The following is a 51,272-nucleotide window of genomic DNA, read 5'->3' as shown; positions in this document are numbered from 1 at the left end:
AGCTTTTTAGCTAAACGAACAGCAGAAGTGTTAATTAAGATTGGCATTATTGCAACTGTGACCGTTGGCGGCATGAATGCCGTCGTCGACCCCTCAGGGACGCTTGTTGTTAAATGCAAGGGCGGCGAGTCACAGGGGAAACAATGACAATTCATGCTGCAAACTAACTGTCGGTTCTAATTGCATCCTGATGTGAATCTTGACAGGTTCAGTCCAAGTTAATCCACCTTTTGTCATCTGCATGTCATCTAAACTTCATCATTCAGTCAAAGCCCCTCACTAAGCTCATATTCGTTAACAGCCTAATGGGTGAATACGAGATGACAGGATTTAATTTCAAGGAATTTGAAACAACAGCGCAGGGACAGATAAATGACCCCAGCCTTTCACCTCCTATCTTTAACCGCTCGACGCAATCACCTACATCAGTTCTGACATCTGCACCAACACCCTCAAATCGTTTCAATTCAGCATCTTTTACCCCATCCGCATTAACTTCAGACCAGACGGCATCACCCCATACACCAAGCATCACAGTTAACGCCCTTTGGCTATCGGATATCCATTTAGGCTGTAAAGATTGCAAGGCCGACTACCTGCTCAGTTTGCTTGAAACCGCGCGTTGTCAGCACTTGTATCTAGTCGGTGACATAGTCGATTTATGGGCGCTGAAACGTAAGCTGCATTGGCCCGATAGCCACAATAAGGTGCTACAAAAATTCATTGAACTGGCACAAAACGGCACACAAGTGATTTATCTGCCGGGCAACCACGACGAACTGATCAAACCCTATGCCGAGCTAAGCCTGTGGAATATCAAAATAGCCCGCCAACATATTCACCACGGGATTGGCGGCCATAAATTGTTGATGCTCCACGGGGATCAGTTTGATGCCGATGTGTGTGTCGGCCGTTTCTACGCCATATTGGGCAATCATTTATATGACTTATTACTGTTCCTTAATCGCAATCTCCACAGCCTGCGGGAACGCTTAGGTTATCCCTATTGGTCACTGGCAAGTTACATCAAATCCAAAGTGGGTAAGGCTCAAGCCGCTATCGGACATTATCGCCAAGCGGTGCTCAACTATGCCCAGCATTTCGATGTTGACGGCGTGATCTGCGGCCATATCCATCAGCCAGAACTCTCAACTCACCCCAGAGCAGCACAATACTGCACGCCCCAAAGTACACCTGAGCAGCGGAAAATCATCTACGCCAACGACGGTGACTGGGTTGAAAACTGCAGCTTAATCACAGAAACCTTAAGCGGTGAATTACAGCTTTGTCGCTGGAATGAACAGACACTCAATCTCGATATTCTCAGCAGCATAGCGTTAGTGCAACAGCCGCCTGAGACGCACAAAAACCAACAACAAAAAACGGCAGCGCAGCCAATGCCAAACACAAATACCAGCGAAACTCGCCCAAGGGATGTCGCCTAATACTATGAATCAACTAAATAATATGACTCTTCAATCAGATAACACTATGGAACACAATGACCAGACGCTAAACAACAACCTTAACCATAATAACCATGCCGTGCAGCCACCTGCGCTTAAGGCGAAGAGCATGATTTTTACCGTTGATAATATGGTTGAACAAAATCTGCCGTCGATCAATGACAAACCTTGGCTCGCTAAACCCGCCAAGGCCATGCTGCGTTACCTGCTCAATGAAAAACAATGCAATGATATCGCTAATCAATATGCCTATTTACAGGGTGTGGACTTTGTCGAGCAAGTGCTGGCGAGTTTCGACTTTAGCTTTACCGTACCCGCCAACGAGGTAGAAAACATTCCCTGTGAAGGCCGAGTGGTGATCTTCGCCAACCATCCCATAGGTTCGCTCGATGGCTTAGCGCTGATCAAACTGATCAGTGAAATTCGCCCTGATATCAAAGTGGTCGCCAATGAACTCTTGATGGCGCTGGAACCGCTGCACTCAATCTTACTGCCAGTGCGCAATATGACGGGCGGCACACCGAAACAGCATTTAGAAAAAATCCACCAGCACCTGCGTAACGAAGGCGCTGTGCTGATTTTCCCGTCGGGGGAAGTCTCGCGCCTTCGCCCTAACGGCGTGCGAGATACTCAGTGGCACTCTGGCTTTTTAAAAATGGCGATTTCCTGTAATGCGCCCTTACTGCCGATATTTTTAGATGCCAAAAACTCTGCGACCTTCTACGGCGCATCTATGATTTACAAGCCACTCGCCACACTGCTGCTGGTGAAGGAAATGTTCAAACAGGCCAAACGTAATATGCCGATCCGCATTGGCGAGCTTATTCCCAATGAAGCCGTGCGCACGATGGACTTTCCACTCAAGACCAAGATAAAACTGCTTAAAAATCACTTGTATCGTATCGGCAAAGATAAAGATCCGCTGTTTATCACCCAAAGTGCTATCGCCCACCCTGAATCGCGCCGTGAACTGCAAGCGGCGCTACAGCAATGCGAACTGCTAGGGGAAACGCAAGATAACAAGTTGATTTACCTGTACCAGCACCACGACAGCAATCCCATCATGCGGGAAATTGGTCGCCTGAGGGAAATCGCCTTTCGCGCCGTGGGTGAGGGGTCGGGCAAACGCCGCGATATCGACAAGTACGATTCCTACTACCAGCACTTAGTCCTGTGGGATAAGGAGCAGTTTGAAATTGTCGGCGCCTACCGTTTTGCCAGTGGCGACAAAGTCTTAGAAAAATACGGTGATAACGCCCTCTACAGCCAATCGCTGTTTCAATACGCCGACAGCTTTATGCCCTTCGTGAAGCAAGGCTTAGAACTTGGCCGTAGTTTTGTGCAGCCTAAATATTGGGGCAAACGCAGCTTAGATTATCTCTGGTTTGGCATAGGCGCTTATCTCGCCAAACACCCTGAATACCGTTACCTATTTGGCCCAGTGTCTATCAGCAATCAATTGCCCGGCAGCGCCAGAGAAATGCTCGTACACTTTTACTCGCGGGAATTTGCGCCTGCGCAGCAGATGGCGGTTTCCATGTCGCCCTTTGGTTTATCCAAATCCCAAAAAGCCAAGTTAGATGATTTGTATTTCTCCGAGGATTATCAGAGCAACTTCAAGCAACTCAAACAAGTACTCGCGAGTATGGGCGCCGCCGTGCCGACGCTCTACAAGCAATATGGTGAGCTGTGTAAGGCTGATGGGGTTAAGTTTCTCGCCTTTGGTATCGACGCCGACTTTGGCGATTGTATCGATGGCTTAGTGCTGGTGGACACCCACAAACTGAAAGGCAAAAAGTATCAACGCTACATAGGCGCGCACTTGCCCGAATCGGAGCGGATGCCAATCGCAGCGGATGATGAGCCAGAGGTCCAAGATCTTTGAGTTAAAACTTTGTAATGGGTGTTGGCTAAACATGCACCACTCTGTTATAAGTAACTGTAATGCAGCGCATTAACAGAGCGCATCCGAGGATGCGCAAGCTTAACAGGGGATCATCATGCCGATCATTATCGCCGATATTATGAGTACCCGAGTCGTCACGGTTGAAATGGACGACCGATTAACTGTGGCGAAGGAAATCTTCGACCAAGCGAGCTTTCATCACTTGTTGGTCGTCGATGAGTATCAACTTGAAGGCGTGTTATCGGAGCGGGATCTGCTGCGTGCCATTAGCCCTAACTTGGGCAGTAGTGCAGAAACCGCAAGAGATTTAGAAACCCTGCAAAAACGTGTGCATCAAGTGATGACCCGTAATCCGGTTACCGTTGCACCCCACATCAATTTAGACACGGCAACCCGCATCTTGTTAGACAACGACATAGGCTGCTTGCCGGTGTTAGAAGACGGTAAATTGGTTGGAATTGTCACTTGGAAAGACTTACTGCGGGCCTATTGTGAATACCGGGCACAAAATCAAAGCGAGTGCTAATCCTAAGACTGCACTCGCTTCTGTTTACAATGATGCTCGAATGATTGAGCTTAACGAATTCTTAACAAATTAATGTCGCTTAAATCGCCCAACCACCCATATAGAACACCACTAAACCTAAGGTAATGGCGAGCACGCCTACTTTCAGTTTGCGCCATTCACCACTACAGATACGGCCGACAACCAGAGTCACAAAGCCCAGCATAATACCTGTGACGATATTACAACTTAAGATGATAAACACAGCGCAGGTTAAGCCTGCCATGGCATCGACTTTATCGTCAAAATCAAGTTTTGCTACGTTACTCAGCATCAACAAACCCACATACATTAAAGCAGGCGCTGTCGCATAGGCAGGCACTAAGTAGCTTAATGGCGCTAAAAACATCATCAATAAAAACAGTACGCCCACGATAGTCGCAGTTAAACCTGTCTTACCGCCCGCCGCAGTACCCGCCGCCGACTCGATATACACTGCCGCTGGTGCGCCGCCCACTAAACCCGCCACCATACTGCTGACGGAATCTGAGGTTAAGGCTTTGCCGCCGCCGACAATATTGTCGTCTTTATCGAGTAAATTCGCTTGCCCAGCCACAGCACGGATAGTGCCAGTCGCATCGAAAATCGCCGTCATCACTAACGCTAATACGATAGGCAAGACCACAGGATTAAAGGCGCCCATAATATCAAGTTGGCCTATGAGCGAATGCTCAGAGGTGAAATCGGGGAAGGCGAATAAGCCTTGGTATTTCACGCTCGGATCGAATATTAAACCAAATACAGATAACGCGATAATCACCAACAGAATACCGCCAGGTACACCGCGGCGCTCTAAACCGATAGTTGCCGCTAAACCTATAACGGTCGCAATAACAGGCAAGCTGTTAATATCGCCCAACTTCACCGGTAAGCCTGCGCTATTGGCCACAATCAACTGCACACTGTTAGTCGCAATCAAAAGTAAAAACAAGCCGATACCTATGCCTGTACCGTGGGCTATGCCCTTAGGTAAATTAGCCAGTACCCACTGACGAACACCTGTCACGCTCACAAGTGTGAACGTCACGCCCATTAGGAAAATCGCGCCTAAGGTGACCGGAATCGACATGCCCTGACCTAGCACTAAGCTAAAGGCCGTAAAGGCTGTGAGCGAAATCGCGCAGCCAATCGCCATAGGTAAGTTTGCCCATAAACCCATGAGCAAAGAACCAAATGATGCAATTAAACAGGTGGCGATAAACACGGCGCCGGGATCAAATCCCGCTTGGCCTAACATGTTAGGCACCACAATCACTGAGTAGACCATAGCGAGGAAAGTCGTTAATCCCGCAATCACTTCTTGGCGAACTGTGCTGCCACGTTGTTGAATAGAAAAATAACGGTCCAGAAACGAACCAGAGGGTACGGCTGTTGAACTCAATTGCTCAGACATAATGTTGTTATACCTTGTGATCTCTTAAAATGGGGTCGGTACCAATTACCTAAAACGCAATTGGCGACGCTGGCTGCGGCAGATTAGAGCCCCAAATCCATCAGACTTGGGTGAGAGATCCACATCATTTTCCTACTGTGGGAAAAATCCATGATCTGCAAGCAGTGATGCTTCGCGATGATTAACAAGCCATTAATCATGTAGACGCAGCCGTTGTTGGCCGCGGATGATACTGGAATCTCCCAAAGATAGCTAAGACATCCCCTACACTTCGATAAAAAATTAGCGACAAAAGCCGAAATCAGTTGTTCAAAAAACATCCTAAGCGATGACATCACGGCCTATTGAACTCACATTAATCACCGCCGAATTGTGCCAGAGCAGGGCTTAACTTACGCCCACAATAAAGTTTTCATAATCTTTCATATATTGTCAAACCCCATTCATCACAGCGAGCAAGTCCATTCACATCTCCCCTTTATAGTGCTCATATCAAAAATCGCTTTCGTTCGGAGTCGAGCCCAATGACAAAGCCACACCAACAAACACCCACATCGGATAAATCCACGCGCAAAAATGAGTTAAAAGCACTCGGGTTCATCATCTTTTTACTCTTCCCCGCGCTCACTATCGCAGGGATCAGTATTTACGGCTTCATCATTTGGATGATCCAAGCCTTCGGCGGCGTTGTCGGCCACTAATTTATACCTATTTACCATATAGTTACTTTTTGAGGACGCGATTATGAAGTGGTTAACCAACCTCTGGCGCACACTGAACAAACCCACCAAAGCACTGACCTTAGGCGCCGTCAGCATCAGCGCTTTTATCATGGGTATCATCTTCTGGGGCGGATTTAATACTGCACTCGAAGCCACCAATACCGAAGCTTTTTGTATTAGTTGCCACAGTATGGAAAGCAAACCCTACCAAGAGCTGCAGGAAACTGTGCATTGGTCGAATCACTCTGGCGTTCGCGCCACCTGCCCCGATTGCCACGTGCCCCATAACTGGAGCCGTAAAATCGCCCGTAAGATGGAAGCCTCGCACGACGTCTGGGGCTGGTTATTTAACACAGTCAACACCCCTGAAAAATTCGAAGCCAAACGCTTAGAAATGGCGAGCCGTGAATGGAAACGTTTCGACCGCGACAACTCCTTAGCCTGCAAAAACTGCCACAACTACAACTCGATGAAATGGGAAGCCATGTCACCGCTGGCACAAAAACAGATGAAACGCGCCGCAGAAATCGACCAAAGCTGTATCGATTGCCATAAAGGTATTGCCCACCACTTACCGGAAATGGGCACTGCCCGCGCACCAGAACTGATTGCAGAAGTCGGATCGGGTGTTAGCTCAGTTGAAACGAATCAAACTTACTATAGCGCCCTGACTAAACCCTTATTCTTCACTGATAAAGGTGATGTGGAAGCAGGCACGCTCAACGTAGCAACGAAAGTCAAAGTGCTCGAAACCCAAGGCAAACGCATCAAGATCGGCATCGATGGCTGGCGTAAAAAGATTGGTGCTGGCCGCGTGATCTACATGGACTTTGGCGTGAACATTCTGTCGGCACAGTTAACCAAAGACGCAGCCGAAACCGAAGGTGTTATCCAAACCTTTGAAGAGAAAGAAGACCCAATGACTGGCCTTAAATGGCAGCGTATCGAAGCGCAAATCTGGACCGATAAGGATTATCTGCTGACCGAGCTGCAACCACTTTGGGGTTATGCCCGCGATACCTTCCGCTCCAGCTGCAGTGTTTGCCATACCCAACCCGATGAGGCGCACTTTGACGCCAATACTTGGCCGGGAATGTTCCAAGGCATGTTGGCCTTCGTGAATATGGACCAAGACACCCAAGCGCTAGTGCAGAAATATCTGCAGGAACATTCGTCAACTTTTGTGAAAAAAGAGCACTAATTCGGGAGTAATACCATGAACAGAAGAGACTTTTTAAAGGGTATCGCCTCATCCTCTTTCCTTGTCTTAGGTGGCAGCTCAGTGTTAGCGCCCTTAAATGCCTTAGCCAAAGCGGGCATCAATGAAGACGAATGGCTAACCACAGGTTCACACTTCGGCGCCTTTAAAATGAAGCGCAAAAACGGTGTCATTGCCGAAGTGAAACCTTTCGACTTAGATAAGTATCCAACGGATATGATTAACGGCATCCGCGGCATGGTCTACAATCCATCGCGTGTACGTTACCCTATGGTGCGCTTAGATTTTTTACTCAAAGGTCATAAGAGTAATACCCATCAACGGGGTGATTTCCGCTTTGTTCGTGTAACGTGGGACAAGGCATTAACACTGTTTAAGCATTCATTAGATGAAGTCCAAACCCAATACGGTCCATCAGGTCTGCATGCGGGTCAAACCGGTTGGCGCGCCACGGGTCAACTGCATTCCAGCACGAGTCATATGCAACGCGCGGTGGGGATGCACGGCAACTATGTGAAGAAAATCGGCGACTACTCCACAGGTGCAGGCCAAACGATTCTACCCTATGTGTTAGGTTCAACCGAAGTGTATGCCCAAGGCACTTCATGGCCGCTGATCTTAGAACACAGCGACACTATCGTGCTCTGGTCGAACGATCCGTACAAGAACCTGCAAGTGGGTTGGAATGCGGAAACCCATGAATCTTTTGCCTATCTTGCGCAGTTAAAAGAGAAAGTGAAGCAAGGCAAGATCCGCGTTATCAGTATCGACCCTGTGGTGACTAAGACCCAAGCCTATTTGGGCTGTGAGCAACTCTACGTTAACCCACAGACAGATGTGACCTTAATGCTGGCCATCGCCCACGAGATGATTAGCCAAAAACTTTACGACGATAAATTTATCCAAGGCTACAGCCTAGGCTTTGAAGAGTTTGTGCCCTATGTGATGGGCACTAAAGATGGCGTCGCCAAAACCCCAGAGTGGGCCGCGCCTATCTGTGGTGTTGAAGCCCATGTTATCCGCGATTTAGCCAAAACCTTAGTGAAGGGTCGCACTCAGTTCATGATGGGTTGGTGCATCCAGCGCCAGCAACACGGCGAACAACCCTATTGGATGGCGGCGGTACTGGCGACCATGATCGGCCAAATCGGTCTACCCGGTGGTGGCATCAGTTATGGTCACCACTACTCGAGTATCGGCGTGCCTTCATCGGGTGCCGCGGCGCCAGGTGCTTTCCCCCGTAACTTGGACGAAAATCAAAAGCCACTATTTGATAGCTCAGACTTCAAGGGCGCGAGCAGCACAATTCCGGTTGCCCGCTGGATTGATGCGATTCTGGAACCCGGCAAAACCATTGATGCTAACGGCTCGAAAGTGGTTTATCCCGATATCAAGATGATGATTTTCTCGGGTAATAATCCTTGGAACCATCACCAAGACAGAAACCGTATGAAGCAAGCCTTCCATAAGCTTGAGTGTGTGGTCACTGTTGATGTGAACTGGACGGCAACTTGCCGCTTCTCGGATATCGTACTGCCCGCTTGTACTACCTATGAGCGCAACGATATCGACGTTTACGGCGCTTATGCTAACCGCGGTATTTTAGCCATGCAAAAGATGGTTGAGCCACTGTTTGATAGCTTGTCGGATTTTGAAATTTTCACTCGCTTTGCCGCCGTACTCGGCAAAGAGAAAGAATACACCCGTAACATGGGCGAAATGGAGTGGTTAGAAACCCTCTATATCGAATGTAAAGCCGCCAACGCGGGCAAGTTTGAGATGCCTGACTTTGCGACTTTCTGGAAACAAGGTTATGTGCATTTTGGTGACGGTGAAGTCTGGACGCGCCATGCAGACTTTAGAAACGATCCTGAAATCAATCCACTAGGCACGCCTTCAGGTTTAATTGAAATCTTTAGCCGTAAGATTGATCAATTCGGTTACGATGACTGTAAAGGTCACCCTACGTGGATGGAAAAAACCGAGCGTAGTCATGGTGGTCCTGGCTCTGACAAGCATCCGATTTGGTTGCAGTCATGCCATCCAGACAAACGTTTACACTCGCAAATGTGTGAGTCGCGAGAATACCGCGAGACTTACGCAGTCAATGGCCGTGAGCCTGTGTATATCAGCCCTGTCGACGCAAAAGCACGTGGCATCAAAGATGGCGATATAGTGCGAGTCTTTAACGACCGTGGCCAACTGTTGGCAGGTGCTGTGGTATCGGACAACTTCCCTAAAGGGATTGTGCGAATTCACGAAGGCGCGTGGTATGGGCCTGTGGGCAAAGATGGCAGCGTTGAAGGGGGAGCAGAAGTCGGCGCCCTGTGTAGTTATGGCGATCCTAACACCCTCACTTTAGACATAGGCACCTCTAAACTTGCCCAAGCTTGCTCAGCCTATACTTGCTTAGTCGAGTTTGAAAAATACCAAGGCAAAGTACCTAAGGTCAGCTCCTTCGATGGCCCGATCGAAGTCGAAATCTAACCTTAAAACCGAAACGCTGGATGCGCCGAACGCGGCGCGTCTCAGCATCCAATCTTAGCGCCAAAACTAGGGCGTGTTGAGGAATATACTATGAGTCAAGTCGATATCAACCACGCCAGAGCCTTGGTTTATCAGCTGTTATCATCACTTTTTGCCCGCGAAGTTGACGAGCAAAGACTTAAAGAACTCACCAGCGAAGCGGCGCAGCAATTCTGGGAACAGCTTAGCCTAGAGGCTAATTTCACTCAGTCAGTGGATAAAATTCGCAGCACGCTCAATGGGATAAAAGATGATGAGACGTTACTCGAACTCGCGGCGGATTACTGCGGCTTATTTCTCGTTGGCACCAAACACAGCGCTTCACCCTACGCTAGCCTGTATTTAAGTGGTGAAGATGAACCGCTGCTATTTGGTCAGCAACATCAACAGATGAGTGAATTTTTACACCAGAGCAAACTGCAAGTGCAGAGTCATTTCCCTGAGCCCGCCGACCATTTGGCCGTGATGCTCGCCTATATGGCGCACTTATGTTGTCACAGTGAAGACAGTGTCCAATTAAGTTTTTTACAAACCTGCATCGACTCTTGGTTAGCGAAATTTATTGACCAACTCACTCAATGCGACAAAAACGGTTTTTATAGTGCCGTTGCCACACTCACCTTAGCTTGGGTTAAGCAAGATATGGCACAGTTTGAAACCGCTGAGGCGGTCATTAGCTAAACATTTTAGAGCGACTTATCTTTAGGCTAACGCTACCCAATAGGTTGATGAGCAGGTGGGTTGATGAGCGGGCAAGTTCAGTCGTTTTGTGCAGCTAACCATTGGCTCAAGGCGGCAATGGATGCCTGCCGGCAAGACTCAAGGCGTTGAAATTCACTAAGCTCCAACGCGTTATTTGCACTGGCTTTATCTACACTGTCTTTATCTACACTGTCTTTATTTGAACTGGCTTTTAGCGCCAGCTCTAACTCCTTACATAATTTAGCTAACGCTATCAGTCCCATACTGGCACTGCTGCCCTTAAGCCCGTGCAGCAATTTGGCGACCTCTTCCTTGGGATTAGCTAGAGACAGTTTAGCAAGCTGCTCACGACTCGAATCACTAAAAAGGTCAAACATAGACATCATAGCTTCGCTGCCGAGTACATCCTTATCCTGCGCTAACTGCTTGAGGTCTAATAATGGCTCATCATCGACATCCGCGATTGTCGCTCCAATCTTAGCTACCGTTGCGACTTGAAGCGGCGCAGATAACTGGTCATTCACGGTCGATGATGAAATGGATGCAGACAAGGGAGAAACCGCCACACCAAGCCATTCTGTAAGGGTTTGTAGACTCAGAGGCTTAGCCAAAACAGTATCAAATCCCGCCTCGCGGTAATGCTGTAAATCCTCGCTCTGCATTTGGGCGGTAAAGGCGGCAAATTTCACATTAGGATTGGCAATCAACATTTTTAACTGCGGCAATAAATCGATTCCAGTGCCATCACTGAGCTGAATATCCAGCATCACAGCATCGAAAACCACGCCGCTAGACTCAACAAATTCAAGCGCCTGTTGGCAACTGACAGCAAGCACTGATTGATGGCCTAAGTGCGCTAAAAATCCCTGCGCCACCATAGCATTCACTTTATTGTCTTCTACCACCATCACTTGGCGAGCTGGCACTAACACCCTCTCTGTTACCGCTTGGGTATTGGTCATATCGCATTCATTAAAGGCGAGTTCAAAACCAAACTCACTGCCTTTTCCTGGCTGACTTTTAACCCAAATCCCGCGGCCGCTAGCATCCATTAACTCAACCAATTGCTTACAAATGGCGAGCCCTAAACCCGTGCCGCGACTGCGACCTTGATTAGGTAAAGCACTGTAGGGCACAAAAAGTTTATCAAGTGCCGCAGGCACAATACCAACGCCCGTATCCTGCACGACGAAGGACAATTGGGTGCCTTGCAGACTAACAGTTAGCGTCACGCAGCCCTCTTGCGTAAATTTAATGCCATTGCCGATTAGGTTGAACAATACTTGGCGCAACTTTGGCCCATCGATATTGATGCAACTTGGTAGCTTTGGTTTGTTCATTTTGAGGCTGAGGCCAGCTAAATTTGCACCCGCAACCATGATCGCCAGCACTTCATCGAGCAAGCTATTGATATCGGTTGGCCTTGGCTCGTGGCTGAGTTTCCCTTGTTCAAGGCGCGAAAAATCCAAAATATCGTTCAACACAGTTTGTAATAAAGTGCCGCTATATTGCGATAGCGCTAACATTTGCTGCTGCGCTGGCGGTAGTTCACTGTGACCGAGCAAGGTTAATGTACCGAGTAAACCGTTGAGAGGCGTGCGAATTTCGTGGCTCATGGTCGCAAGGAATTGGGATTTTGCCTGACTCGCCTCTTCAGCAATTTGCCTTGCTTTAGCATGGCCCTTGGCTTCGGCATCGAGGCGATTATTGGTATCGGCCAGCTCTTGCGTACGGGCAGCAACCGTTTGCTCCAACGCCTTTTTATGCTCGGTCAACTCATCTGCCACCTGACGTAAATCAGCCTGTAATTTAAGATTATGGGCAGTTTTACGCTTGAAGGCTTCGATAGCATTGGCCATCGCAGTCAGTTCATCATCCCCGTGGGCCTCTAAACTCACGTCCGTGTCACCTAAGCTCAGGCGGGACATGGCCTCGGTCGCCTGATTTAACCTAAGGGCGATACCGCGATAAATCACTCGATAGATCACAAAGCCAATTACCACAAACATCAAGGCACCAGTGCCCCAAAGCCCAAGCCTAGCAAGGGACAATTGGTATAGATAATCACTACGTGCTAATTCAGCTTGTTGTTGCTGTTGATTTAGGGCTCTATCCACCAGCGTATTGAGTCCATAGAGTTTTTCGGCTAACTCTTGCTGCTGACGCTGTTGCTGCTGCAGTGTTTGACTTAATTCCCGCTGCAATTTAATGATTTGCGGTGTGTGCGCCAACACTGCTAATTCGGTTTTTAACGCCTGCAAACGCCCCGGGTCGCGAATTATCTCAGGCACATTATCGAGCGCCATCAAATCGATATTGATGTCACTCGAAGCAGGCGCTGAATCCGTCTTATGGGCAAGCGCCCTCTCCATTGCCGTCGCCATCTCAGGCTCAGGAAGGGTAAAACTCGGGGAAGGATTCGAGTTTGCAAACGTCGCCAGTAACTTCGGCACACTTAATTGCAATTCTGACTGCAATTCGGAGGATTCAAATAGCTGACTTAACAAGGCAATTTGATGAACTAACTTAAGGGCACGATTGAGCTGCTCTTGAATATCAAGTTCGCCCTCAATCACATCGTCGAGTAATCGGCCGCTGCGCTTCGCGCCTGCCATATCAGGATAGGCCTGACTCAACTTCGCCAAGATGGCAGAATTCACGACGGCGAGCTCAGATTGAAGTAATTCGGAGGCATGTCCTGCTGCAATGGACAATTCATGGGCCTTCAGCTGCAGTTCATCGCCCATGGTCAAACGCCGACCCACACTTTTGCCAAGTGAAGTTAATTGGCTGATGATTTGTTCGGCCAGCTGGTTCAGATTTTGGCCTTCGTTAACATCCAATATAGTTAAGGTTTTGATGCCATTAAACATATTGACACTTTCAAGGCTCAGTTTACGACCAATAAACTCCCGTTGTCGTTCATCTTCTACCCGCCCTAACTGCTGCACACCATCGGACAAGGCATTAGAAGCTTGCACTAGCTGCCTTGCCGCTTGGGATGCGGGGAGCGACTCTTCGTACAAGTAACTGTCGGCCTGTTTTAACCAATGCAGACTTAAGCTGCCTAAGCTAACAAGCAGCATCAACAATACGCCTAACACACTGAAGGCGAGCATTAATCGACCGGTTAAACTGGTTCGCGATAAAGATAAAGGAGCCACACATCTTCCTTAAACTGTTACAATGCCACCCAAGATTATGCTTAGCGGATAATACGGGATGATGCGAAAATATTGGCAACGATGGTTCACACTCGCCACATTTGGCCTCGTGTTTTCAGGCTATGCGACAAGTGACCCCCTCACTTGGCCATTAGAGCAGCGCACGCCATTCAATGTCAAAATCCAGCAATCCCAAACATTAAACTACTTACCGCTGACAAAAGCTCAACAGCCTTGGCGGATTTGCGCCCTAGTGCCACACCTCAAAGATGCCTACTGGATTGGCATTGATTATGGACTGATCCAACATGCGAAAACCCTTGGCGTCTCACTCGATCTCTTCGAAGCTGGCAGTTATTACCATATAGATAAGCAACTGGCTCAGCTCCAAAGCTGTATGCAAGGCGACTATGATGCCATCTTACTGGGCTCAGTCAGCCCTGATTTACTTGCCCAATTTACCGCGCCACTGACTAAACCCGTGCTAGCCCTAGTCAATAAACTTAATAGCGACCGAGTCCAAACCCATATTGGCGTCAACTGGTATCAAATGGGACTACTGGCGGGTAACTTCATCAAAGCCGATGCTGCAGCACAACATCCACATCAAACGGCAAATTTGGCACTCTTGGCCGGACCAGAAAACGTAGGTGGCACAGATTTAGTTGAGCAAGGTATACGTCAGGCGCTTGAAGGGAGCCAAGTCAAGATTAGTGCAATTCAGCACGCCGATAATAATCGCAATTTGTATCGTGACCAGTTGCAGATGCTACTTAAAGCTCAGCAGCCAGATTATATTCTCGGCAGCGCAGTGGCGATTGAGGCCGCCATTAGTACTTTGAAACAAAAGGGATTAAGTAACAGAGTCAAGCTGGTAAGCAGTTACTTATCCCCCGCCATTGTGCGTGGGCTCAAACGGGAAAAAGTCATCTACAGTAATGATGATCTAGTCGTATTACAGGGAAAACTCGCCATTGATGTTACAGTGAAACAACTCGAAGGCGCTCAGCCATTTGGCGATATAGGCCCTGCGATCATCAAGCGAACATCATCCTCTAACACTTTGTCCCAATTAGATTTCAGTCTAGCGGAGGCCGACTTTTACCCTCTGTACCAAGTGCGACCTCACTCGCATTAATCATCCACTTTAGCGGCAAATAAATAACCTTCCCCATGAACAGTGACAAACAATTCAGTGTCGAGTTTATTGCGAAGACGGCGAATGATCACATCTATGGTTCTGTCATTGACATCCAGATTACGGTGACTGGTTTGCTGCATTAAACGCTCACGGGATAAGACTTGCTGCGGATGCAGAGCAAATGCGACCAGTAACTCAAATTCCGCTTTGGTGAGTTTGATCAACACATCGCCATGGCGTAATTTGCGGCTGTTGAGTTCGAGTTGATAACCTTCAAAACTTAACACATCGTCCGGTTGAGATAATTCTTCGACGACCGCCAACTCAGCTTGCTTCACAAGGGAAATCCGCCACAGAAGGTTTTTTACCCTCACCAGCAACTCCCTCAACTCGAAAGGTTTAGTCACATAATCATCGGCGCCCATTTCGAGACCAACGATTTTGTCGATAGATTCATCCCGCCCAGAGACCAGAATGATGCCCACATGAGAGCGGCTGCGCAGCTCACGGGTCAGGCTCAAACCATCGACACCGGGCAAATTGATATCTAGCATGATCAAATCGATATGTTGGCGATTAAACTCGTACCACATTTGCTCGCCATCGGCCGCCTCAACGACGCGATAACCTTCCTTTTCAAAATATCCCTTTAATCGCGCACGGATAACCGCTTCATCGTCGACAACCAGCACACTGTAAGCCATTTTCAATTTCTCTTATTTTACTTAAGTGAATTATTCATACTTTTTCATATTTGCATATGAGTGAAAGGTTAAATATGCGATCTCGGTAGCTTTATTGAACAAAAAATTGCTCTGCTTTTACAGTCACATCAATATGACATATGCTTAGGGACACTGATGGGACTACACTTAGCAGACTATGAAAGAAAAAGGATTGGGTATGGACGAAAGGCGCAAGTTTTCGCGGATTCTATTTGCCACGAATGCACATCTACAACAAGGTGTCGCACAGTGGGAGACAACCATTCTCGATTTGAGTCTAAATGGTGCCTTGGTCGAAGAGCCGCAAAATTTTATTCACTCGGGTGATGCTATTACCCTCAGCTTTATCTTGCCCGAATCTGACATCGAGATCCGTATGGAAACTGAGTTGGTCCATCAAAAAAATGCCCAATTAGGCTTGAAGTGTAACTTTATCGACGTCGACAGTATCAGCCACCTAAAACGTATGGTGGAGCTTAACTTAGGCGATGCTTCCTTGCTGAATCGCGAACTTATGTTGTTTATCGAAAAACACAATATCACAGATTAAAACACTCGCTCATAAACACAAACAGCGCCTAATGGCGCTGTTTTGCTTGCTGACATTAATCTCACTCGCGAGCATTTGATGTTAAATCGCTTCTAGCGCTTCGGATAACTTAGACACACCCACGACCTCCATTCCCGCAGGAGGCTTTTTCGGCACATTGGCCTTAGGCACGATGGCGCGCTTAAAACCATGTTTAGCGGCTTCAACTAATCGCTCTTGCCCATTGGGCACAGGACGAATTTCACCGGACAACCCGACCTCACCAAAGGCCACTAAATCGCTAGGCAAAATATCACCGCGAAAACTCGATACCATAGCCAAGAGTAACGTTAAGTCGGCACTGGTTTCTGTCACTTTCACGCCGCCCACCACGTTCACAAACACATCCTGATCCGACATCTGTAAACCGCCGTGGCGGTGCATCACGGCAAGCAGCATAGCTAAACGGTTAGCATCCATACCCACCGCCACGCGCCGCGGGTTAGACATGGCCGAGTTATCCACCAACACTTGCAGTTCCACCAGTAGCGGCCGCGTGCCTTCCCAGACCACCATAACAAGCGAGCCAGAAGATTCTTCTTCACCACGGGAAAGGAAAATTGCCGAAGGATTGGCGACTTCTTTTAAGCCGCGCTCTGTCATGGCAAATACGCCTAACTCGTTGATCGCACCGAAACGGTTTTTGTGGGAACGCAAGGTGCGATAACGACTATCGCTATCGCCTTCGAACATCACTGAACAGTCAATACAATGCTCCAATACCTTAGGCCCTGCCAGACTACCATCTTTAGTCACATGGCCGACCATGATCACGGCAATACCATTTTCCTTCGCAAAACGCGTTAAGTAAGAGGCGGATTCACGTACTTGCGACACACTGCCTGGGCTCGATGCCACATCGCTCATGTGCATCACTTGAATCGAATCAACCACTATGACCTTTGGTAATTCTTTGAGGGCCACTTCGCAAATTTGTTCAACGCTGGTTTCAGACAACATCCGCAGTTTATTGGTTGGTAAACCAAGGCGATGGGCGCGCATGGCCACTTGCTGCAAGGATTCTTCACCTGTGACATAGAGTGCAGGCATTTGCTCGGCCAGATGACACAGGGTTTGCAATAAAAGCGTACTCTTACCCGCGCCTGGATGACCGCCAATCAAAATGGCAGAACCTGGCACGATTCCGCCACCGAGCACTCGGTCTAACTCCCCGAAATGACTCAATATTCGCGGCAGAGCATTAAGATCGATTTGATCTAATGTCTTCACTTCATTGCTGCTCGCACCAGCGTAACCGACAAACTTAGTGCTGCGCCCAGGAGAAGCCGCACCGAGCCTGACCTCAGTAATCGTATTCCATTCCTGACAAGCACTGCATTGCCCTTGCCAACGGGGAAAGTCTTGTCCACACTCATTACATACGTACGCCGTTTTATTCTTTGCCATAACTCATTAAAATCTGTATAAAATCAATTTAAGTAACGATGAATACTGCCGACATAAGACTAACAGTCCAATACAAAATAAGCATTAAAAAGAACCCTACATGAGTTTAGATAACCACAGTGCACTCATCGAACAGCTCAAGCCATTAATCATGGAACCTAACTTCCAAGAGATTTTCCAGCAGCTGACTATAGATGAAACCAATTCGACCCGTTTTCTATTGAAAATGGAATTGAGTCGTTTGGCGTCACCTTGCATGCGGATTATCGATCTCAGGGATAAATCAGAGCTTGCTTGTACTGAAGTCATATTAGGCCAACTGCGACATTTTTTAGATGAACCCGCCAAAAACAGTTTACATGAGGCCATGTCACTGTATCGCAACCAATATACCTTAGGCGTCTATGAACATGTGCTCAAAGCTCATCAATTACGTAAATTAAAGTTACGCCAAGGTACTCTGCAAACAGGCGCTATCGAGCAAGAACCTTTTATGGTGCCAGGCGTGGTATTAGGCAGTTATTTCAACCGTGCAGAAGAGCGGATGAATTACAGTATCCGCATCGCGGCATCGCAAACCGGCCGTGGTGAAGTACAAGGGATAACTGCAGATTTATCCGTAGGTGGTGCCCGTATTCGCCTTGCAGCTAGCCATCCCTTCGATCTCGACCATCCCCTTAAAATAAAATTACTGGAACTCAGTGAAGAGTTTTACTATCCCGATCTCCAGCTCGGCGTGGATTATCAGATTGTCGATAGCCAAACCAATGGCGAATACATTTGGTTAAGACTTAAACGCCTTGGTGGCAGCGAAGCCTTAAGTGAAATGCTTGGCAATTTAATCCGCGGCTACAAATTGCGTTACAAGGTAGATGTGAATGATGTGATAGTAACTGCAACAGGGCTTGGATTTGAACGCCATTATTTACCCCATTTGCCTCACTTACCTTTGTATTTCAATACTCAAACTCAAGGTTTGAGCCACATGCTACTCAGCCGAGACAACCAGCAGATAGTGCATTATTTTCAAGATGAAAATGATGTCAGCCAGCTGCCTGCCATGCTAACGACAAGCCGTTTATCGGCGCTACTTAATCATCCTGAAAATCCCGACCATGGGCTATTTTTTAGTTTTACCTATAACGCCCAAGGCTGCTTATATTTTTACTCTGCCACCTTAGCCGAGCTTAAAGCTAAGGGCATGATGTCTTTATTCTTAGGCTTTGCGTCGACCAAACCCAGCTGGCGAGTTTTTAAAGTCACCCAAGATAAAATCTATCATGATAAGGGCTATCGCCGTGAGACTCTGCCTGGTGATGAGGCTAAGTTCAGCCCACTGGTCGAACAACAATTATCACTATTTAGTCACATACTTCAGCTCATCGATATCAGCAATGAAGATGCTAGAGAAAACTACCAAGCATGGCAGGACGACAGTAATGCCAATGCTCTTAAAACATTTGGTCAACAGCGATTAAGTAATAATCAAATTAAGTTAGTTTCCATGCAGTTTAGCGAGCGACGCCAAGAGGCTCGTTTCGCCTTTAAAACCTTAGTGCACATCACACAGGGAAATATCAAAGCTACAGGTATCTCCTTAGATATTTCTAGCCGCGGCATGCAAGTCACTTTAGATAGCTCTGCAGACTTTTCATCAAATAAACCATTAATGCTTAGTTTTCCTAAACTACAAACCATCGCGGGCAAGACACAGCTAGATAACCTCCCCTATCGCTTAGTAAGAGTCCGTAAGAATGGCGTGACGCTGCATTTAACCGCAGTAATGGGTCATTCTCCCCATGTGGGAGTGGAGTTTTTAAATAAACTCATCGCTCATAATAAGGAAAAGTTAGAACAACTAACCGAAAACAATAGTGAGGCTAATGAACTAGCCGATGGTTTAAAAAATTTATTATTACGTGATTTGCATTCTGTGCCCTATTTTGTTGAAAAAACAACAAAAGCAGCTCAAGTCGCGTGTTTAGGCGTAGGTACGCGGCAAGATGAGGTCAGCGATATTTTTGCTGCGGGAACCTCAGATACCCTGCAATATAACTTAGCACCGCTACTAAAAGACGGATTCTTTAAACGGGATATTCTCGAACCTATCCGTCAGATGAAACCACAGCAAGACATGGATTTCATTGAAGTGTTTGTCCAAGTAACTCGACAATCTCGCGGAAAAATTCATCTGAAGTGTATGCGAACGACAGAAATCGGTAACGCTCAAGCGCAGTTAGCCTTTATCAATCAAAGTAACATTACTGGCCGTTTTATTGCCCTACGCATTTACCGTGGCGCGACAGAGAAGCCAGACATGAGTTATCTGCGCCGCGAGTTGGAATACATTAATATTCATGCAAACCATAAAGCCAAACAGTTAGAAGAACAACTATGGCGAGTGATTGGCGTCGGTGAACTCTTGGATATCACCCAAGAGGTTGAACTAAGATACCCTGCAATCCATAAAAAACAGTCTTAATTGTTTAATACCGCCAGATCAAAACTTAAATACCAATCCCTAATCTTAGGAAAATGATCACTGCTAGCATCTATATGCGTCAGCATATCGGCATGACCATAATCATGTTTAAAACCATTATCTTTAGAAAGAAGCGTTGATTTCACCCGTTTAAAGCCGCACTCTGCGACCATATCAGCCACATCTTCTGGATGCCCAAGCACAGCATCGCTCTGCCCTGAGATAAACCAAGCTGGTGGCCAATTAGCGAATGTTGCCGCTTTCGCATAATCAAATCCATCGTCGTGATCGAGCCAATCTCCTCGCACCCAATCGATACTTTGAACTAATGAGGCGCGGCTTTCATTGTCCATACCGATGCGCAACTTGTCGGCAGCAAGGTAACCTTGGCCCATAGCTAAACCTGGCGCTAAACGATTCCAAAAAACATCAACCATTAACCACTTTTTGAAGGATTTAACCCGAATCGTCCGCTTGCTACCGAAGGTCAGCAATGAACGAACACTTTGTTGTAACTCAGGATAACGGGCCAGACTGCTCGCCATTAACACCCCGCCCCATGAATGGGCGCACCAATGCACCTGCGAAGGCGCCACGATTTTGCAATCAAGCTTAGCCGCCTGTTCTTGACAGGCTTTTTGATGTAACTCGAGAATCGCCTGCTGCACTAAAGGTAATTGCTCGCGGATCACTTCACCTTGCCCTAAGGTAAAATCCCGATCGATTTTCGGCAAACTGAGCCCTCTGCCAGCGGTATCCAACACATACACCACAAATCCCGCCTTAGCCAAAAAACAACCTAGGCCACGGCCACTTTGGCTATAGAACACCCGACCGTTAGACATGGCACCATGGAGCATGAGAATAGGCGTCTTAGAAAAATCAGGCACCGACGGTAATAACTGACGTAGATGCAGTTGGCCATCGCGGTACGGCAGAAAGATTGAAGACTGTGAAATGGGTGATGTTGAGCCTTGAGCGAGCTGAGTCAAAATGAGTCACTGGTAGTTTATCAATCTCCCTAAACTACCAGCTCATCAATAAAAGACAAGAGTCATTACTCTAACTCAGCCCTGACTTAGGCTTTCATCTCGACTCATATTTCAAATAAATGAATAACCTAGATTTGCAACAGATAAGGTAAAACGCGCAGGTCGAGGTGGCGAATATTGGCATCCGCCGCGGCTGCCAGCTTAGGTTTGGCATGGAAAGCAATACCAAAATACGCCGCCATCACCATAGGGATATCATTGGCGCCATCGCCGATAGCGACGCTTTGACCTTTGGGAATGCCCCACTGCTCACTGCAACGCTCAACCACATCCGCCTTAAACTGCGCATCCACGACTTTACCCGTCACTTCACCCGCGAGTTTGTCATCAGTGATGACTAACTCATTAGCAAAGGCCGCATCTAAGCTTAGAAGCTGTTTTAAATGACCCACAAAAGGCGTAAAGCCACCAGATGCCACCACTAAACGCCAGCCATGGGATTTAAGTTCTAACAGCATGGACTCAAGCCCAGGCATTAAAGGTAAGTTGTCGCACAAGGTCGTGATAATACTGGCATCAGCACCCTTAAGCTGTGCCACGCGCTGACGTAGACTCTGTTCAAAATCTAGCTCGCCTTGCATAGCACGTTCAGTAATCGCCGCCACGCGCTCACCAACACCCGCCATGGCCGCTAATTCATCAATACATTCAATCTGAATCGCAGTGGAGTCCATGTCCATCACTAATAAGCCGGGATGGTTCAAACGAGGTAAATCAAAATTGATGACATGCAGTTCAGCCAAAGACTGCGGGAATGCTGCTAACTGCGCCTGAGAAGGTAAATTTACCAGTGCCAACTCGATACAATGTAAGCCGACTTGGCGTTCGATATGTGAAATACCGATAACATCAGACGAAGGCAATGCCGCAATCCAGGCCGATATTGCGCCCTCTACCACGGCATCTTGATAAATAATTCGCACACGTGAGACACCAGCGGGATATGCTGACTCTTGATAACGTTCAAACACTTGCCCTTGGTGTTCAAACCTTGGGGAATGGTCAGAGACTAACCACAAAAAAAGCGCATCTTGGTTCAAGCTTTCCATCGGACTTAAATTCTCCAACTATCGGGCTCACTCAGAATCAATTATGATTAGGCAAGCGCTCTACATTTTAAGGGTCAAAGTGTTATATCTTAAAGGGCTAAAGAAAAGCCATAAAATCAGTAGACTGATCCAAATTGCCGCCGCCTTCGCCTTGATATTAGGCTTAGTGCAATTGTGGCAGACAAGCCTACTACAAGGTCAGCTGCTTCTAAAGTCCCAAACTCAAAAGATGGCCAGATTACTGGTGCAGCAAACCGCTTATGGTGCCGCGCCCGCACTACAACTGCAAAATGATGAGCAGTTGCATTGGCTCGCCAGCGCTTTAGTCGAAGATCCTAAGGTGATGTCTGCGGCTATCTTCAGCGACCAAGGCATGCGGTTATCCTTCGCCCAAAGCATCACTAAGGATGTTGTCGATCCTGACTCGGAAGAAATGAATTTGCTACTAAGCAAATATCCTCCCTATGTAGAGCCCGTGATCCAAGAAGGGAAAAATCTAGGTTATGTCGAAGTCAGGCTCGATACCAAGCTGTTTTTCAACGAAATCAAAGAAGCCCACAACTTAAACATGGAACAACAACAAATCATGCTGCTGGTTGCAGGCTTGATTGGTATGTTGCTTTCGCGCTCTTTGTCTTTCAAACGCGCCGATTTTGACCGCCGCCGCTTTAGGGTTAAGCTGCGTCAAGCGCCGAAAAAACCTAAGAAACGCTCATCAGCAGAAGAGCCATCAGAAAGTGTTAATGATGGTTTGGCGCAAGAACTAACCGAAGATCAAGCTGTGTCGACCACAGATCATCCACAAGAGAAAGCGGCTAAATCCACTAAGGCGCCAAAAGCAGTAACAGAGACCAGTGTCGATAAGCACACTAAGACCAGCGTGCAAACTAAGACCGAAAAAACGTCAGAAAAATCATTGGAGTTACAGGATAATACAGCAGTTAAAAACGCGACAAACGATGCGGAACAAGCGGCACCTGTAAAGGTTAAACCTAAGGTTAAAAGTGTCCGTCAGGTAAAACACGCGACGAAAGCAACAGCCGTGGTAGCCGAACCCTCAACACCAAAAACCCCTAGTGAACCAAGCGACCTCGACACAGATTCCACAGGTTAATCGTAATTTCTATAGAAAAGCCGCTAAAAATTGACATAAAAAAAGGTTCGCATTGCGAACCCTTTTTTCAGTAGCACACTCTTACAGAATAACAGTTACAGTGTAATCGCTGCTTCTAATGTCATGATGATCATGTCATTGAATGTGGTTTGACGTTCTTCTGCAGACGTCTTTTCACCGGTGCGGATGTGGTCAGATACAGTCACAACGCACAGGGCACGTGCACCAAACTCATGGGCAACGCCGTACAAACCAGCCGCTTCCATTTCTACGCCTAATACGCCCATCTTCTCCATCACGTCAAACATTTGTGGATCAGGAGTGTAGAACAGGTCCGCAGAGAAAATGTTACCTACGCGAATTTTAGTACCACGAACTTTCGCAGACTCGATAACCGCATTCATCAGCTCATAGTTAGCGATAGCGGCGAAATCTTGGCCTTTGAAACGTAAACGGTTAACCGCTGAGTCAGTACATGCACCCATACCAATGATCACGTCACGTACTTTTACGTCAGTGCTGATCGCACCACAAGTACCCACACGGATTAGGTTTTTAACGCCGTAATCACGAATTAATTCAGTTGCATAGATAGAGCATGAAGGAATACCCATGCCAGAACCCATAACTGAAATACGCTTACCTTTGTAAGTACCAGTAAAACCTAGCATGTTTCGAACATCAGTCACTTGCTCAACATTTTCTAAGAATGTTTCAGCAATATATTTTGCACGTAATGGATCGCCTGGAAACAGCATTGTCTCAGCGAATGCGCCCTCTACTGCATTAATGTGTGGTGTTGCCATCGAAATAACCCCTGTTTATTTTATTAAGACTTAAGTCTTTGTTTACTGACGGCAAATGTCAGCCGCCAAATCGAAATAAATGCTAATTTGCCTAAAGGAACGATTCGCCATAAGCCATAGGTTCCAGCTTAAAGTGGCTTGCAATAGATTGGCCGATATCGGCAAAGCTATTACGGCGCCCCAGAGAACCGGCTTTCAATCCAGCGCCAAAGGCTAATACTGGCACATATTCACGGGTATGATCTGTGCCTTGCCATGTTGGGTCGCAACCGTGATCCGCGGTTAAAATCAGCAGATCATCTTCACCCAATAATGCGAGCATTTCAGGTAAACGGGCATCGAAATATTCTAACCCTTTGGCATAACCTGCCACATCACGGCGATGACCGTAGTGCGAGTCGAAATCCACGAAGTTAGTAAACACTATAGTGTTATCGCCCGCAGATTTCACTTCGGCTAAGGTCGCATCGAAAAGCGCTTCTAAACCGTTTGCCTTCACTTTTTTAGTGATACCGCAGTAAGCATAAATATCTGCAATCTTGCCCACACTCACGACTTCACCGCCTGCTTCTTTCAGCTTGTCTAATACGGTTTTTGCCGGTGGCTCTAGTGAATAATCCTTACGATTGCCGGTACGGGCAAAGTCACTTGGGCCAGTACCATCAAATGGACGGGCAATGACGCGACCTATGTTGTAAGGCTCTAACTCCTCACGGGTTATTTCGCAAAGACGATAGAGATTGTCTAAACCGAAGGTTTCTTCGTGGCAGGCGATTTGGAACACAGAATCGGCTGAGGTATAGAAAATAGGCATGCCAGAACGCATGTGCTCTTCGCCTAACTCTTCTAAAATAGTTGTGCCAGAAGCATGACAATTACCTAAGAAACCGTCCAGACCCGCACGGGCTAAAATCTTATCCGTCAGTTCTTTAGGGAAAGAATTTTGGTGTTCGCTGAAATAACCCCACTCGAATAGTACGGGTACGCCCGCCATCTCCCAGTGACCGCTCGGCGTATCTTTACCCGAACTTAACTCTTGCGCATGACCATAAGCACCAATCAGCTCAACATTATCGCTAAAACCTGGGGCAAAGGCGCCCGTGCTTTCCATCGCAGCGTGACCCAAACCTAAGCGCGCTAAGTTAGGTAATTTCAGCGGACCTTCACGGCCAATATCGGCTTTGCCTTCGGCGCATGCTTTAGCAATATGACCAAAAGTATCGGAACCGACATCACCAAAGCTTGCTGCATCTGCAGAAGCACCGACTCCAAAGGAGTCCAACATCATAATAATGGTACGTTTCATAATTCTTCCTTAAAGATCCGCTGCACGAATATAGGCATAGATCTCAGGTGTTTTTTCTGGAGCGGTTTCACCAATGTGAATCGCTTTTTTCACCGCAAGTTCCGCTTCAGCGAAGGCGGCTTCAGACTGTGCATGGATAACGGCAATCGGCGTAGATGAATCCACTTTATCGCCTAGGGCACACACTTGGGTTAAGCCAACACTATAGTCTAGTGCATCACCGGGCTTACGGCGGCCGCCACCTAAGGTCACAACCGCTAAACCTAATTCACGGGTATCCATGCTATAGGCATAACCTTGCATATCGGCAAAAACTGGACGAACAATTTGTGACTGCGGTAAGTATTTACTGTAGTTTTCAACAAAATCGACCGGACCACCAAGACCCGACACCATCTTGCCAAAGAGCTCTGCGGCGCGGCCATTATCGAGTACACGATTCAGTTTAGCGCGAGCGTCGGCCTCATTGCTTGCAAGACCGCCAAGAAGCAGCATCTCAGCGCAAAGACCCATAGTGACTTCATATAAACGCGGATTACGGTAAGCCCCCGTTAAAAAGTCGATGGCTTCTTTCACTTCAACCGCGTTACCGGCACAAGATGCAAGCACTTGATTCATATCGGTAAGCAAAGCCGTCGTTTTAGTACCCGCGCCATTTGCAACGGCGGCGATACTGCGAGCTAATTCTTCCGATGCCTCATAGGTTGGCATAAAGGCGCCGCTACCAACTTTCACGTCCATCGCCAGCGCATCTAAATTACAGGCTAATTTCTTAGACAGAATCGATGCTGTGATGAGGGAAATAGATTCAACGGTGGCGGTATTATCGCGGATAGAATAGAAGCGTTTATCGGCAGGAACGAGATCGCCCGTTTGGCCAATAATCGCCACACCGACGTCTTTAACCACTTTACGGAACAATTCACTTGATGGCTCAGTTTGGTAACCCGGAATGGCATCAAACTTATCGAGTGTACCGCCCGTATGACCTAGGCCGCGCCCTGAAATCATAGGCACATAACCGCCACAAGCCGCAGCCATAGGGCCGAGCATGAGGCTAATCACATCGCCCACACCACCTGTACTGTGTTTGTCGATAACTGGACCGTTGAGTCCCAATGATTGCCAATTAAGTACAGTGCCAGAATCACGCATCGCTGTCGTTAAAGCGATTCTTTCATCCATATTCATGTCATTAAAATACACCGCCATGCCTAATGCGGCGATCTGACCTTCAGATACGGAGTTGGTAGTGATACCTTGAACAAAGAACTGTATTTCTTCGGAACTTAGCGCTAAACCATTACGTTTTTTACGAATAATCTCTTGAGCTAGAAACATGATACTGCCTCCGAGATAGGCACTAACAACTCTGTCGCTAGTGCTTATCTTTGCAATGAAACATCAAAACTGTAGCAATATTACAAGTTCATACTATCGAAGTTTTGAGTTTACCAAATAGATTTAGGTCACACTTAATTAGGCTCGCTATACGCAGATAGTATTAATCAGCGATAGTTTGCGATTAATAGCCTTGAGTCGGCTTAGGCGCATCTGCCAGTTCTAATGTGTGCAGCAAGCTGTTTAAAAGGCTTGAAGCACCAAATCTAAAGGTACGTGGTGAAACCCAGTCAGCACCTAAAATACGCTCAGCAACACCGAGGAACTCAGCCGCTTGAGCTGCATCACGCACGCCACCGGCAGGCTTGAAGCCTACTTGGGTATTCTTCTCGCTGATCACAGTTAACATGATTTCAGCCGCTTCAAGCGTGGCGTTTACAGGCACTTTACCCGTAGAGGTTTTAATAAAGTCGGCACCCGCATCGATTGAAAGTTCAGATGCACGGCGGATAAGCGCAGGATCGGCTAACACGCCAGATTCGATGATGACTTTTAACAAGACTTCACCACAGGCTTCTTTACAGGCTTTAACTAATTCAAAACCAATAGTTTCATTGCCTTCCATCAGTGCGCGGTATGGGAATACCACGTCAACTTCGTCGGCACCATAGGCAACGGCAGCGCGGGTTTCTAGCACGGCAATGGCGATGTCATCATTGCCATGGGGGAAGTTAGTCACTGTGGCGATTTGAATATCTTCAGCACCGATTTCATCGAGAGTCTTACGTGCTATCGGGATGAAACGAGGGTAAATGCAGATAGCGGCAGTATTGCCTGCAGCCGTTTTCGCTTTGTGGCACAGGTCGATCACTTTTTGATCTGTGTCGTCATCATTCAAAGTCGTTAAGTCCATTAACTCGATGGCGCGTTGTGCTGCTTTTTTTAAATCAGTCATAATAGCTCTCCAAAATAAAAATTAAATGAATAGAAATCAGTCGCATAAAAGCAACGCTTAAGAGGTGGCATTATTTTGATTATTTTTATGGCCGGGCCTTCAGGCGGTGCCGAGTAATTTGCTTGTACAAACTACCTTGTTGTAGGTATTCAATCTTGCCTAAGTCATAAAGAGCAATAGGCATCCTGACACTTAAAAAAATAACTTATAAGTGACCACGACTTGAATCCTTGAAGACCGGAAGAGAGGATACGAATAAAATCTTGCTCCTACTTTTCCGCGAAAAATCCATTTTAGCGCGAGAAAAACACAAACCTTTATATAAACCCACTTGTTAGCCTAATAGGCTTAGATAAAGACTCATGGTAAAACAAAGATGGAGCCGCATAATGCGGCTCCAACAAGCAACTAGTATTACAAGTGATTAGAACTTGTAAGTAGCTGACAGGTAGTGTGACCAACCTGTTGATTCTAGAGCTAGTGCACCAGCACCATCTTCTAACAGATAAACGTCTTTGAAGCCTTTCAAACCATAGCCCAGAGCGTAACGATCTGAGTGCCAGTATAGACCGAAGAAGATGTTACCACCGTTAGAGGTTTTTGGTACGAAAGCAGTTTTGTCTTCGTCAGCACCGAATTGGTAATCGATGTAACCTTGGAATGACAGGAAGCTCTTGTTGTCGAAGAAGTAGAAAGGCTTGAACCAGTTAGCAGAGAATTGGTAACCGTTCCACTCTTTAGCATTCATATCGTAGAAACCGTACAGGTTCATACCTGTTTTGCCTAACCAAGGCACGTTTACGTCAGCACCAACACCCCAGAAAGTAGAGTTAACGCCTTCACCGTTCAGACCGTCCCAGTTGAACAGAGTAGAGAAGTAAACTTCTTGGATTGGACCGAAAGACAAGTCTTTACCAGTTAATGCATCGATAGAAACACGTGGAGCAAATTTCATGAACAGTTTGCTTGTGCCAGAACCTGGGTTCTTATCACCGTCTTTAGAGTTCTCGTTTGCTAAGTTGAAAATATCAACATAACCGTATAGATCGAATACGCCAGAACGACCGCCGAATTCCATTTCTAAGTAGTTGTGTTGATCGCCAGATGCTGGATTATCAGGCTTTTCACCAATAGAGTACATAGCGTTGAACTGCATCCACTTGTAATCAGTACCGTGAAGGTCTGTACGATCAGCGGCAAATGCGTTGCCAGAGATTGCAGCTACTGCTGTAGCAGCTAAAGCTAAAGTTTTAACGTTTTTCATCATCAACCCCATTTATCTTGTTTACTACCATCGAGGGTAGCGTTCTTTTTGTGGCGCTCGCATTCTACCTAGATTAAAAAAAATCTCAATAATCTAGCGTAAAATCACAAACACAAAATTCTTAATTGTGAACAAAGTCGCGACTTCTGCATTACGATTAATTAACTTAACCGTGGAACTACAACATTTAAGACAGAATGACAGCTACATCTCAGTTGCATTCTGTGTCTTTCAATTGGAGAAACTATTCACTACAGGAATCACTACTGGCACTACTGGAAAATGGTTGAATTAACTTAGGTCCTGCCCTGCATGGTCAGGACCCAGTTAGTGGGGTTTCCCCCTACTGCCGTTCATTGACTTAGATAGCTAAGAACAGACCAGCAAGTGTCGCACTCATTAAGTTAGCTAAAGAGCCGGCGATAACCGCACGAATACCCATAGTAGCTAAATCATGACGACGGTTAGGAGCCATTGCACCTAAACCACCAAGCAGAATCGCGATTGATGACAAGTTAGCGAAACCACACAGAGCAAACGAGATAATCGCTTTGGTTCTGTCTGTCATTGCTAAACCTGTTTCAGCCACAACCATACCGCCATCAGCGATGTCTTTCAGGTATGGAGCAAAGTTTAAGTAAGCAACGAATTCGTTAACAATGATCTTTTGACCAATGAAAGAACCAGCGACTAATGCTTCATTCCAAGGTACACCGATAAGGAATGCTAAAGGCATGAACACATAACCGAGGATCAGTTCAAGTGTTAACTGAGGCATGCCCACCCAACCACCGATACCACCGATGATACCGTTGATCATAGCGATCAAACCAACGAAGGCTAACAACATAGCGCCAACGTTTAACGCTAAATGCATACCAGATGAAGCACCTGCTGCAGCTGCGTCTAACACGTTAGCTGGTTTGTCAGGATCTTCTGGCAAATCGCTCATGTCATTTTTAGCAACTTCAGTTTCAGGGTGCATCAGTTTAGCCATTAATAGACCACCTGGTGCTGCCATGAATGATGCGGCAACTAAGTACTCGATAGGTACACCCATCTGCGCGTAACCAGCTAATACTGAACCCGCGATTGACGCCAAACCACCGACCATGATCGCAAACAGTTCAGACTGCGTCATAGTTGGGATGAATGGACGAACAACCAGAGGAGCTTCAGTTTGCCCCACGAAGATGTTAGCTGTTGCTGACATTGACTCTGTACGGCTTGTGCCCAATGCTTTTTGTAAACCACCACCGATGATACGGATGATCCACTGCATAACGCCTAAGTAATATAGAACCGCGATCAGAGAAGAGAAGAACACGATAACGGGTAACACGTTCACTGCGAAGATGAAGCCAAGTTTGAAGTTAGCTAAATCACCAAACAGGAAACCGATACCGTTTTGTGCGTAACCAATAACGCTAGAAACCGCATCAGACATACCTTTCAGAATGTCTTTACCAACAGGAACGTACAGTACAAAACCACCGAAAGCAGCTTGGATAGCTAACGCGCCACCCACTGTACGCAAATTAATTGCTTTTTTGTTATTCGATAGGAGGAAACCTATCGCAAGTAGGGTGACCACCCCTACTAAACTCATCAATATATTCATTAACCATCACCCTATTGTTAACACTTTTTAATTATGTTGTTAATCAACCTATTTCCGAGTCAGATTATACCCGAGCCTAAGTCGAAAATCGTCGTTTTGATCATATTTTTGGAGTTTAATTTCAACCGCTTAGTGGAGAATGCTAGTGCGATCTACACCTGTTTATTTAAAAACAACTAAAGGTCAAACAGTTGCGTAGCATTCTTCATCAAGTGTTCTGATATTAGAACACTTGATTTTTTTTGCAAAGTAGCAATTTTGTCTATAAAAAGAACAAGGTTAGCGGGTTGGTTACGTTTTTCAGTAACATTTATCGGCGTCATTGCCGGAGAATCAGTCTCAAGTATGAGGTGTTCGAGTGGGAGTTCAGTGACTGTTTTGAGTAATTTTTTGGCATTGGAATTCATAATCAAACCACCAATTCCCAGCTTAAAACCTAACTTGATATATTCCTGTGCTATCTCAACACTGCCAGAAAAAGCATGTATCACACCGCCTCTAGGCAATTGATACTTTTTTAAACAGGCCAAAACCTCGGGATGTGCTTTAACACTATGAATAATCACCGGCAGATTAACGGATTTAGCTAACGTCAATTGCGCCTCAAAAAACGCTAACTGCTGCGGCCAAGTAGCGGAGTAAAGTTTATCTAAGCCACATTCACCAATAGCAACAAAACGAGGACATTCGAGCAACGCGGCAACTTTAGATGTTAATGCTAAGATCCCTGCATCAACATTCTCTGGGCAAAACCAAGGATGGATGCCAAGGGCAAAATAGGTTTGATATTGTGCGGCAACAGCGAGCTGTTTGTGCCAGTGCTGCGGGGACACGCCAGGAATAATCAGATTATTAACCCCAACACTGTGCATACGCTGCACCACAGCATCGCGGTCAATATCAAACTCGACAAAATCTAGATGTGCGTGGGTATCAATCACTGCAAATACCTCACTCTACGGTCGATTTGCCGTTTGAATGCGCTTCGGGCGGCAATACAGTTTCGTCAGCCGTAGTCGCTTTGGCACATTTTACCGCTAATGGCGGATCTTCAAGGCGTGGCATACAACAACGACGATTTTCGGGTGTCAGCCCCATGCGGTCGCACCACTGAATATAAACCTGCCATGTTTTTGTGATCCAATTCGCCATCATTCACATCCAGAACCGTTTTTAGATTTCATTAGATACAAAAATGGCGGTGAATTCACCGCCATTTCAACAACTATTCTAAACCCAACCTAATTAATGCTCGCGGGTTTTCGCAAACTCAATATCAGGATACCTTTCCATCGAAAGATTCAGGTTGACCATAGTTGGCGCAATATAGGTTAAGTTGTCACCACCATCGAGTGCTAAGTTTTGGCTACACTTGCGGCGGAACTCTTCAAGCTTACGCTCATCCTTACAATAAACCCAGCGAGCGGTCGAAACGCTGATACCTTCGTAAATGGCTTCAACGTTGTATTCGCTCTTTAAGCGGCCGACAACTACTTCAAACTGCAGCACGCCCACAGCTCCCACGATCAAGTCGTTGGTGTCTAATGGACGGAAGACCTGCACAGCGCCTTCTTCAGATAACTGCACTAAACCTTTAAGCAATTGCTTTTGTTTGAGTGGATCGCGCAGACGGATACGGCGGAACATTTCAGGCGCAAAGTTAGGCACGCCAGTGAAGCGGAACTTTTCACCTTGGGTAAAAGTATCGCCAATACGAATAGTGCCATGGTTATGCAAACCAATGATATCGCCTGGGTAAGCTTCTTCAGCACGCTCACGATCGCCCGCCATAAAGGTCAATGCATCGCTGACGTTAACATCTTTACCGATACGCACATGGTGCATTTTCATGCCCTGCTCGTAACGGCCAGAACAAACACGCATAAAGGCGACACGGTCACGGTGTTTTGGATCCATGTTTGCTTGGATTTTAAACACAAAACCAGTGAATTTCTCTTCTTCAGGCATAACTACGCGTGCATCGCTTTCGCGCGGTAATGGCTTAGGTGCCCACTCAACGATACCGTCAAGAATATGATCCACACCAAAGTTACCTAACGCGGTACCAAAGAACACTGGCGTCAGCTCACCTTTCAAGAAAGCCGCATGATCAAATTCATTCGACGCGCCACGCACTAATTCCATCTCATCACGTAAATCAGCGGCATAACTGCCTATCACTTTATCAAGATCAGGATTATTAATACCCTTCACCACGCGACGCTCTTGGATAGTATGCCCCATACCACTTTGATACAGCACGACTTCATCACGCAGTATGTGGTAAATACCTTTGAATTCTTTACCGCTGCCAATAGGCCAAGTAATAGGTGCGCAGGCAATATTCAGTACGTTTTCGACTTCATCCATCAAATCGATAGGATCACGGATATCACGGTCGAGTTTGTTCATAAAGGTCACGATCGGCGTATCACGCAGACGGGTCACTTCCATCAACTTAATGGTACGGTCTTCTACACCCTTTGCAGAGTCAATGACCATCAGACAGGAGTCTACAGCCGTTAGCGTACGATAGGTATCTTCGGAGAAGTCTTCGTGACCAGGCGTGTCGAGTAGGTTAACGAGGGCGCCACCATAGGGGAACTGCATAACAGACGTAGTAATCGAAATACCACGGTCCTTCTCCATTTCCATCCAGTCAGACTTAGCATGCTGACCCGATTTTTTGCCTTTAACCGTACCCGCTTTTTGCAAAGCGTTTCCGAATAACAGCACTTTTTCGGTAATGGTTGTTTTACCCGCGTCGGGGTGCGATATGATCGCGAAGGTGCGACGTTTATCGACCTCTACTTTATTGCCTGACATGTTAACCTATGCACTAGTATCGCTAAAAAGGCGCAAATTATAGCGCCTCAGTTCGAGCTTGGCTAGGCAAAGCCCGAGATGAGCTCGGGCTGATGAGGGTTATTTTGTGGCTTCGAGCAAACCTTTGACTTTAGCGAGCTCAATCCGCGCATATCTATGTTCAACAAAATCATAAATATTGGTTGCCAATGCTAAGCGGAAATAGTTAGCAGCATCTTGATATTGCTTGTTTTCTATTGCCATTTTCGCCAAGTAAAAATAAGCCTCACATAAACGTTCTGCATATTCTTTAGGATGAGTTAAGCCGACTTTGGCGGCAGCAAACACCTCATCATGGCTCTTAGTACCTAAATAATAATCAACGATAACGGTCGCCCATGCATCATTGTCTAAATTCTTACGGTTTTCAGCTAACTGTTTTTTAGCTTCGACAGCATCATCTTTAAAATCAATCAAATACAGCCATAATGCCCGATAACCGTCTTTATTATCGCCGGCATAAAATGCCTGCATATCTTTAGTGGCTAAATCGTTACGGTCGCCATAGTACAAGGCAATACCGCGATTCAAATAGGCATAATCGTAATTAGGAGCAAGCTCTAACACGCCATCGAATGCTTCATAGGCGCTAGCGTATTCGCCTTCTTGGGTGTAATAAATCCCAAGAAAATTATAGGCATCGGCGAGATCGGGTTGCAGCTTCAGCGCTTGCATAAAATCGATGCGCGCGAGCAGTCTTAAGCCCACACTGTCGTAAATCACACCGCGATCGTAATGAAATCTGGCTCTTTGCTCATTGGTTAATTCGACCGTAGCCAAAATCTCGTTGAGCTTCGCTAACGTCACTTCCACTTTATAATCGGGCATGACAGGTGCGATAACCAATTTACCTTCAACATCATTATGGTTATCTAAAGGAGACTGGGTGGTAGCGCATCCGGCTAACAACAGACTGGCGCCCGCCAGCACAGCAACGACAGCGGTTCTAATTTTAAGACTCATCCATTTCTACCTTTTTAGATTCCCAACATACGCAGAAGAATCTTCATGATAGCAATCCCACCACAGGACTGCTATTGGGGAATTAAGATTAATACTGACTTTCTTAATGCCAAAAACAAAAAAGGAGATCATTTGATCTCCTTTTGATGCAATCACTTAGAAAGTGTGTGCCAATAATAAGTCAAAGACTCATTATTCAGCAGCGGCAGTTTCTTTAGTTTGTGCTTCTTTGATTGACAGACGTACGCGGCCTTGACGATCCACTTCCATTACTTTAACAGCAACTTCTTGGTTTAGTTCAAGGTGATCAGACACGTTAGCAACACGCTCATCACTGATTTGTGAAATGTGTACTAAACCGTCTTTGCCCGGCAGAATGTTCACGAATGCGCCGAAATCAACGATACGGATAACCTTACCATTGTAGATACGACCCACTTCAACTTCTGAAGTGATTTCTTCGATACGACGGATAGCTTCTTTGGTTGCTTCGCCGTTTGAAGAAGCGATCTTCACAGTACCGTCATCTTCCAGTTCAATCGTAGTGCCCGTTTCTTCAGTAAGAGCCCGGATAACTGCGCCGCCTTTACCGATAACGTCACGGATTTTTTCTGGGTTGATCTTGATAACAGTGATCCGTGGAGCGTGATCAGAAATATCATCACGGTGTGAACCAATCGCTTGATCCATCACGTTCAGGATATGTACACGTGCGCCATAGGCTTGTTGCAGTGCGATATCCATGATTTCTTTAGTGATACCTTCGATCTTGATATCCATCTGCAGTGCAGTAATACCATCACGCGTACCCGCAACTTTAAAGTCCATGTCACCTAAATGATCTTCATCACCTAAGATGTCAGAAAGAACAACGAAATCATCGCCTTCTTTCACTAGACCCATAGCGATACCCGCTACAGAAGTTTTGATAGGCACACCAGCATCCATCAGCGCTAGTGAAGTACCACATACTGACGCCATAGAGCTTGAACCGTTAGATTCAGTGATTTCAGATACAACGCGCACGCTGTATGGGAATTCAGCAGCTGAAGGCATAACAGCATTGATACCACGCCATGCTAACTTACCATGACCGATTTCGCGGCGCTTAGGTGAACCCACCATGCCTGTTTCACCAACAGAGTATGGAGGGAAGTTATAGTGCAGCATGAAACGGTTAGTGCGCTCGCCCATGATGCTGTCAATCTTCTGTGCATCACGTTCAGTACCTAAAGTACAAGTGACTAACGCTTGAGTTTCACCACGAGTGAACAATGCGCTACCGTGAGTACGTGGCAATACGCCCGCTAACACACTTAAGGCACGGATCATGTCTGGTTCACGACCATCAATACGAGGCTCACCACGGATGATGCGACCACGAACCACTTTCTTCTCTAAGCTACCCAGCAAGTTGTCTACTTCACGTAAATCAACGCTTGGATTGCTCGCTAACAAGGCTTCTTTTGTTGCTGCTTTAACAACAGAAACTTGAGCATAACGATCTTGTTTAACTTGGATTTTATACGCATCACCTAAACCCGCTTCTGCAAGCTCTTTGATTTGGGCAACTAAATCGGCATCTTGCGTTGGTGCAGTCCAATCCCAAGTTGGTTTACCAGCTTCTGCTTTAAATTCAGCAATCGCTTTGATAACCACTTGTTGTTGATCGTGACCGTAAACAACAGAACCTAACATCACTTCTTCTGGTAATGCTTGGGCTTCTGATTCCACCATTAATACTGCGCCAGCAGTACCAGCAACCACTAAGTTCAGTTGGCTGGTTGCAAGTTGCGCAACACTTGGGTTCAACACGTATTCGCCATCAATGTAACCCACACGTGCAGCACCTAAAGGACCGCTGAATGGAATACCAGAAATAGCCAGTGCCGCTGAAGTACCTATCATAGAGATGATATCTGGCTCGATTTGTGGATCGACAGAGACTACAGTAATGATAACTTGAACTTCGTTTTTGAAACCATTAGGGAAAAGAGGGCGAATTGGACGGTCAATCAGACGAGCAATTAATGTCTCATCTTCTGAAGGACGGCCTTCACGCTTAAAGAAACCACCAGGAATTTTACCTGCTGCGTAGGTTTTTTCTTGATAGTTAACAGTCAGAGGGAAAAAGTCACGACCAGCTTCTGCTTCTTTTTTACCGACAACAGTGACCAACACAGTCGTGTCACCCATGCTAGCTAAAACGGCTGCATCTGCTTGACGCGCTATAACACCTGTTTCCAGGGTGACTGTATGTTGACCATACTCAAAACTCTTTACAATAGGATTCACGTGACCCATTCCTTAATTAATGACCTTGAATTACGCGCGTAAGTATACTGCAAATCGGATCAATAGATAAAGAGCAGATAATGATGACAAATACGTAACTTTTCACTAAAGTGGTTAAATCAACAAAGAGTTGCGGTTTACATTGATACGGAAATTCTCGCAGATGGTGAATAATTATCATAAAGGATGCGCCCGATGACAGGCCGTTTTAAGTCACTGACGTGGAAACAAACTAATCTAGTCGTATTTACCGCCCTCTTTTTTGCCATTGCAATTTTTATTGTTGAAATCGCTTTAGTCGTCGTATCAACCAAACAACAGCTCACAACTACCCAGCAAGAACTCCTTGATTCAGTTGAACAACCAGCTGCAAATGCCGTCTGGGCTTTGGATGATAATTTAGCCCGCCAAACATTAGAAGGGGCCATTAAGGTTGAACATGTCGGCTCAGCAGTGATTGAGCTCGACGATGGTTCCATGTTTGTTTCAGTCAGCAATAATAAAAAGAACAACTCGCAGACTTTTATCAGCTTAAGTAACAAATTATTTGATGATCTCAAGGAAATATCTCGCCCGCTGTACCGCCCTTTTTATTTTGAAGGCACCCAACAGCAACAACTTATTGGCACATTAACAGTTTTCTACGACACCCAAGAGCTGACAAATACCCTTTTCTCACAGTTAAGATTTAGTTTTTTCGCCACACTTGCCCGCGCTCTCTTGCTCACCTTAGTATTATCTGTCGTCTTCCATCGCTTCTTAACTCAGCCTATCGCACGCATCAGCGAGGCCATAGATAAGATTGAGCCCGACTCTCCGGACGAAAACCTCTTACCTATGTCCAATGCGCACAAGGATGATGAACTCGGTCTAGTGACCTCTAAATTCAACCAAATTCTTATCCAATTTAGCCAGACCCAATCCAAACTGCGCAAGATGGCGACCCGAGATCCGCTAACAGGCTTACCCAACCGCACGCTATTGCTTGAAACCATCGCAGTCACAATCCAACGTTCGCGAGTACACAAACGCAGCTTTGCCTTGATGTTTATCGACTTAGACCGCTTTAAGAATATCAACGATTCCCTTGGCCACGCATTAGGCGATCAATTTCTTGCCCGTATTGCCCGCATCCTTGAACGCTTCGTTGGCGATAAAGGCACAGTTTCCCGCTTAGGTGGCGATGAATTTGTTATTCTGGCTGATACAGTTCACACCCCTGATCAAGCGGCAGATTTTGTAGATAAGCTACTGATCCAGCTCAATGTCCCGATTCAATTAAATGAACATGCAATTCATCCTGCGGCATCGATTGGGATTTCTATTTATCCCGAAGACGGTAACAGTGCTGAAGATTTGATCCGTCACGCTGACATTGCCATGTACAGCGCGAAAGCTGCAGGCTCGAATCAATGGGCCTTCTTTAAACAGCAGATGACAGAGCGCGCAGCTGTGCGTTTACGCACCGAAGCATCTTTGCATGATGCGTTAAAAAACAACGAATTTTTACTGTATTTTCAGCCAAAACTCGACCTACAAACGGGCAAAGTGATCGCCTGTGAAGCCCTGATCCGCTGGCAAAAAGACGGCCGACTCATCAGTCCGGTTTCTTTTATTCCCGTCGCGGAAGAAACAGGGATCATCATTCCAATTGGACGCTGGGTAATAGAACAAAGCTGCAAGGTCTTGAGGGAGTGGCAGAAAAAATATAACTATGCCATCCCAATTGCGATTAATGTTGCCTCACAACAATTTGCCGATGCTAGTTTAGTTCCCGATATCAAGCAGATGGCATTACGCTATCAAATCCAACCCGAGTTGTTGGAAATTGAAATCACTGAAACCTCGTTGATGAACGACATTGAACTGGCTATCGCTAAACTTGAGCAACTAAAATCTGCAGGATTTGGTATTGCCGTCGATGACTTCGGCACTGGGTATTCATCACTTTCTTACCTACGCCATTTACCCATCACCACTATGAAAATTGACCGCTGTTTCGTGTCCGATTTACCAGGGGATAGTGCAATCGCATCGACCATTTTGATGTTGGGTAAGCAGCTTAATTTGACCATTGTGGCCGAAGGAATTGAAAACGAGCAGCAATTGAATTGGTTGAAGGAGAATCAGTGCCAAGTCGGCCAAGGTTTCTATTTTAGCCAACCCTTGCCCCAAGCGGAATTTGAAGCCCTGTATATAGCGACACAGACAGCAACGATAAGCACTTTAGATGGACTACGTGGTGCTTAGAGTTCTTTAATCAAACCCAAGATTTAGGCGGCGTTAAGGCCAGCGTAAAGACATAATATCGACATGCTCCGGCCTAAATCCTACACAGCTTGATTTAATCATCTACTGAATTTTAGGCAATAAAAAAGGAGGCTTAAGCCTCCTTTTTCACGCTAGTCAACGCGAGATTAACGACGTAAACCTAACTTTTGGATCAGTGCAGTGTAACGTGCTAAATCAGTACGTTTCAGGTAAGCAGTTAACTTACGACGTGAGCTAACCATACGTAACAGACCACGACGTGAGTGGTGATCGTGAATGTGCTCTTTGAAGTGATCTTGCAAATGGTTGATTTGCGCAGTTAACAAAGCAACTTGAACTTCAGTTGAACCAGTGTCGTTTTCGCCACGGCCAAATTCAGCCAAAATTTTTGCTTTTGCTTCAGTACTTAGTGACATGTATATCTCCAAATAAATAATTATGAATCTCTAGCCGATCACTAACTCAGCCAGAGGGCGCGCTATTCTACCCAAAAACCCACCCTAGCGCAATAAAAGGTGGAGACTAATCCATGAACAAATTAATTAATTTGTTCATGGATAGCAGACTATTGCGATTCTACAGGCTCGTCATGGATTACTATGAGTCGTTTCGGTGCAAGCAAGCCGTCTTCGTTGATAGTACCAATCCCCACAAATCGGCGGATGTCACCTAAAGTGATACGCACCAGTTCATCGGTTTTCAAGTCTGCATTAACGGGCACCCGAACAGCCTGACCTTGCATTAAATAAGGGGCGATTGCATCTGGCACATTCACCTCAGGAAAATCGGCCACGGCCGTGTCCATAGGTAACAACAGCGGATCAAGTAAAACACTCGGATCTATCTGTTGTTCATGTGCTTGGGCAACAAGCGCTTCAAGTTGTTCTAAGGTAACCATTCTTGCATAGGGATATTGTGCAACTTGAGTGCGACGCAACATGATCACATGGGCGCCACATCCGAGCATTTCGCCGAGATCGTCTATGATAGTGCGAATATAAGTGCCCTTAGAACAATGAATATCTAAGGTCAGCTCATCGCCTTCAAGACCGATGAAATTAAGCTCAAATACCGTAATAGGGCGAGATTCGCGCGGCACTTCAATGCCTTCACGGGCATATTTATACAGGGGCTGGCCCTGATATTTTAGCGCGGAATACATAGAAGGCACTTGCTGAGTCTCGCCGCGGAAGAAATCAAGCGCGGTTAATAACTGCGCCTCAGTAAAATCAATGGCGCGGGTTTGCACCACTTCGCCATCGGAATCACTGGTATCCGTACGCTCACCCAGTTTTGCGGTAACTAAATAACGTTTATCAGCATCTAACAGATGCTGGGAAAACTTAGTCCCTTCGCCTAAGCACACAGGTAACATACCTGTTGCTAACGGATCGAGTGCGCCCGTATGCCCTGCTTTGTTCGCATTAAAAAAGCGCTTTACCCTTTGCAATGCAAAGTTAGAACTCATGCCCGTGGATTTATCCAGCAGCACTATTCCATCAATAAAACGACCTTTTGGACGACGAGCCATTAATCTTTACCTTCCGTTTCATCTGCATCATCGGCAATATCATCACCTAAGACTTCATCTTCAACCGATGCGTCTTCGCTGCCAAATTGCTGCTGCTTCGCTTTGTCTTGGTTGATCACTTGGCTAACTAAGTTAGACATGCGCATACCTTCAACCAGCGAGCTATCATAGATAAAACGCAGTTCAGGCATCACACGCAGCTTCATACGGCCAGCCACTAAAGTGCGGATATAAGGAGCGGCGCTGATCAAAGCATTTAGCTTTTCTTGAACAACGGCTTTGTCTTCTTCAAAGAAAGTCACGAAGACTTTTGCATAACTAAGGTCGCGTGAGACATCGACGTCATTCACGGTTACAAAGCCAATACGAGGATCTTTCATGTCGCGCTGTAGCACTTGAGCCAGTTCTTGCTGAAGCTGCTGAGCGATTCGACGAGTACGACTGAATTCTTTTGCCATAATATTTCTTACCATAGCTTAAATTGATAAGGGCGGCTAAAGCCGCCCTTATTATCGTTACAGAGTACGAGCAATCTCGACGGTTTCGAATACTTCGATTTGGTCGCCTACGCGAACATCGTTGTAGTTCTTAACGCCAATACCACATTCCATACCATTGCGAACTTCAGCAACGTCGTCTTTAAAGCGACGTAGAGATTCAAGTTCACCTTCGTAGATAACCACGTTATCACGTAGTACGCGAATTGGTGCGCTACGCTTGATGGTACCTTCGGTAACCATACAGCCAGCAATTGCGCCCAGCTTAGGTGATTTGAACACGTCACGCACTTCAGCCAGACCAATAATTTGTTGTTTGAATTCAGGAGACAGCATACCTGTCATCGCTGCACGAACTTCATCAATCAAATTATAGATTACGCTGTAGTAACGTAAATCAACACTTTCGCTGTCGATTGTCTTACGCGCTTGTGCATCGGCACGCACGTTAAAGCCAACCAGGATAGCGTTAGAAGCTGCCGCTAAGGTTGCATCCGTTTCAGTCAGTGCACCCACACCGCGAGCGATGATGTTCACTTTCACTTCGTCGGTAGACAGACCTGTTAACGAGTCAGTAATCGCTTCGAGTGAACCTTGTACGTCTGCTTTAAGAACGATGTTCAGTTCTTTCACTTCGCCGTCTGTCATGTTCGCGAACATGTTTTCTAGCTTAGATTTTTGCTGGCGTGCCAGTTTCACATCACGGAACTTACCTTGACGATACAGGGCAACTTCACGCGCTTTACGCTCGTCACGTACTACTGTTGCTTCATCACCTGCAGACGGAACGCCTGACAGACCCAGAATTTCAACAGGAATAGATGGACCCGCTTCAGTAATTGAACGACCGTTCTCGTCTTTCATTGCACGGATTTTACCGTACTCAAGACCACACAGAACGATATCACCTTGGCGCAAAGTACCTTCTTGAACCAGAATCGTTGCCACTGGGCCGCGACCTTTGTCCAATTGTGATTCAATGACCACACCGGCAGCCATACCATCACGTACCGCTTTCAGTTCGAGAACTTCAGCTTGCAACAAAATGCCTTCTAACAGTTCATCAACGCCTTCACCTGTCTTAGCTGAAACGAAGGCAAACATGTTGTCTCCACCCCAATCTTCAGACATGACGCCGTGTTGTGACAATTCGCTCTTAACGCGATCGATATCCGCTTCCGGCTTATCCATCTTGTTCACAGCCACGATTAATGGCACGTTACCGGCTTTAGCATGTTGAATAGCTTCGATAGTTTGCGGCATTACACCGTCATCGGCAGCAACAACTAATACAACGATATCCGTTGCCTTGGCACCACGGGCACGCATTGCAGTAAACGCGGCGTGACCAGGAGTATCAAGGAAAGTGATCATGCCGTTTTCAGTTTCAACATGGTATGCACCGATATGCTGAGTAATACCACCGGCTTCGCCAGCAGCCACTTTAGCGCGGCGAATATAGTCGAGTAGTGACGTCTTACCGTGGTCAACGTGACCCATGATAGTCACAACTGGTGCACGAGATTCTAGCTTGATGCCATCTTCATCGTCACGGTCTTGCATCACTTGGTGCTCAAGTTCGTTTTCACGGATAAGCACAACTTTGTGGCCCATTTCTTCAGCAACTAACTGGGCGGTCTCTTGATCTAACACTTGGTTGATCGTAACCATAGAACCCATTTTCATCATTTGCTTGATGATTTCAGTCGCTTTCACTGCCATTAAATGCGCAAGTTCAGAAACAGTCACAGTTTCACCGATACGCACATCACGGCTTACCGCTGCAACTGGCTTATTAAAGCCGTGCGCCATAGACTCAGGTGCAGTACTGCGGTTACGCATGTGTTTTTCACGGCCGTCACGGGCATCTTTGCCACCACGTTTTTTGGCGTTACTCTTGTTACGAGCACGACGTCCGCGTTTTTCTTCATCCAGATCAGAGGTATCTTCAGCAGCACGCGCTACTTTAGAGGTGGTGATGTGGTGATCGCCGTTTTTCTCAGCTTCTAAACGTTGACGTTCTTCTTCAGCCCAACGCTTAGAGTTTTCTTCTGCAAGTAAACGCGCTTTTTCAGCGGCTTTAGCCGCTTCTTCATCTTGCTTACGCTTAGTTGCCGCTTCTTGTGCCGCTTTTAAACGCTCAGCTTCTAAACGTGCCGCTTCAGCTTCTGGTGAAGTATCTTTGGTCACTTTCACTTCGGCTGCTGCTTTGGCTTTCGCCTTGGCTTCTGCATCAGCTTTTGCCTTCGCATCAGCTTCTGCTTTCGCTTTTGCCGCAGCAGCATCTGCTTCAGCCTTTGCTTTTACCAAAGCTTCTGCTTCGGCCTTCGCTTCTTCTTCAGCCTTCAGAGTAGCCTCATTAGCATCACGCTTGACGAAAGTTCGTGTTTTACGAACTTCAACTTTAACATCTTTAGATTGACCACCATTACCAGCCACACTCAGGGTCGATACGGTTTTACGCTGCAACGTCATTTTCGTTGGCGCATTTTCGCCACCGTGCTGCTTTTTCAGATAATCCAGTAACTGCTGCTTTTCAGCTTCAGTCACGTTATCAGCTTGGCCTTTCTTAATTCCAGCCTGAGAGAATTGCTCAATCAGACGTTCAACACTTTTACCCACTTCCGTGGCCAATTTCTCTACGGTAGTATCTGCCATCAGTTAAATCCCCCTGTTGATCGACTTATGCTTCTTCGCCAAACCAACAGATATTGCGGGCTGCCATGATGAGCTCACCTGCTTTTTCTTCTGTCAATTCTTCAATTTCGATCAAATCATCAATGCCTTGTTCAGCCAAGTCTTCTAGAGTCACAATACCTTTGCTAGCGAAAACATAGGCTAAGTGTCTGTCAACACCTTCAAGTGCTAGCAACTCTTCACTTGGCTCCACACCATCCAGTGCTTCTTCAGTAGCGAGAGCTCGAGTTGAGATCGCCGCTTTTGCACGTTCACGTAAGGCTTCAACGAGATCTTCGTCAAAACCGTCAATCGCCAATAGTTCAGACACAGGCACATAGGCAACTTCTTCGAGCGACGTAAAGCCCTCGTCCGCCAGTACTTGTGCAAAATCTTCATCGACATCCAGTGAGTTAACGAATAAATCAACCACCTTGGCACTTTCTGCCTGGTGTTTCTTATTCATATCGTCCACTGTCATAACGTTCAGAACCCAACCTGTCAGCTGTGTTGCTAAACGTACGTTCTGGCCATTACGTCCAATGGCTTGTGCCAAACTATCTGCTTCAACAGCGATATCCATTGAATGGTTATCTTCGTCAACTATGATAGAGGCCACATCGGCTGGCGCCATGGCATTGATCACGTATTGTGCTGGATTATCATCCCACAACACGATATCAACACGTTCGCCACCCAGTTCATTCGACACAGCTTGTACACGTGCACCACGCATACCCACACACGCACCGATAGGATCGATACGACGGTCATTTGACTTAACGGCGATTTTAGCGCGCGCGCCTGGATCACGGGCTGCGCCCATAATCTCAATCAGTTCATCAGCAATTTCAGGTACTTCTACACGGAAAAGCTCGATTAGCATTTCAGGTTTAGTACGGCTTAAAAATAACTGTGCGCCGCGAGCTTCTGGACGTACTGAGTACAGTAATGCACGTACGCGGTCGCCTGGGCGGAAAGATTCACGTGAAATTAAATCTTCACGGAACAACACGCCATCAGCGTTATTACCTAAGTCAACCACTACGCTTTCACGAGTTGCTTTTTTGACTATACCAGTGATTAACTCACCTTCTTGGTCTTGGAACTGTTCAACCACTTGAGCACGTTCAGCTTCACGTACTTTCTGTACGATCACTTGCTTAGCAGTTTGAGTGGTAATACGGTCAAACACCACTGACTCGATATCGTCTTCGATAAACTCGCCAGGTTGGATATCTGGATTTTCGTATCGTGCCGCTTCTAACGTGATTTCGCGGTAAGGATTTTCTAACGCGGCACCGTTGTCATCAACCACCATCCAACGACGGAAAGTATCATAACCACCGGTTTTACGGTCGATAGCAACACGAACGTCAATATCACCTTCGTATTTTTTCTTGGTTGCTGTGGCCAGAGCAATCTCTAGCGCTTCAAAAATTTTCTCGCGTGGAACGGCCTTTTCATTTGAAACCGCCTCAGCGACTAGCAGAATCTCTTTATTCATCTCGTCTTGCCTCGTTCACCTTGAAACCATCAAAACTTAGCGATTAAGTTGCCTTTGCGGATATTATCCAATGCGACAACTAACTCTTTACCATTCACTTTCAGCGAGAGCATTTGCCCGTCGACCGCAGTGATGGCGCCTTTTAAATTACGACTGCCGTCAACCGGCATAGTCAATTGAAGCTTTACATCCTCGCCCACATAGCCCGCATACTGCTCGGCAGTAAATAAGGGTCTATCAACACCTGGCGAAGAAACCTCTAGGGTATATTCTGTAGAAATAGGATCTTCAACATCGAGTACAGCACTGACTTGGCGACTTGCATTGGCACAATCTTCAATATTGATACCATTCTCACCATCAATGAACACTCGCAGTGTGGAATGCTTACCCGCTTGAACATATTCAATGCCCCATAGCTGAAAGCCTAATGCTTCCACAGGTACTTTGAGCATTTCTGCCAGTCTGAATTCTAACGTTGCCAAGATTGACCCCCGAAAAAACAAAAAAGGGCTTAATAGCCCTAGTACAACGCCACATACGAAGCATGCGACAAATTTAAAAGTCCCAGATAACAAAAAACCCCGTAATCACGAGGTCATTAATTTCAAGAACCTGTAAACCATAACGAATTCAAACACTATTCGTTACTAGGAGCTGGTTGCGGGGGCCGGATTTGAACCGACGACCTTCGGGTTATGAGCCCGACGAGCTACCATGCTGCTCCACCCCGCGTCAACTGTGTGCAAGTATATTGACTATCGTCATTTCTTGCAATAACTATGAGAGAACTTATGTTGTCTATCTTAGTTATATTTGGTGCCGAGAGCGGGACTTGAACCCGCACGACCGTTAGGTCACAGCCACCTCAAGGCTGCGCGTCTACCAATTTCGCCACCTCGGCGACACCTTTTACTAGTCAGGAATTTTCGTTTCTGACTTTTGGGTTCCTTGCTCAACAGGTTGTGTGACCTGTTCAGTGTCTGAACCTAAATTTTTCCATGAATCTTCATTTTTTGCGTGGTTTGCACTTAAGTTGCCAATCAGCAGACTTAAGGTAAAAAACGCAATGGCAAGAATCGCCGTAGTGCGTGTCAGGAAGTTACCTGAACCGCTTGAACCAAACAGAGTACCTGATGCACCGGCGCCAAAAGAGGCCCCCATGTCAGCTCCCTTACCTTGCTGAATTAATACTAGGCCGATCAGACCTAATGCAACCAACAAGTAAATAACTACTAGAACTTCATACATATTATGCGCTCATCGCTATGGTACACAGACTTAAAAACTCGCTAGAGTTTAAGCTAGCACCGCCAATCAGTCCACCATCAACATCAGGTTGGGCAAATAAATCTGCAGCATTACTCGGCGTTACACTACCACCGTAGAGAATCCTGATATTTTCTCCGATAAACGGAGACACTTCAGAGAGGCGTTTGCGAATAAACGCATGAACTTCTTGTGCCTGCTCTGGTGTAGCGCTTTTACCTGTTCCTACAGCCCAAAGTGGCTCGTAGGCGATAATGGCGTTATCAAAAGCCATAGTACCATTCTTCTGGATCACTATGTCCAACTCTTCAGCAATCACCTCAAAGGTACGTCTTGCTTCACGTGCTGGACCCGACTCACCCACACATAAAATGGGAGTTAAGCCATGCTTTTGTGCAGCGGCGAACTTCTCCGCTACGATATTACTCGTCTCTCCGTACATACGGCGACGTTCTGAATGCCCGATAATCACATATCGACATCCTGAATCTTTGAGCATCTGACCTGAAACTTCTCCGGTATAAGCGCCAAAGTCGTGTTGACTTAGGTTTTGTGCGCCCATCCTAACAAGTGAACCGTCTAACGCTTCCTTGTTTGCTTCTAGCAGTTGCCTGACGCTCTCTAGATAGATAGAAGGCGGGCATAAAACCACTTCAGCTGAATCATTTTGGAGCTTAGAGGCAAATTTCTTGAACAACTCTTGGGCTAATGCCGCACTGCCGTTCATCTTCCAATTGCCAGCTACCATAGGACGTCTGAGTGCCATCACTATCTCCTCTGAAAGCGGCGTGAATAATAGCGAACCACTTATTAAGTTACAATAGCTAAATTCGAATTTTTTCAGATCTCAGGTTGGAGTGCTTGTTTTTTAGACTCAAAAGCTGATTTCTGTTCATTTGTGCAGCTAACACCTTAATTTTAAATTAGTATCAGCCGCACTCATTATTAAATAGGCAAAGATTAGCTTGCCGATTTTACCGCATCCGCAATCAAATTTGCGTGCGCCAATACTGTACTATGATCGTCACCTTCTACCATGACACGGATCAAAGGTTCAGTACCTGACTTACGTAATAGCACTCGACCACGAACACCAAGCTCTGACTCAACCTGTGCCTGTGCCGCTTTTACTTTATCTGATTGAAGCGGGTCATGCTCGCCCTCAAAGCGCACATTGACTAATACCTGTGGCAACATTTCCATCGCAGAAGTCAATTGTTCTAGCGTGGCATTTTGGCGACGCATGGCCGCTAACACTAAAATCCCCGCGACAATACCATCACCGGTTGTGCCGTGGTCAAGATTAAGGATATGCCCTGAATTCTCGCCACCGATGCGCCAATCGAGTTCTTTCAGTAATTCCATCACATAGCGGTCGCCCACTTTTGAACGCGCAAAAGGAATATCTAGTGCTTGCAAGGCTAAATCAAGCCCAAGATTCGACATCAAGGTGCCAACCACACCACCGCGCAATACCCCGCGAGATTTCGCATCACAGGCAAGAATATATAAAATCTGATCGCCGTCGATAACTTCGCCTTTGCTGTTGACCATCATAATGCGGTCGCCATCGCCGTCGAGCGCGATACCTAAATCGGCACTTTCGGCCAAAACGGTTTCACAAATCTTGCCCATGGACGTTGCGCCCACTTTATCATTGATGTTCATCCCGTTAGGCTTATCACCAATGGCAATCACCTCGGCGCCTAACTCACGGAACACAGCTGGTGCTATGTGATAAGTTGCGCCATGGGCACAATCGACCACAATTTTTAGTCCAGTTAACGTGTGTTCTGCAGGGAAGTTACCTTTGCAATACTCGATATAACGGCCACGGGCATCTTCAATGCGCGATACCTTGCCTAACAGATGTGATTCAACACAAACGAGGGGCTTTTCAAGCTCAGCTTCGATTTCTAGCTCTAAGTTATCGTCTAACTTACTGCCGTCGGTCGAGAAAAATTTAATGCCGTTATCGTAATAAGGATTGTGTGATGCGCTGATCACCACCCCTGCTTCGGCGCGAAACGTACGCGTCAAATAGGCGACTGCGGGCGTGGGCATAGGCCCCATTAACATCACATTAAGACCTGCGGCAGAAAGACCCGCTTCTAATGCCGACTCAAACATATAACCCGAAATACGGGTATCTTTACCTATGATCACCTTTTTGGTACCACTGCGGGATAATACGCGACCCGCTGCCCAACCTAATTTCAGTGCAAGCTCAGGCGTCATTTGACCTGAACCGACCTTTCCCCGAATACCGTCAGTTCCAAAAAATTTACGTTCTTTCATATCGCCCCACAAACTCAAATGTGTCCCAATGATTTGGGATCATAATATTAATTAAATGCTTAACGAGAGCATAACGATGCTTAAAAATACGCTTGTGTCGCTTGTAACACTTTGAGCATATCCACAGTTTCAGCAACGTCATGTACGCGAATGATATGAGCTCCCTTTTGGGCCGCTATCATAGCGCCAGCAAGGCTCCCAGCAAGACGCTCTGAGGTCGGTTTTGCTAAGAGGTTCCCTATCATGCTCTTACGAGATAATCCTATCAATACGGGTAAATCAAACTTGGCAAAACAATCGAGCTTTGCCAGTAATTCATAGTTATGTTCTAAGCTTTTACCAAAGCCAAATCCCGGATCGAGTATTAATAACTCTCGGGGGATCCCAGCTTGTAAGCAAGCGTCAATCCGCTCGGTTAAAAAGCCAGAAACTTCTTCAATAACATCATAATAAGTCGGCGAAGACTGCATGTTCTTCGGCTCGCCCTGCATATGCATTAGGCATATCGGGACGTGCAACTCTGCGGCAGCTTCGAGCGCACCAGGTTCCATCAAGGCACGCACATCATTAATCAGGTGTGCACCCGCAGCGACAGCTTGACGCATCACTTCAGCTTTACTGGTATCAACCGAAATCCACACATCATGGTGCGTCGCCACATATTTTACTAACGGGATCACCCGCGCAAGTTCATCGGCTAGGCTCACCTCGGCGGCGCCGGGCCTTGTCGACTCTCCACCAATGTCTATCATCCCTGCGCCTTGAGCCACCATGTCATCGGCATGCTGACAGGCAAGTTCATAGGAAGAATATTGACCACCGTCGGAAAAGGAATCGGGAGTGACATTCAAAATGCCCATCACTATGGGCGAAGATAACGCGAGGCGTTTAGTGCCAGCAATCAGTTCAAACACGCATTTACTCCAGTAATACGAACACTTACGATTTTACCTATAGGCATAACTTGCGTCATTAGTTTTAGCCTTCACTTTCTATCTGAGGTGACTGATGTCAGAGGCGAAATATCAGTAATGGCAAAGTGGATGAATGACAGCGCAGTCAAATTGCTAACAAGATAAAACAAGAAAACCCCTTTACGGGGTTTTCTTTTATCTCACAACAAATTACTTAGCAGGTGATTCATCAGGCTCTTTCAAGTCTGGTTCAGCAGACGCTGTAGTCACAGTATCTTCAGCTTTCTCAGCTGGTTCACCATGACCGCTGCCTTTGTCGTTAGAACCATGGTCATCCACTTGCCAATCGGCAGGTTGACGCACTTCACGACGCTTCATTAAATCGTCAATTTGAAGTGAATCAATGGTTTCATACTTCATTAGGGCTTCTTTCATCGAGTGCAGAATATCGAGGTTATCCGTCAATATCTGTCTCGCTCTCGCGTAGTTCTTGTCGATAAAGACTTTCACTTCCGCGTCGATGATAGTTGCAGTTTCATCGGACATGGCTTTGGCTTTACCCATGCTGCGGCCTAAGAACACTTCACCGTCTTCTTCGGCATACAGTAATGGACCTAGCTTGTCCGAGAAGCCCCACTGAGTCACCATGTTACGTGCAATAGAGGTCGCGTATTTGATGTCCTGTGATGCACCAGTCGACACTTTTTCAGTACCGTAGATAAGCTCTTCAGCTAAACGACCACCGTAGGCGACTGAAATTTGGCTTTCTAACTTACGACGGCTCTGGCTCACTGAGTCAGCTTCGGGTAAGAAGAAAGTGACACCCAGCGCACGGCCGCGAGGAATGATAGTGACCTTGTGCACAGGATCATGCTCTGGTACTAAACAACCCACAATCGCATGGCCTGCTTCATGGTAAGCAGTCATTTCTTTTTCGGCTTCTGACATCACCATAGAACGGCGCTCAGCACCCATCATGATTTTATCTTTTGCACGTTCAAATTCTTCCATGCCAACAACTCGGCGATTTCCACGAGCCGCAAACAGGGCTGCTTCGTTCACTAAGTTAGCTAAGTCAGCACCAGAGAAACCTGGGGTACCACGGGCAATTACACTCGCCTTCACATCTTCAGAAAGTGGTACTTTACGCATATGCACTTTCAAAATCTGCTCACGACCACGCACGTCTGGTAAGCCAACGACCACTTGACGGTCAAAACGACCTGGACGCAGCAGTGCAGAATCGAGTACGTCTGGACGGTTAGTTGCCGCGATAACGATAACGCCTTCATTACCTTCGAAGCCGTCCATCTCAACCAGCATTTGGTTCAGTGTTTGCTCACGTTCATCATGACCACCACCTAAACCCGCGCCGCGTTGACGACCGACCGCATCGATTTCATCGATAAAGATAATACAAGGTGCAGACTTTTTCGCTTGTTCGAACATGTCACGCACACGGGATGCACCAACACCAACGAACATTTCAACGAAATCAGAACCCGAGATAGTGAAGAAAGGTACTTTAGATTCACCCGCAATGGCTTTCGCCAGCAAGGTTTTACCTGTACCTGGAGGACCCACCATCAGCACGCCCGTTGGAATACGGCCGCCCAATTTTTGGAATTTAGTTGGGTCACGCAGATAATCAACTAACTCTTTCACTTCTTC

40 protein-coding genes and 2 tRNA genes (1 of these 42 only partly in view) are annotated in these 51,272 nt (G+C 46.5%); 12 read left to right on the top strand and 30 right to left on the bottom strand.

The features are described 5' to 3' along the window. The first annotated feature begins 320 nt into the window (after positions 1 to 320). The 3 genes from Q4Q46_RS15595 (at position 321) to Q4Q46_RS15585 (ending at position 3,898) form a co-directional block, all read left to right on the top strand. Positions 321 to 1,445 (top strand): UDP-2,3-diacylglucosamine diphosphatase, encoded by a 1,125-nt coding sequence (locus Q4Q46_RS15595; RefSeq protein WP_371833783.1) that lies wholly within the window; start codon positions 321 to 323, stop codon positions 1,443 to 1,445. Positions 1,446 to 1,575: 130 nt separating this feature from the next. Continuing rightward, a complete protein-coding gene (gene olsF / locus Q4Q46_RS15590; RefSeq protein ID WP_503676836.1) occupies positions 1,576 to 3,351 on the top strand; it encodes a bifunctional ornithine lipid synthase OlsF in 1,776 nt (591 codons plus the stop codon). Between the two features lie 115 nt (positions 3,352 to 3,466). Further along, positions 3,467 to 3,898, top strand: a complete 432-nt coding sequence (locus Q4Q46_RS15585) for a CBS domain-containing protein (protein ID WP_006082686.1) — start codon at positions 3,467 to 3,469, stop codon at positions 3,896 to 3,898. Positions 3,899 to 3,977: 79 nt separating this feature from the next. Here the strand turns inward: Q4Q46_RS15585 and Q4Q46_RS15580 are convergent, their stop codons facing one another. After that, on the bottom strand, positions 3,978 to 5,330 hold the full coding sequence (locus Q4Q46_RS15580) for an NCS2 family permease (protein WP_311906406.1): 1,353 nt from the start codon (positions 5,328 to 5,330) through the stop codon (positions 3,978 to 3,980). Positions 5,331 to 5,854: 524 nt separating this feature from the next. Here Q4Q46_RS15580 and torE point away from each other — a divergent pair. The 4 genes from torE to torD all read left to right on the top strand — a co-directional run bounded on the left by torE (position 5,855) and on the right by torD (position 10,478). Continuing rightward, entirely contained in the window at positions 5,855 to 6,031 is a 177-nt protein-coding gene (torE, locus tag Q4Q46_RS15575) for a trimethylamine N-oxide reductase system protein TorE (protein ID WP_012089866.1), read from the top strand. Positions 6,032 to 6,074: 43 nt separating this feature from the next. Beyond that, positions 6,075 to 7,253 carry a pentaheme c-type cytochrome TorC gene (gene torC, locus Q4Q46_RS15570; RefSeq protein ID WP_006086919.1) on the top strand — a complete coding sequence of 393 codons (1,179 nt, stop codon included), beginning with the start codon at positions 6,075 to 6,077 and terminating at the stop codon, positions 7,251 to 7,253. A 15-nt stretch (positions 7,254 to 7,268) separates the two neighbouring features. Then, positions 7,269 to 9,758 (top strand): trimethylamine-N-oxide reductase TorA, encoded by a 2,490-nt coding sequence (gene torA / locus Q4Q46_RS15565; RefSeq protein WP_311906405.1) that lies wholly within the window; start codon positions 7,269 to 7,271, stop codon positions 9,756 to 9,758. 90 nt (positions 9,759 to 9,848) lie between these two features. Then, the gene (torD, locus tag Q4Q46_RS15560; RefSeq protein WP_311906404.1) at positions 9,849 to 10,478 is read left to right on the top strand and encodes a molecular chaperone TorD; all 630 of its coding nucleotides are present in this window, start codon (positions 9,849 to 9,851) and stop codon (positions 10,476 to 10,478) included. A gap of 77 nt (positions 10,479 to 10,555) precedes the next feature. On the opposite strand, the gene torS is transcribed toward torD, so the two are convergent. Next, positions 10,556 to 13,663 (bottom strand): TMAO reductase system sensor histidine kinase/response regulator TorS, encoded by a 3,108-nt coding sequence (gene torS / locus Q4Q46_RS15555; protein WP_311906403.1) that lies wholly within the window; start codon positions 13,661 to 13,663, stop codon positions 10,556 to 10,558. Between the two features lie 61 nt (positions 13,664 to 13,724). On the opposite strand from torS, the gene torT reads away from it, so the two are divergent. Next, entirely contained in the window at positions 13,725 to 14,801 is a 1,077-nt protein-coding gene (gene torT / locus Q4Q46_RS15550) for a TMAO reductase system periplasmic protein TorT (RefSeq protein WP_311906412.1), read from the top strand. On the opposite strand, the gene torR is transcribed toward torT, so the two are convergent. Then, a complete protein-coding gene (torR, locus tag Q4Q46_RS15545) occupies positions 14,798 to 15,508 on the bottom strand; it encodes a two-component system response regulator TorR (protein ID WP_311899845.1) in 711 nt (236 codons plus the stop codon). The genes torT and torR overlap by 4 nt on opposite strands. Positions 15,509 to 15,707: 199 nt before the next feature. Here torR and Q4Q46_RS15540 point away from each other — a divergent pair, with 199 nt between their 5' ends. Then, complete coding sequence (locus tag Q4Q46_RS15540) at positions 15,708 to 16,079, top strand: PilZ domain-containing protein (protein ID WP_006082695.1); 372 nt, start codon at positions 15,708 to 15,710, stop codon at positions 16,077 to 16,079. An 81-nt stretch (positions 16,080 to 16,160) separates the two neighbouring features. Here the strand turns inward: Q4Q46_RS15540 and radA are convergent, their stop codons facing one another. After that, positions 16,161 to 17,525, bottom strand: a complete 1,365-nt coding sequence (radA, locus tag Q4Q46_RS15535; RefSeq protein ID WP_311891587.1) for a DNA repair protein RadA — start codon at positions 17,523 to 17,525, stop codon at positions 16,161 to 16,163. Between the two features lie 100 nt (positions 17,526 to 17,625). Here radA and Q4Q46_RS15530 point away from each other — a divergent pair, with 100 nt between their 5' ends. Continuing rightward, the gene (locus tag Q4Q46_RS15530) at positions 17,626 to 20,007 is read left to right on the top strand and encodes a PilZ domain-containing protein (RefSeq protein WP_311906402.1); all 2,382 of its coding nucleotides are present in this window, start codon (positions 17,626 to 17,628) and stop codon (positions 20,005 to 20,007) included. Here Q4Q46_RS15530 and Q4Q46_RS15525 read toward each other — a convergent pair. Both Q4Q46_RS15525 and serB read right to left on the bottom strand, forming a co-directional pair. Next, positions 20,004 to 20,999, bottom strand: coding sequence for an alpha/beta fold hydrolase (locus tag Q4Q46_RS15525; protein WP_311906401.1), 996 nt, complete (start codon positions 20,997 to 20,999; stop codon positions 20,004 to 20,006). The genes Q4Q46_RS15530 and Q4Q46_RS15525 overlap by 4 nt on opposite strands. Positions 21,000 to 21,127: 128 nt before the next feature. Continuing rightward, a complete protein-coding gene (gene serB, locus Q4Q46_RS15520; protein WP_311906400.1) occupies positions 21,128 to 22,108 on the bottom strand; it encodes a phosphoserine phosphatase SerB in 981 nt (326 codons plus the stop codon). A 79-nt stretch (positions 22,109 to 22,187) separates the two neighbouring features. Here serB and Q4Q46_RS15515 point away from each other — a divergent pair, with 79 nt between their 5' ends. Further along, the gene (locus Q4Q46_RS15515; RefSeq protein ID WP_371824910.1) at positions 22,188 to 23,222 is read left to right on the top strand and encodes a YtjB family periplasmic protein; all 1,035 of its coding nucleotides are present in this window, start codon (positions 22,188 to 22,190) and stop codon (positions 23,220 to 23,222) included. 95 nt (positions 23,223 to 23,317) lie between these two features. Here Q4Q46_RS15515 and deoD read toward each other — a convergent pair whose 3' ends face one another. From deoD to pnp, 11 genes are all read right to left on the bottom strand, one after another. After that, entirely contained in the window at positions 23,318 to 24,028 is a 711-nt protein-coding gene (deoD, locus tag Q4Q46_RS15510; protein WP_006082701.1) for a purine-nucleoside phosphorylase, read from the bottom strand. Positions 24,029 to 24,119: 91 nt separating this feature from the next. Next, positions 24,120 to 25,334: a phosphopentomutase gene (locus Q4Q46_RS15505; protein ID WP_311906398.1), complete on the bottom strand. Its 1,215-nt coding sequence runs from the start codon at positions 25,332 to 25,334 to the stop codon at positions 24,120 to 24,122. A gap of 9 nt (positions 25,335 to 25,343) precedes the next feature. Next, a complete protein-coding gene (gene deoA, locus Q4Q46_RS15500) occupies positions 25,344 to 26,675 on the bottom strand; it encodes a thymidine phosphorylase (RefSeq protein ID WP_311906397.1) in 1,332 nt (443 codons plus the stop codon). Between the two features lie 184 nt (positions 26,676 to 26,859). Then, positions 26,860 to 27,630: a deoxyribose-phosphate aldolase gene (gene deoC, locus Q4Q46_RS15495; protein WP_006086931.1), complete on the bottom strand. Its 771-nt coding sequence runs from the start codon at positions 27,628 to 27,630 to the stop codon at positions 26,860 to 26,862. A 424-nt stretch (positions 27,631 to 28,054) separates the two neighbouring features. After that, on the bottom strand, positions 28,055 to 28,894 hold the full coding sequence (locus Q4Q46_RS15490; RefSeq protein WP_259527035.1) for a nucleoside-specific channel-forming Tsx family protein: 840 nt from the start codon (positions 28,892 to 28,894) through the stop codon (positions 28,055 to 28,057). A gap of 361 nt (positions 28,895 to 29,255) precedes the next feature. After that, entirely contained in the window at positions 29,256 to 30,515 is a 1,260-nt protein-coding gene (locus tag Q4Q46_RS15485) for a NupC/NupG family nucleoside CNT transporter (protein ID WP_220590910.1), read from the bottom strand. A gap of 176 nt (positions 30,516 to 30,691) precedes the next feature. Then, positions 30,692 to 31,456, bottom strand: coding sequence for a TatD family hydrolase (locus tag Q4Q46_RS15480; protein WP_311906396.1), 765 nt, complete (start codon positions 31,454 to 31,456; stop codon positions 30,692 to 30,694). Positions 31,457 to 31,466: 10 nt separating this feature from the next. After that, positions 31,467 to 31,670: a DUF5363 family protein gene (locus Q4Q46_RS15475; RefSeq protein WP_006086935.1), complete on the bottom strand. Its 204-nt coding sequence runs from the start codon at positions 31,668 to 31,670 to the stop codon at positions 31,467 to 31,469. Between the two features lie 90 nt (positions 31,671 to 31,760). After that, complete coding sequence (prfC, locus tag Q4Q46_RS15470; protein WP_311906395.1) at positions 31,761 to 33,341, bottom strand: peptide chain release factor 3; 1,581 nt, start codon at positions 33,339 to 33,341, stop codon at positions 31,761 to 31,763. Positions 33,342 to 33,440: 99 nt separating this feature from the next. After that, positions 33,441 to 34,343 (bottom strand): lipoprotein NlpI, encoded by a 903-nt coding sequence (gene nlpI, locus Q4Q46_RS15465; RefSeq protein ID WP_006086937.1) that lies wholly within the window; start codon positions 34,341 to 34,343, stop codon positions 33,441 to 33,443. A 192-nt stretch (positions 34,344 to 34,535) separates the two neighbouring features. Further along, positions 34,536 to 36,638 (bottom strand): polyribonucleotide nucleotidyltransferase, encoded by a 2,103-nt coding sequence (gene pnp / locus Q4Q46_RS15460; RefSeq protein ID WP_300482598.1) that lies wholly within the window; start codon positions 36,636 to 36,638, stop codon positions 34,536 to 34,538. A 195-nt stretch (positions 36,639 to 36,833) separates the two neighbouring features. On the opposite strand from pnp, the gene Q4Q46_RS15455 reads away from it, so the two are divergent. After that, complete coding sequence (locus tag Q4Q46_RS15455; protein WP_311899856.1) at positions 36,834 to 38,888, top strand: putative bifunctional diguanylate cyclase/phosphodiesterase; 2,055 nt, start codon at positions 36,834 to 36,836, stop codon at positions 38,886 to 38,888. A gap of 167 nt (positions 38,889 to 39,055) precedes the next feature. Here Q4Q46_RS15455 and rpsO read toward each other — a convergent pair whose 3' ends face one another. From rpsO to ftsH, 13 genes are all read right to left on the bottom strand, one after another. Next, positions 39,056 to 39,325: a 30S ribosomal protein S15 gene (gene rpsO, locus Q4Q46_RS15450; RefSeq protein WP_106651344.1), complete on the bottom strand. Its 270-nt coding sequence runs from the start codon at positions 39,323 to 39,325 to the stop codon at positions 39,056 to 39,058. Positions 39,326 to 39,474: 149 nt separating this feature from the next. Continuing rightward, positions 39,475 to 40,440 (bottom strand): tRNA pseudouridine(55) synthase TruB, encoded by a 966-nt coding sequence (truB, locus tag Q4Q46_RS15445; RefSeq protein WP_311906394.1) that lies wholly within the window; start codon positions 40,438 to 40,440, stop codon positions 39,475 to 39,477. Then, entirely contained in the window at positions 40,440 to 40,898 is a 459-nt protein-coding gene (gene rbfA / locus Q4Q46_RS15440) for a 30S ribosome-binding factor RbfA (RefSeq protein ID WP_105251700.1), read from the bottom strand. Before rbfA ends, truB begins: the two co-directional genes overlap by 1 nt. 57 nt (positions 40,899 to 40,955) lie before the next feature. After that, a complete protein-coding gene (gene infB, locus Q4Q46_RS15435; protein WP_311906393.1) occupies positions 40,956 to 43,595 on the bottom strand; it encodes a translation initiation factor IF-2 in 2,640 nt (879 codons plus the stop codon). A 25-nt stretch (positions 43,596 to 43,620) separates the two neighbouring features. Continuing rightward, positions 43,621 to 45,120, bottom strand: a complete 1,500-nt coding sequence (nusA, locus tag Q4Q46_RS15430; RefSeq protein ID WP_220590918.1) for a transcription termination factor NusA — start codon at positions 45,118 to 45,120, stop codon at positions 43,621 to 43,623. A 29-nt stretch (positions 45,121 to 45,149) separates the two neighbouring features. Then, positions 45,150 to 45,605 (bottom strand): ribosome maturation factor RimP, encoded by a 456-nt coding sequence (rimP, locus tag Q4Q46_RS15425; protein WP_006082718.1) that lies wholly within the window; start codon positions 45,603 to 45,605, stop codon positions 45,150 to 45,152. Positions 45,606 to 45,778: 173 nt separating this feature from the next. Then, a tRNA-Met gene (locus tag Q4Q46_RS15420) sits at positions 45,779 to 45,855 on the bottom strand. Positions 45,856 to 45,937: 82 nt separating this feature from the next. After that, a tRNA-Leu gene (locus Q4Q46_RS15415) sits at positions 45,938 to 46,024 on the bottom strand. A gap of 11 nt (positions 46,025 to 46,035) precedes the next feature. Next, positions 46,036 to 46,371 (bottom strand): preprotein translocase subunit SecG, encoded by a 336-nt coding sequence (secG, locus tag Q4Q46_RS15410; RefSeq protein WP_006082719.1) that lies wholly within the window; start codon positions 46,369 to 46,371, stop codon positions 46,036 to 46,038. Position 46,372: 1 nt separating this feature from the next. Beyond that, positions 46,373 to 47,155 (bottom strand): triose-phosphate isomerase, encoded by a 783-nt coding sequence (gene tpiA / locus Q4Q46_RS15405; protein ID WP_006082720.1) that lies wholly within the window; start codon positions 47,153 to 47,155, stop codon positions 46,373 to 46,375. Between the two features lie 194 nt (positions 47,156 to 47,349). Further along, positions 47,350 to 48,687, bottom strand: a complete 1,338-nt coding sequence (gene glmM, locus Q4Q46_RS15400; RefSeq protein ID WP_311906392.1) for a phosphoglucosamine mutase — start codon at positions 48,685 to 48,687, stop codon at positions 47,350 to 47,352. A gap of 80 nt (positions 48,688 to 48,767) precedes the next feature. Continuing rightward, positions 48,768 to 49,601: a dihydropteroate synthase gene (folP, locus tag Q4Q46_RS15395; protein ID WP_311906391.1), complete on the bottom strand. Its 834-nt coding sequence runs from the start codon at positions 49,599 to 49,601 to the stop codon at positions 48,768 to 48,770. A 210-nt stretch (positions 49,602 to 49,811) separates the two neighbouring features. After that, positions 49,812 to 51,272, bottom strand: the 3' portion of a protein-coding gene (gene ftsH / locus Q4Q46_RS15390; RefSeq protein ID WP_011847519.1) for an ATP-dependent zinc metalloprotease FtsH. Its footprint extends 513 nt past the window's final position; only the last 1,461 of its 1,974 coding nucleotides appear in the window; its start codon lies off the right edge, out of view — the gene reads right to left on this strand; it ends in the stop codon at positions 49,812 to 49,814.

Source organism: Shewanella vaxholmensis, from assembly GCF_031932135.1.
In the GTDB taxonomy this organism is placed as follows: Bacteria; Pseudomonadota; Gammaproteobacteria; order Enterobacterales; family Shewanellaceae; genus Shewanella; species Shewanella hafniensis.
This window is presented reverse-complemented; position numbering and strand designations above follow the sequence as displayed.

Excerpts from the sequence above, each read along its gene's own strand:
- Q4Q46_RS15475 (WP_006086935.1), bottom strand. The coding sequence starts at position 31,670 with ATGATGGCGAATTGGATCACAAAAACATGGCAGGTTTATATTCAGTGG.
- prfC (WP_311906395.1), bottom strand. The coding sequence starts at position 33,341 with ATGTCAGGCAATAAAGTAGAGGTCGATAAACGTCGCACCTTCGCGATC.
- secG (WP_006082719.1), bottom strand. The coding sequence starts at position 46,371 with ATGTATGAAGTTCTAGTAGTTATTTACTTGTTGGTTGCATTAGGTCTG.
- nusA (WP_220590918.1), bottom strand. The coding sequence starts at position 45,120 with ATGAATAAAGAGATTCTGCTAGTCGCTGAGGCGGTTTCAAATGAAAAG.
- Q4Q46_RS15455 (WP_311899856.1), top strand. The coding sequence starts at position 36,834 with ATGACAGGCCGTTTTAAGTCACTGACGTGGAAACAAACTAATCTAGTC.
- deoC (WP_006086931.1), bottom strand. The coding sequence starts at position 27,630 with ATGACTGATTTAAAAAAAGCAGCACAACGCGCCATCGAGTTAATGGAC.
- tpiA (WP_006082720.1), bottom strand. The coding sequence starts at position 47,155 with ATGGCACTCAGACGTCCTATGGTAGCTGGCAATTGGAAGATGAACGGC.
- Q4Q46_RS15485 (WP_220590910.1), bottom strand. The coding sequence starts at position 30,515 with ATGAATATATTGATGAGTTTAGTAGGGGTGGTCACCCTACTTGCGATA.
- Q4Q46_RS15540 (WP_006082695.1), top strand. The coding sequence starts at position 15,708 with ATGGACGAAAGGCGCAAGTTTTCGCGGATTCTATTTGCCACGAATGCA.
- rpsO (WP_106651344.1), bottom strand. The coding sequence starts at position 39,325 with ATGTCACTAAGTACTGAAGCAAAAGCAAAAATTTTGGCTGAATTTGGC.
- Q4Q46_RS15490 (WP_259527035.1), bottom strand. The coding sequence starts at position 28,894 with ATGAAAAACGTTAAAACTTTAGCTTTAGCTGCTACAGCAGTAGCTGCA.
- infB (WP_311906393.1), bottom strand. The coding sequence starts at position 43,595 with ATGGCAGATACTACCGTAGAGAAATTGGCCACGGAAGTGGGTAAAAGT.
- Q4Q46_RS15505 (WP_311906398.1), bottom strand. The coding sequence starts at position 25,334 with ATGAAACGTACCATTATTATGATGTTGGACTCCTTTGGAGTCGGTGCT.
- torA (WP_311906405.1), top strand. The coding sequence starts at position 7,269 with ATGAACAGAAGAGACTTTTTAAAGGGTATCGCCTCATCCTCTTTCCTT.
- deoD (WP_006082701.1), bottom strand. The coding sequence starts at position 24,028 with ATGGCAACACCACACATTAATGCAGTAGAGGGCGCATTCGCTGAGACA.
- Q4Q46_RS15585 (WP_006082686.1), top strand. The coding sequence starts at position 3,467 with ATGCCGATCATTATCGCCGATATTATGAGTACCCGAGTCGTCACGGTT.
- glmM (WP_311906392.1), bottom strand. The coding sequence starts at position 48,687 with ATGAAAGAACGTAAATTTTTTGGAACTGACGGTATTCGGGGAAAGGTC.
- olsF (WP_503676836.1), top strand. The coding sequence starts at position 1,576 with ATGATTTTTACCGTTGATAATATGGTTGAACAAAATCTGCCGTCGATC.
- torE (WP_012089866.1), top strand. The coding sequence starts at position 5,855 with ATGACAAAGCCACACCAACAAACACCCACATCGGATAAATCCACGCGC.
- serB (WP_311906400.1), bottom strand. The coding sequence starts at position 22,108 with ATGGAAAGCTTGAACCAAGATGCGCTTTTTTTGTGGTTAGTCTCTGAC.
- radA (WP_311891587.1), bottom strand. The coding sequence starts at position 17,525 with ATGGCAAAGAATAAAACGGCGTACGTATGTAATGAGTGTGGACAAGAC.
- torT (WP_311906412.1), top strand. The coding sequence starts at position 13,725 with ATGCGAAAATATTGGCAACGATGGTTCACACTCGCCACATTTGGCCTC.
- rbfA (WP_105251700.1), bottom strand. The coding sequence starts at position 40,898 with ATGGCAAAAGAATTCAGTCGTACTCGTCGAATCGCTCAGCAGCTTCAG.
- Q4Q46_RS15530 (WP_311906402.1), top strand. The coding sequence starts at position 17,626 with ATGAGTTTAGATAACCACAGTGCACTCATCGAACAGCTCAAGCCATTA.
- truB (WP_311906394.1), bottom strand. The coding sequence starts at position 40,440 with ATGGCTCGTCGTCCAAAAGGTCGTTTTATTGATGGAATAGTGCTGCTG.
- Q4Q46_RS15580 (WP_311906406.1), bottom strand. The coding sequence starts at position 5,330 with ATGTCTGAGCAATTGAGTTCAACAGCCGTACCCTCTGGTTCGTTTCTG.
- torD (WP_311906404.1), top strand. The coding sequence starts at position 9,849 with ATGAGTCAAGTCGATATCAACCACGCCAGAGCCTTGGTTTATCAGCTG.
- nlpI (WP_006086937.1), bottom strand. The coding sequence starts at position 34,343 with ATGAGTCTTAAAATTAGAACCGCTGTCGTTGCTGTGCTGGCGGGCGCC.
- deoA (WP_311906397.1), bottom strand. The coding sequence starts at position 26,675 with ATGTTTCTAGCTCAAGAGATTATTCGTAAAAAACGTAATGGTTTAGCG.
- torC (WP_006086919.1), top strand. The coding sequence starts at position 6,075 with ATGAAGTGGTTAACCAACCTCTGGCGCACACTGAACAAACCCACCAAA.
- Q4Q46_RS15595 (WP_371833783.1), top strand. The coding sequence starts at position 321 with ATGACAGGATTTAATTTCAAGGAATTTGAAACAACAGCGCAGGGACAG.
- torR (WP_311899845.1), bottom strand. The coding sequence starts at position 15,508 with ATGGCTTACAGTGTGCTGGTTGTCGACGATGAAGCGGTTATCCGTGCG.